The organism is Bacillus sp. ISL-35 (assembly GCF_018613355.1).
GTDB lineage: Bacteria > Bacillota > Bacilli > Bacillales > Cytobacillaceae > Mesobacillus.
Window position 1 is genome coordinate 1 of record NZ_JAGGQK010000008.1, and the last position, 56,248, is coordinate 56,248.

The following is a 56,248-nucleotide window of genomic DNA, read 5'->3' on the forward strand; positions in this document are numbered from 1 at the left end:
AGGGCACCATTTCAGCGGAAAGATACCCTTATGCAAGCAGATCGCCCTCTATAAGGGTACCATTTCAGCGGAAAGATCCCTTATGCAAGCAGATCGCCCTCTATAAGGGCACCATTCAAGCGGAAAGGTACCCTTATGCAAGCAGATCGCCCTCTATAAGGGCACCATTCAAGCGGAAAGATACCCTTATGCAAGCAGATCGCCCTCTATAAGAGCACCATTTCAGCGGAAAGATACCCTTATGCAAGCAACTCCACCTTTATAAGGGCACCATTCAAGCGGAAAGATACCCTTATGTAAGCAGATCGCCCTCTATAAGGACACCATTTCAGCGGAAAGATACCCTTATGCAAGCAACTAGTTCTACACAATGGAGCGTCTTGGCTAAAATGTAAGGATCTGAGAAAAGGGAACCAATGGACCGTGTTACAGCCCATATTAACTACCCCTATCTGTAAACACTGTAATCATGAACAAACTATGACCAATCCATTAAATAATCTGTAACAATATCCTAAACAGTTGATTCTGTCGCGGTTGCGCTATAATTTAGAGATAACAGATTTCGTAATAGAGGGGATTGCCGTGAAAATATTAGTGATTGAGGATAATGAAAGTGTCTGCGCGATGATTGAGATGTTCTTTTCAAAAGAGGACATTGAAGGCAGGTTTGTGAATGATGGCCTCGAGGGTTATGAGGCTTATAAAAGAGAAGACTGGGATTTAATGATTGTCGACTGGATGCTGCCGGGGATGGATGGTGTCACCTTGTGCCGGAAGGTCAGGCAGGAGGGAAGTGATATTCCCATTATCATGCTGACGGCAAAGGATAGTGAGTCGGATCAGGTTCTCGGCCTTGAAATGGGGGCGGATGATTATGTGACGAAGCCGTTCAGCCCACTGGCTTTGATGGCGAGGATCAAGGCTGTGGCACGCCGTTACCAAAAACAGAAGCCTGATGAGAACAGCGATGTCGGGACGAGCCGGCTGAAAATCAACAAAGAGACACGTGAGGTGAGCCTGGACGGTAAGCCAGTGACAAATTTGACGCCAAAGGAGTTTGACCTGCTCCTGCTTTTCGCCCAGCATCCGCGCCAGGTGTTCACACGGGAACAGCTTCTCGAGCGTGTCTGGGGTTATCAATTTTACGGAGATGAGCGTACAGTTGATGTCCATATCAAGCGACTAAGGAAGAAGCTTGGCACTGCTGAACAGCCATTCTTCCACACGGTTTGGGGAGTCGGCTATAAATTTGATGAATGTGTTGATGGGCATGAAGGTTAAGTATATCTACCAGCAATTCCTCAGCCATATCAGTATTATCATTGTCGCTTTCCTCATCCTCAGCCTTGTTTTTACCCAATATGTTGAAACACTGGTCTATAAAAACAAGACGGAGGAGCTGGTTTCCTACGGCGAGAATATCCTGCGGGATCTCGACCGGGGTTCGGAACGGCCGGACCAGGTGATCAACCAGTATGCGCGAGTCCTGTTTGGCCGCGACATCCAATTCAGTGTGTTTGATGAAAATATCCAGCTTCTGAATCCGATCAGGTGGAGAGGACCGGCGATTGAATTATCGGAAAAAGAGTGGAGCCAGCTTACAAACGGAAAAGCGATTGTGAAAAATTATGACCTCGAACGGTATGACCGTGCTGTGACTCTGGTTGTTTTGCCATATCTGGACCGCGGGAATTTCGTTGGCGGCATTCTTCTGACCTCGCCAATCAGCGGGACACGGGAAATGATTACCGAAATCAATAAGTATTTGTTTTATACGATGCTGATTGGCCTTGTCGTTTCGTTCCTGCTGAGCTGGGTGCTGTCGCGGATCCACGTCAACAGGATCAAAAAGCTCCAGGAAGCAACATCGGCCGTGTCAGCCGGGGACTACACGGTAAAAGTTCCAAGTTCAGATTTTGATGAGATTGGCGAATTGGCAAATGATTTTAACGGGATGGTCGACAGGCTGAATGAATCAAAATCCGAAATCGAAAGCCTGGAAAACCGACGGCGCCAGTTCATGTCCGATGTGTCACATGAATTGAGGACGCCGCTCACGACCATTAGCGGGATCATCGAGGGACTCAGGAATAACATGATTCCCGAGGCGGAAAAAGAGCGTGGAATCAACCTGGTCAGCCAGGAAACGAAGCGGCTGATCAGACTCGTCAATGAGAATCTTGATTATGATAAAATCCGCTCAAACCAGGTTCAACTTCTAAAAGAAGATATCGAACTGATCGAAGTGCTCGAAATCATCCAGGACCAGCTTGGATTGCAGGCAGAGGAACGCAATAACAGAATCGAGATCGAGGCAGAGGAAGCGGCGATGGTCCATGCTGATTATGACCGTCTCGTCCAGATTTTAATCAATATTACGAAAAACAGCATCCAGTTCACGGAAAACGGAACAGTCTGGCTCCGCGGCCGAATGGAAGGCGGCACAACAGTGATTGAGATCGAGGACACCGGCATTGGCATCGAACCGGCTGAAATTGAAAAGATCTGGCATCGCTTTTACAAAGCCGATATCTCGAGGACGAGCAATCCGTTTGGGGAATTCGGTCTCGGATTGTCCATCGTCAAACAGCTGGTGCAAATGCATGATGGAAAGATAACAGTGGAGAGCGAGCATGGAAAAGGGACTAAGTTTGTGATTGAACTCCCTTTTCGATAAGATAAGTAAGAAGCTGTGGGCCTTGCCCCGGCTTTTGCTATTTGAAAGGGTGAACGACATGGTACGTTTCGGAGTGGTAGGAACAAATTGGATTACAGAAGCATTTATAAAAGGAGCAAGTCATCATAAGGATTTCAAGCTGGCTGCAGTATATTCCCGTACTGAGGATGGTGCTGCGGACTTTGCAGGGAAGTACGGAGTGGATACCATTTTTACGGACTTGGAAGAGATGGCGAAAAGTGATGCAATTGATGCTGTTTATCTCGCCAGCCCCAATTCACTGCATGCGAGCCAGGCGATCACGCTTATGGAAAATGGCAAGCATGTCCTTTGTGAAAAAGCGATCGCGTCCAACAGCCGTGAATTAAACGATATGATTAAGGCGGCCAAAGAAAACCAGGTTGTGTTGATGGAGGCACTGAAATCTACTTTGATGCCGAACTTCAAGGCAGTCCAGGAAAACCTCGGTAAAATCGGCACGATCAGAAGGTACTTCGCAAGCTATTGCCAGTATTCTTCTCGCTATGACAAATATAAAGAAGGTACCGTCCTGAACGCCTTTAACCCGGAATTCTCAGCAGGTTCGCTGATGGATATCGGTATTTATTGCATCTATCCGCTTGTTGTTTTGTTTGGAGAGCCAAAGTCTATCCAGGCAAACGGCTACTTACTTGAGTCCGGAGTTGATGGGGAAGGAAGCTTAATTTTGAAGTATGATGAAATGGATGCTGTCATCATGTTTTCAAAGATTACTGATTCGTCCCTTCCTTCTGAAATACAAGGTGAGGAAGGCAACATCATTATTGATAAAATCAGCACGCCGGGAAACGTAGAAATCTGCTACCGTGATGGCAGCAGGGAAGATCTTTCAAAAGAACAGCTTGAGGATAATATGTTTTATGAAGCAGAGGAATTCATTACATTGATTCAGCAAGGAAAGCTGGAGTCGGGGAACAATTCGCTTGAAAACTCAGGGATTACGATGAAAATCCTCGATGAAGCCAGATTGCAAATGGGTGTCAGGTTTCCAAGTGACAAATAGAAAACAGGGCAGGTGCTGATCAGTGCACCTGCCCTTTTTTTTTTTAGTAATGTAAAAATTTCACGCAGACAGGGTCTGGAACTTTCACATCAGAATGAAGCAAAGTCAATCTGCCTGTTTCTGTGTCACGGGAATAAAGCGCGACATTGCTGGAATTTTGGTTTGCGGCGATCAGGAATTTCTCGCTTGGGTCAAGCATGAAATCCCTTGGCCAATTGCCTTCAGTCGAAGTGTGTTCAACAAAGGTGAGCTTGTAGCTTTCTGGATCCACCTTGAAAACGGCGATACTGTCATGGCCGCGGTTGGCAGCGTAGATGTAGTTTCCGTCAGAAGAAATATGGATGGCGCTACCCTGGTTGTTTTCGGTGAAGTCTGCAGGCAGGGTTGTGATGGCCTGAAGCTGTAGGAAGCTTCCATCTTCGCTATTGTACTTTAAAACAAGCACCTCAGAGCTGAACTCTGTCATCAAATAGGCGATTGTGTTGTTTGGATGGAAAACAAGATGTCTTGGACCGCTGCCTGGTGCAATATTTAATACACTCTTTTCAATAAGTTGGCCGTTGTCCAGGGTGTAGGTGATCAACTGATCGATGCCAAGGTCGATCACTGCTGCATATTTCCCGTCAGGAGTGAAGCCGGCATAATGGGTGTGTGCTTTTTCCTGGCGCTCGTCCGGTCCTGACCCTTCATGTACTGCACTGGATAATACATTTTCAATACTGCCGGATTCAGCGTTCAGCAGATAAGAATCTGCAGACCCTTTATGGTAATTGGCGGATAAAAGCAGGGTGTTTTCCGGATTCACGCTCACATGGCAGGGAGATGCTCCTGGAACAAGCTGTGAATTGATGAAAGATAATTTTCCGGAATCGAGAATGTTGAAGCCTGCAACTCCCCCGGAACCACCTTCTTTTGCCACAGCATATAGGAAGCGGTTATCGTCACTGATTGTCAGGTAAGTAGGGTTTTCCAGCGCAGCAGCTGGTTCCACGTCGAGGATCTTTCCATTCACAGCGTCTAGTGTGAAAGAATAGATTCCCTCGCTGTCACCTTTTGTATAGGTTCCGAAATAGCCTTTGAACTTTTCATGGGTTGCCATTATGAATGCCTCCAATTTAATTCGCGTTAATACTATGATTTATAGTCTAGCAAAAAAATCCTGGCAGACAAAATGTTACGTCCACAATGGTAATGGGTAAAATAAACATGAGCATTTTTGGTATTAGGATGTTAGGTTTTCTGACGAAAATCTGGACTTTGGACTTTAGAAGGGATATGCTCTTTTTTGAATAGTTTTTCGTGAATTAGGAGGGTTATCATGAGCTTGCAAAAGCAGATTATTGAAGATTTGAATGTGCAGCCGCAAATTGATCCCCAGCAGGAAATCAGGAAGAGAATCGATTTTTTGAAGGAATATTTGCTTGCATCAAAGGCGAAAGGATTCGTTCTTGGCATCAGCGGGGGCCAGGATTCCACTCTGGCTGGGAAGCTTGCACAAATGGCTGCGGAGGAACTGCGGTCAGAAGGCCAGGAGGCCAATTTCGTGGCTGTCAGACTTCCCTATGCGGTGCAAAAAGACGAGGATGATGCACAGAAAGCGCTGGACTTCATCCAGCCTGACCAAACGATCACTTTCAATATCCAGCCTGCTGTCGACACTTTCAATACCCAGTTCGAGGAAGCGATTGGCGAGAAGATGACGGACTTTAACAAAGGAAACGCAAAGGCAAGGATCAGGATGATCACTCAATATGCGATCGGCGGGCAAGACGGCTTGCTGGTGATCGGGACAGACCATGCTGCAGAAGCAGTAACCGGATTTTTCACAAAATACGGAGACGGTGGAGCAGACCTGCTTCCACTTTCCGGCTTGAACAAGCGGCAGGGCAGGGAATTGCTCAAGGCATTGAACGCAGAGGCAAGGCTGTATCTGAAAGAGCCTACCGCCGACCTTCTTGACAATAAGCCGTTGCAGTCGGATGAAACCGAGCTTGGCGTCAGCTATGAAGCAATCGATGATTATCTTGAAGGAAAGCAGATCGACGAAGCAGCAGCTGCCAAAATTGAGGGCAGATATCTTGCTTCAGAGCATAAACGGCATGTTCCAGCTTCCATGTTTGATTCATGGTGGAAGAAATAAGCATAAAAAAAGCCTGGCTGATCAGCCAGGCTTTCCTTTTATTCAGTTTGCGCGATTGCAAAATGCGGCGCATCCTCTTTTTCTGTCACTTTGTCGATTTTATCGGTGAACATCTGGAAGACTCGCTTTTTTTCTTCCAACTCCTTGATATACTCTTTCAAATCGTTGAATTTCTCCTCAAATGGCTGATGATACAATTCACGTATCTTCCTGTTCAGGTCTGGATTAACTGTCGACTGGACAACCTGCTTTGTGATGTTGAATTTATATGTATACACTTTCAGCTCATTTTTAACTTCGTCATACTCCGCATCAATTTCTTTAAGAATCTCTTCAATTTCTGCTTTCCAATCATCTAGCGACTGCTTAACATGCTGTTCCATAAGGATCCTCCTGCCATTCGCCTGTAATAAAGCTTCTTCTTTTTATTCTAACAACCGAACTTTACATAGAGATTGCTGGGATATTACATTGTGAAAACAAAGATTCCAGTAAAAGTAGTGGCAGACTTCAGACAAAACACTGTCCTCACCGTCGATTTTTTATCGTTTTATAAATGTATTTTTCCTGCAATCATAAAGTTATAGGAAAATAGACTCATCTTTGTAAGTAATTGGCGAATTTTGTTGAAAGAATGGTTCTAAAGTTTTATATTTTAAATAGAACTGAAAAAGGCAAACTTATCGAAAGGTGAGGACGCAAAGCCACGAGTCTAAGGCCACGCTGCTAGGATCGTCGGGTTGCCAATAAAAGATCGGATGAGAATTGAAGATATCGGTGAATGGTTTTGGGTGACTGTTTGCCAAAGGAAATCCGCCGTCTTTTTGGGGGATTTTTTATTTTTTCCTGTTCCATACTGCACAATAAAGCAAAAACAGCTAAATTTCACGTTTGCCGATTGTGAGAGAGGATAAATAATACTTAAGTATCTTGACAGGACGAATGAAAATAATCCATTTGGCAGGTTTTGTTTTTAGGACAAAGGATTTTTTTAAAAAAATTGATGGAAGGTGGAGGAAACGTTGACTGTATTGTTTGGGACGGTAGAGTACTTTGAACGGGAGATTGAGTTTCATTTATCTGATGTTGAAAAAAGGGAAAGGTTCCGGGAAGAAATTCAGCAGATTCAAACGAAGCTGGAGGAAGAACTTCGGAATGATTTCATCTGTGACGAGAAGTTAAGAAGGGAATGCCTTGAAAATCTATCGAATGCCTGCAGTAAATTAACGGAAGATTATGTAGTTTGAAAACTACTAAAATATGAAAGCCTGTGGTGCGGTGACCACAGGCTTTTCCTATGGCTTCATCAGGAGGGTGCATTGTAACAAAAGAGATGGATCGATAGCAGTGCATTCAATGATGATCATAGGGATTTTACGAAAGGTGTTTGAAGCTGCAGATTTAAGGTTATGTTTATCAGTAAGACAGCAAAAGGGGAATCGTCATGGAAAAAAAAGTATACAACAAACTCGTAAGGGACTATTTTCCGGATTTGATGAAGGATAAAGGCAAGAAAGTTGAATATGAAGTTTTGCAAGGCAGTGCCTATAGTGAAAAGCTAATGGAAAAATTCAATGAGGAAGTTGAAAAATTCCGGAATGCGGGCACGGACAGGCTGCTGAGTGAAATAGTAGACTTGCTTGAGGTGGTCTATGCGATTGCGGACCATCGGGGGATCACCGAATCGGAAGTGGAGTTCATGCGCCAGCTGAAGAAGAATCGAAGCGGCGGCTTCCGCAAAAAAATCCTGCTCAAATCTGTTGAGGAACGTTCAAAATAAAAATAAGCCCTCTGCCATAGTTGGCGGAGGGCTTTATCTATAACGCGTTAAGCAGTTTTATGTGCTGGTTCCGGTGTCTGTTTGAAAACAGTCTTGCGGATGAAAGGAACCACCCAGCGGTCCAGACCGTATTTGCCAGCGTTGTAGCCAGCGAATAGAAGGACGAATCCGAAGAAGATGTCAGTTGGGTTATGAGATACAGTACCTGCAAGGAAGAAGCTGAAGTTCATGACAAGTCCGAAGAACATGGCAGCAGTTGTTAAGCATCCAAGGAGCAATCCCAGACCAACAAGGAATTCACCAAGCGGAACGATAAAGTTGAAAAGATCGACGTTTGGAATCGCGAAGCTTTCAAGGAAGTTTACATACCATCCATACACCATGTGTCCGTCTGGACCTTTCACAGGATTGGCTACAGCTCCTTTTAAAAATCCGGTTGCGTCAAATCCTTCACCAGTCAATTTTCCCCAACCAGCAGTCATCCAGTTGTAACCAAGCCATACACGAATTACAGTCAACAGGCCAGCAGCAATATTGTTTTCCCTTAACCATTTAGCGAACATCTAAATCGCTTCCCTTCAAAAATATATAATGATTACACTTATAAAATATCAAAGCAATAAATGGAAATCTGTGAATAAAGTGTGAAGACACATATCAGCCATAATGTTTTGAACAAATTTTGACAGCGGGTTTCCTTTTATGGATAAAATACCCTTATAGGTATTATTAATAATGCCTTTTCCTTGTCACATATATTGGAAATACATAGAATAAACATAAGATGAATACAAGCAGGAAAGGGGAATGGAATTATGAGCGAGTTATTGTTTAAACAGTTTGAATTAACAAGAGGAAATTTTTTAAAGCATATTGAGGGTTTGGATCCGGAGCAGGCGAGTTTTCAGCCAGAGGGCTTCAATAATAATATCCACTGGCATATCGGGCATGTATTGACGGTGGCAGAACAATTCATGATGGGATACCCAAAAAAATCAAATCATCTCCCTGAGAATTACATAGCGCTATTTGGAAATGGTACGCGTCCATCTGACTGGTCTGGCGATGTTCCTTCTATCGAGCTATTGACTGATCAATTAAAAGCACAGCTTGGAAGAATCAAAGAGATCCCGGCTTCCATGCTGGACGAGAAGCTGAAAAAGCCTTTTCTCGGACTGGAGACGTTTGGTGAATTGGCTAATATGGCCTTGTTCCACGAATCCTACCATCTGGGCCAAATCCATGCGATGAAAAAATTAGCGAAATAATGACAGATATGGCAGTGTCCGATTCGGCCGCTGCTTTTTATAATTGCAGGCTTAGGCTTAAATGAGTCCATGCGAGGAATGGAGGCTGCCCATGTACCAGGAGAATTGTCCATATTGTAATTTACATGCAGATGAAGAGCAGCAAATCATTTTCGAGAATGAAACTTGTTATTTTATCCAGAAGGAATCAGAGCAGCAAATCCTGCAGGGGAGCGGGCTGATCATTCCGAAAAAACATAAGAAGGATGTATTTGAACTGTCAGATCAGGAATGGAAGGATTCAAGGGAGTTGCTGATTGCTGCAAAGGAACTGCTTGACAGGAAGTACTCGCCAGATGGCTACAGTGTCGGCTGGAACACAGGCAGAGCGGGCGGACAATCGATCTTCCATGCTCATTTGCATGTCATTCCACGCTTTAAAGATGAGCCTTTCGCCGGGCGGGGAATCAGGTATTTGATCAAGCAAGAGGGAAATAGGAGGAACTAGTTATATTGGCATGAAGAAAATGGCTCTGCTTATTGCAGGGCCATTTTTAAGTCGTGCTCTCATTCCAGTCTGAATATAATCCGCTTCCATTGCAGCCAGGACATTCGTACGGTGCCGCATAATAGACAAATTCATTAGCGGAAAAAGCATAGTAACCCCTGCCATGGCAGTCTGGGCATTTATTTTGATCCTTCATATTGGCCAAGTGGTTTTCGTATCTGGTATTTCTCCATTGATTAAGCGCATTGAATAACCCCATAATCATACACCTCCAGTTCTATGCATAGTTTGGAGAAATTCACTTATTTTTATGTATAGTTTATGGTGAAATTTGGTTTTTGCCCCTGGTACGAGCACATACTGTCATTTAAAAGTTGACATTAATGTGAACAATCCTTTATTTGCAGACATTGCTGGATAATCTTGGACTATAATGAAGCCGAATATAGTATTAAGGGGGAAATCAAGATGAAAAGTGAATTAACACAAATGGTCAACCAGCAAATTGCAAACTGGACAGTCCTTTACATCAAGCTTCATAACTACCACTGGTATGTAACGGGACCAGAATTCTTCACTCTGCATTCAAAATTCGAAGAACTCTACAACGAAGCTGCCTTACATATTGATGAACTTGCCGAAAGATTACTGGCGATGGGGGACAAGCCGGTGGCCACGATGACTGGTGCGCTCGAGCTTGCTTCGGTAAAAGAAGCTGCAGGAAGTGAGTCCGCTTCAGATATGGTTGCAAGCATTGTTGATGACTATACAACCATCATCGAAGAATTAAAGCGGGGAATGGAACTGGCTGGAGAAGTACAAGATGAAACAACAAGCGATTTACTTCTGTCCATTCATTCAGGTTTGGAAAAACACGTTTGGATGCTGAATTCATTCTTAGGCAGATAAGCGAGGAAATGAAAGAGACGTATGCCAGTGCATACGTCTTTTTTTATCCTATTCTTTTAGACTGTCTTTTAGTTTTCAACTTTCAGCCAGCTCTGGGACCAATCTTCAATTTTCCGCATGAGAGGTTCAAGTGCCTTGCCTTTATCGGTCAGAGAGTATTCAATTCGCACAGGAGTTTCTGGGTAGACTTCTCTTTTAACAATCGCTTCATTCTCCAAATCCTTTAAACGTTCGGAAAGAACCCTGCCGCTGATTCCGATTGCAGACTCGATGCTGCAAAATCGTTGTGGACCACTTATGAGCTGATAAATGATCAGTCCGGTCCATCTTTGGCTTAGGATGGTCATGGCTTTTTCAAATCTGGGACAAATAGTCTTATCCATTTCAATCACTCCTTACTTTATATTATAAACATTAATTTACTTTTAGCAAAAAGATTACTTGACGTACATTTATAACTAAAATATAATAACTTACATAAAGTAACTAACTAACGAGATTGTAACCGCAGTGCTATCTTCGTTAAAGGAAATGAAAAAGGAGAATGAAGCAAATGATAAAGATGAATGAAGTTGGAGCAACAATTTTAAGAATCGTTTTAGGAGCAACTTTCCTGATCCATGGTGCAGCCAAGTTCCAGGGTGGCATTGAAAATACGGTTGGTTTTTTTGAAAGTTTGGGTCTGCCAGGTTTTTCGGCATATATTGTAGCCCTAATAGAGTTGGTTGGCGGTATCGCGATGCTGCTGGGCGTTGGAACAAGGATTGTTTCGATTTTGTTTGCGGTTGTTTTGGCTGTAGCGGTTATCAAAGTGAAGCTCGCTGGAGGATTCCTTGGAAACGGCCAGATGGCAGGATATGAGCTTGACCTTGCGTTAATGGCCATCTCCATTTATCTGGCCATCACAAATAAATCACTTTTCGCTATTGATAATGTTATTTTTCAATCAAAAAACGCTTAAAGGAGGAAATCAAATGTATTTTCATCAGCCTCCGGTCACTTTTGTGGGCCGGGTGGATTTAAAGGTGCAAGATCTTGAGCGTTCGGTTGCTTTTTATCAAAACGTGATCGGTTTTAAGGTATTCGAAAAAACGGAGAGATCAGCGAAGTTTACTGCGGATGGCAGGAATGTGCTGCTGTCAGTCGAACAGCCAGAGGATGTAGTGCCAAAACAGAGAAGGACAACAGGACTCTATCATTTTGCCATTTTATTGCCTCGTCGCGCTGATCTGGCAAACATTCTGAAGCATTTTGTGCAGGCAAGGTTTCCGCTTCAGGGAGCATCAGACCACCTTGTGAGTGAGGCGCTTTATCTTGCTGATCCAGATGGAAATGGAATTGAAATCTATATAGACCGGCCAGCTTCAGGCTGGACATGGAATGAGTCTCAAGTTGTCATGACCACGGATCCATTGGATGCAGAAAGTCTCCTTGAGGAGGACAAGGGAGGATCATGGAATGGTCTGCCTGCAGGCACGGTAATGGGCCATATCCATCTGCATGTGTCTGAATTAGCCAAAACGGAAGACTTTTACACAAAGGGACTTGGCTTTGATGTAGTTTCCCGATATGGACCTCAGGCTCTGTTCATTTCAACAGGGAAATATCATCACCATATTGGACTGAATACCTGGAATGGAGTTGGCGCTCCAAAACCAGCGGAAAATAGTGTAGGACTCGGATCATTCAGTTTGGTACTTCCAGATGAAGAGTCGGTAAAAGAAACAATTGCCCGACTGAGCAGCATTGGTGCTTCCGTTACAGAAGAAAATGGTGTAATAGTTACAGTTGACCCTTCGGGGAACAGGATCAAGTTAGAAACAGCATCATAGAAAAAGAATACAGGCGGTGGACAAAATGGGTCTATTAAACAAACTATTTGGGAACAAAACGAAGGAGGAAAAAATCATGACTGCAGAAAAAATGAATATCGGGATTATTTTAGGAAGCACAAGACAGGGCCGTGTGAGTCCGCAAGTTGGCGAATGGGTTAAGGAACTGGCTGAAAAGCGCGGAGACGCAAATTATGAAATCGTCGATATAGCGGACTTCGATTTGCCATTTTTGGGAACAACAGATGGAACAGAGCCAGGGATTGCTGCATGGAATGAAAAGCTTTCAACCCTCGATGGTTTCGTGTTCATCGTTCAGGAATACAATCACAGTATTACCGGAGCATTGAAAAATGCGCTTGATTTTGCACGCGAAGCTTGGAACAACAAAGCAGCCGGAATCGTCAGCTATGGTTCAACAGGCGGAGCACGTGCAGCTGAGCATTTAAGAGGTATTTGCGGAGAACTAAAAATAGCCGATGTCCGGACACATCCAACTTTATCTCTATTTACTGACTTTGAAAACGGAACGGAATTCAAACCACAGGCCCTGCATGTTGATAATGTCAATGGAATGCTGGATGAAGTAGTGGCATGGAGCGGTGCATTAAAGACTTTAAGATAATGAACGAGCAGATTAATTGACCTGCTTTTTTAAACGAGGTAATATCTCGAAGAAAGCTATTTTTACTTCGAGATTTTTTATTGGAAATGGCTTAAGATTATAAAGGAATAGGTGGAATTACATCATGGCAAAAGTTTTATATATCACAGCACATCCACTGACTGAAGAACAGTCATTCAGTTTGTCAGCAGGCAAAGCCTTCATTGACACATACAAGGAGCAAAACCAAACAGATGAAGTCATTCGTCTGGATCTTTTCAAAGAGAACATCCCTCAGATCGATGCCGATGTTTTAGGCGGCTGGGGAAAACTGCAAAAAGGCACTGAATTTTCAGCACTAACTGCAGAAGAACAGGCGAAAATCGGCCGTCTTGCAGAGCTTGTTGACCAGTTCACAGCAGCAGACAAATTCGTTTTCGTGACACCGCTTTGGAACTTCTCATTCCCGCCAGTCATGAAAGCATACCTGGATGCCGTTGCAGTCGCAGGCAAAACATTCAAATATACACAAGAAGGCCCAGTTGGTTTAATGACCGATAAAAAAGCCCTTCACATCCAGGCTCGCGGCGGATACTACTCAGAAGGGCCTGCAGCAAGCATGGAAATGGGAAATCGCTACATCGAAATAATCATGAACTTCTTCGGTGTACCTTCATTTGAATCCCTTGTTCTTGAAGGTCACAACGCAAACCCTGAAAAAGCACAGGAAATCAAAGAAAACGGAATTGCCCGTGCGAAGGATTTGGCACATACATTCTAATAGATGATTTAACAAGAACAGCAGGTCATAAATGGCCTGCTGTTCTATTTGTTAGAGGGGAACTTGAAGACAATTGACATGATTATTGATGGAGGTCATCTAAAATAATTATTGGAGGGTGTGTGATTTTGTGGTGATTTGGTAAGTGGATTGTATGGTATTTTTATGGTGTTTGGATATTTATGTTAAAAATGAAATAAGACTATCGAAGACTTTGTGAAACAATGTACTTAAAGTAACGATGCAGTTTAGTGTAACAAGATATAAAAAAAGCTTTGGATATATGATTGATGCCCAAAGCTTTTTCTTAAAATTATAATGTTCTAACTTGCTCAATTTTTAATCCGAAAATTTGAGGAGGTTCAATTTTGTTTATTTGCAAATAAGTAGAGATTTGTCCACGATGATGGATTTCATGTTCTGGGATTGCCATAAGTATCCTCCAAACACTAACTTCATGACCATGAAGGGTTAAAACCTTTTGTGTCAATGCATCGTTGCCAGCTTTTAATAGACTCTCTGTAAGTTTAATCTGACATGCCTCTAAATAATTTGAAATATCCTCAATAGAAGCTCCCTTACTAGTATCATGCCCTGTGTATGTCCACGAACCATGTTCAAATATACCTAGAAACATCAACCGAGATGAAGCGATATGTCGCAATAAATCACCTGTAGAAAATTTATCTTCAGAAGGCTTCCAATCTAGGAGTTCATTAGGTATTGCTTTTACATATTGCATCGTTCGTTTATGAATCCCATCTAAATATTTTACATATTCCTTAATATCATGAATCATGTTTTCACTCTCCAATTTTTCAGTCTTTTATCACTTTATATTCTTAATTCAGTGGAAATAATCCTTTAACGAAACCATTAACTACTGATTTTGGTATTTAACAAAATGGAAGTTTAGTTGTACAAGGAATTTAAACTATGACTGAAGAAATCTTTTTTCTCTTAGAATTTTTTGAATATTTTTAATTCGTGATGTTATAATAAAGGGAAATTGTGAACCATTGTACTTAATTTCTGTTCAGTAATAGAGACAAATAGTTAAGAATTAATTTTGCATTAATTACCGTGAACCGTACCATAAGTAATGACGAGTTTTTTTAATTCATTTCATAAAGGAGGAATCTTGGTGACGGACACGGCTTTCAGTAGCTCCGTTGATGCTATCTGGAGGAGCGAGTCGGCTAGGATTATTGCAAGTCTAACACGGATCATGCGAGATGTGGGACTTGCCGAAGATCTTGCACAAGATACGCTTCTTATCGCCCTTGAGCGCTGGCCGCTTTCAGGTATACCTGATAACCCGGGCGCATGGCTGATGACAACTGCAAAACGGCGAGCCATCGACCTGATCCGCAGAAATAAATTGAGGGATCGCAAATATGAAGAGTTGGGGTATGAGTTGAACACTCTGGACAAACCGGATTTTGACGATGCACTTGATGATCACATTGGCGATGATCTCCTGCGTCTGATATTCATAACCTGCCATCCTATTCTGTCGGCAGACGCACGCGTGACACTCACGCTGCGACTACTCGGAGGACTAACGACCGAAGAAATTGCAAAAGCATATCTCATCTCAGAGTCAACGGTCGCGCAACGGATCACACGAGCCAAGAGAACGCTATCAGAGGCGCGAGTTCCATTTGAAGTTCCGCCGAAGGCCGAGCTCACGTCTCGACTTTCCTCGGTTCTCGAGGTAATCTATCTCATGTTTAACGAGGGATACTCCGCGTCTAAAGGTGATGTATGGTTACGGCCCCAGCTTTGTGAAGAAGCCCTGAGGATTGGTCGTACATTGGCGGGAATTGTACCCGACGAGCCTGAGGTCCATGGCCTTGTTGCGCTTATGGAAATTCAAGCTTCGAGGTTTAAAGCGCGAGTCGACTCAACCGGGGAGCCCATACTGCTTATGGATCAAAACCGAGCGCTCTGGGATGAACTCCTTATAAGTCGCGGACTGGCTGCGCTTAATCGTGCTGAACGGCTTGGTGTCGACCTGGGTCCTTATTCGCTTCAGGCGGCTATCACGGCGTGTCACGCCCAGGCACGCACGGCTTCGGAGACAGATTGGGTGCGGATATCAGCGCTTTATGAAGCACTTTCTCAAATTATGCCAACACCTATAGTAGAGTTAAATCGTGCAGTTGCCTTATCGATGGCATATGGACCGGAGATTGGACTCGAGATTGTCGATACATTGCTATCGGAACCATCCCTAAAAAACTATCATTTATTGCCGAGTGTCCGCGGCGATTTTCTCATGAAATTGGGCAGATTTGACGAAGCCTATTTGGAATTCCAACGAGCTGCGGCACTTGCGGGCAATGTCCGTGAACAAGAGCTTCTATTGAAACGTGCCGAAGAGTGCGCTAAAAGGTAGTAAATTTAGAGCTTAATTTACATCAAGTTCAATGGTCGAATATTTTTTTGAATTTTTTTTAAAAAGGTATGTCGATTTTGATACATGTTGTTCGTCGAATAAATAGAGGCAAAAATAAATGCTTCAATTTATTGTAAAAGGAGAAAAAAATATGAAATTTCTATGTTTGGGTTACCTGGATTCAGCCAAAATGGATGTTCGCCCCAAGGGGGAGATTGATGCTGTTATGCAGGAATGTCAGCCTCACCTAGAGGAATTCTATAAAAGCGGTCAAGTGATGATTGATGCTGGTCTATCCTTCGAAACGAAATGCTTGCGACGGGCGAACGGTAAGGTGAAGGTTATGGACGGTCCTTTTATCGAAACGAAGGAGATGATAGGCAGCGCTTTTCTTATAGAAGCGCAGAATATGGAGGAAGCGATCAGGATTGCTTCCTTACATCCGACCGTACAGGTTGTTGCGGGGGAGCAATTTGGATGGGGGATTGAGATTCGTCCGATCCACTACTTTGAATCGAGAGACTAACCTAAGGATAGTTCAATACTTCAATGGAAGGGCCATCCCGCAAGGATGGCCCTAAAAAAGTGAGTGAAGATACTAAAAAGGATCGGATTATTATTACATAGTTTGTGAAGAAATGTACTTAAACAAACGGGTGTTTAGTTGAATAAGACAATAATTAGTAATAAAAGGACCAACTTTTTGATAAGTCGGTCTTTTTGTGTTATTTACCTTGTGAATTACCAAGTGTTTTGTCCGTGGTTAGCTATGAGAGTTCATATGATAATTGACTGTTTGCACCTCACAAGTAAACCCGTTACCAATATAGGACATCCGTTTTTTCATACCTATTAAACTTCCTGTGGCACCTGCAGTCCCAGTCCTTGGGCGATACGGGTTCCGTACTCGGGATCTGCCTTATAGAAGTGGCCGATCTGGCGGAGTTTGATATCATCGCGTTCAACTGGCTTCATGGCAGCGACGATATTAGCAACCAGGCGCTCTCGTTCTTCTTCGCTCATAAGGCGGTACAGGTCACCGGCTTGTGTGTAATGGTCATGGTGATCATAGCCCGCGTTTTCGGCCACGCCGCTGACAGGGAATGCTGCCTGTTTGTGCTCATTTACTTCAGTTGGTCCTCCGAAACTATTAGGCTCATAGTTTACTGATTTGCCGCCATTTCCATCAAAGCGCATCTGGCCGTCACGCTGGTAGGAATTGACTTCTGTTCTAGCCCTGTTGATTGGCAAATGATTGTGATTTGCGCCTACACGGTATCGGTGCGCATCAGCATAAGCGAACAGGCGGCCCTGCAGCATTTTATCTGGAGATACGTCGACACCAGGGACAAGGCTGCCCGGTGAGAATGTAGCCTGCTCAACCTCGGCAAAGTAGTTTTCAGGATTGCGGTCCAATACCATGCGGCCCACTTCAATCAACGGATAGTCTTTTTGAGACCAAACTTTTGTGACATCGAATGGATCGAAACGATAGGTGTCCGCGTCCTCCAGCGGCATGATTTGTACATAAAGCTTCCATGCAGGAAAGTCACCGGCTTCAATTGCATTGAATAGGTCTTCTGTATGGAAATCAGGGTTTTCCCCGGCAATTTGTGCTGCCACATCGGCTGTCAGATTCTTCACACCTTGCTCTGTCTTGAAATGGTACTTAATCCAGACTCCTTCGCCTTCAGCGTTCGTCCATTTGAATGTATGGCTGCCAAAACCGTGCATATGGCGGAAAGTAGCCGGAATTCCGCGATCAGACATCAGGATCGTTACCTGGTGCAACGCTTCAGGTGAAAGTGACCAGAAATCCCACACTGCATTCGGATCCTTCAGGTGAGTCTGAGGGTTCCTTTTTTGTGTATGGATGAAATCAGGGAACTTGATCGCATCACGAATGAAGAATACCGGCGTATTGTTGCCGACGATATCATAGTTTCCTTCCTCTGTATAAAACTTTACGGCGAAGCCGCGTGGATCACGCACTGTATCAGCTGATCCAAGTTCTCCTGCAACCGTTGAGAAACGGACGAATAAAGGTGTTTTCTTGCCTACCTCGGAAAGGAATGCAGCCTTCGTATAGTTGGTTACATCATTTGTCACTTCAAAATATCCATGTGCTCCGGCGCCTTTTGCATGCACAACACGCTCAGGTACGCGTTCGCGGTTAAAGTGCGCCAATTTTTCCAAAAGGTGAACGTCCTGCAGTAAAGTAGGACCTCTTTGTCCAGCTGTCATGGAATTCTGGTTGTCCCCGACCGGCGCTCCCCAGCTTGTAGTCAAATGCTTCTTTTGATCATTACTCATTGTTCATCCCGCCTTTTATTAAATTTGTTGATAATCAAATGATAACACCTTTCAAATAAAAATCAATACTAAATAATAATAATTTTAAATAAGAAATTAGTATAATTATATTCAGTTCTCTAAATATAGGTAAATTGGTCCTGTCCCAGTAGATGGACGATAAAATAAATAACTCTTGATAAAACGACATTTTTTTGAATCTCTCGAATACGCCTCTAGCTAAGTTACAAACCTGTAACACTATGTAAAAAATGAACCGGATCCTTACAGTGCTGGTTATTGAAGGAAGAAAAAAGAGACTGGAATAAACTGCTAGGTTTAAAAAGAATCAAGCGTTTTCAATAGATTGTGATGAATTTTCTTGATTGGCACTTATTGGGCGATGAATCAATATGTTACAACTGCTAGCCTTGTTAGTAGAGAAAGAGAGCAACTCTACTGGGAGGTATGGAGAATGAAAAAGATGAAAAAGACTTTGGCAGCGCTAACGGCTGTAGTATCCCTATCTGTATTTTCAATGGGTGCGGCTGCAGAAGCGGCAACGTACCAGGTGAAAACAGGAGATACTTTATGGGGAATTGCGAGTAAATATGCTGTGCCTGTGAATCAATTGAAAAAGGCCAATAACCGGACTAGCAATCTACTATATCCAGGACAAAAGTTGACGATTCCGGCCGCAACGGTATCCGCGGCAGATCAGGACTTGCTTGCAAGACTGGTCCACGCTGAGGCGAAAGGCGAGCCATATGCAGGGAAAGTAGCAGTAGCGACTGTTGTCTTGAATAGAGTAGCAAGCTCTGAATTCCCAAATACAATCAAGGGTGTCATCTATCAAAAATCAAACGGCTATTATGCCTTCACACCGGTGAAAAATGGTGCGATCAACAAGGCAGCGGACGCAGAGTCAAAGAAGGCAGTTAAAGAAGCCCTAGCATTCAGGGGGCAGGGAAATGGCTCATTGTTCTTCTTTAATCCGAAAACAGCAGTAAGCAAATGGGTTTTCTCAAGAGAAGTAACCGTAACAATCGGAAATCATAGATTTGCGAAGTAACCAGAAAAAAGCTGTGCAGATTCTCATTCTGCACAGCTTTTTCTCAATTAGGTTACTTTTCAAAGCTTGTGATAAAAAGCCTTGTTAAATATTTAAATAAAACATACTATTTAATTGCAATACATAATGAATGGAGGAATGTTTTTTGATAGTTAAATCGCGTGTTGAATCGTTGGAACTACAGATTCTGAGAAAGCTGAATGCGAGAATGAATTTGTCTCCGAAAGAACATAGTAACTATCTATACCTGGAAAAAGGATATGAAGGCGAAGTAATTTTTGATCGTTGGATGGAGGGGGTAGAAAAAGGCTTTCTGGTTTTGAATGATTTGCTCCTGGAACATGGAAATACCAAATTCCAAATCGATTCCCTATTCCTGTCCAAGATGATTCACATGTTCGAAGTGAAGAACTTGGAGGGAGATTATTATATCGAAGGCGATAGGTGGTACACCAACAATGGAGTAGAAATCAAAAATCCTCTATTACAAATGGAAAGAGCAGAATCTCTCCTGCGAAGGATGGTACGAGACCTGGGATACAACTTAAATATTGAATCAACACTAGTCTTTGTGAACACCAACTTTTACCTCTATCAAGCCCCGCGTAATTTACCAATTATCTTTCCGAATCAGATTCCAAGACTTCTTAAAAACCTGCAAAAACAATTTGCTCCAATAAAAAATACTCACACAAACCTAGCGGAACGGCTGCAATCCCTGCATACCCAAGATTCACCATACTCACGACTGCCTGAATATAGTTTCGACAAATTGAAGAAGGGAATAACCTGTTCTCATTGTCATAGCATGAATACCATCGTTACTAGAAAAACACTGATATGCACTAATTGCGGAAAACGGGAAACTATACATGAAGCAGTATTGCGAAGTGTTAGAGATATTCAATTGCTTTTTCCGGAAGAAGCTTTAACAGTCAATACGGTTCATCAATGGTGCAAGACTGTTAAAACAAAGAAAGCCATTAGGAACATTCTATCCGAAAACTATACATTGGAGGGCTATGGTCCATCTTCTCGCTATATAACTGTTGATAAATGATTCATGGAGGAGAAAGATACCCTTATGCAGGTGAAACTGTCCACATAAGGGCACCATTCAGAGCGAAAGATGCCCTTAAGCAAGTGAAACTGTCCACATAAGGGTACCATCCAGGACAAAAGATACCCTTATGCAAGTGTAATCATCCACATAAGGGCACCATTCGGGGCAAAAGATACCCTTATGCAGGGGAAACCATCCACATAAGGGTACCTTTCCTGTTGAAAGATACCCTTATGCAAGTGGAATCATCCACATAAGGGTACCATTTGGGGCAAAAGGTACCCTTAAGCAAGTGAAACTGTCCACATAAGGGTACCATTCGAGGCAAAGATACCCTTATGCAGGCAAAACTATCCACATAAGGGTATCATTCCTGTTGAAAGATACCCTTATGCAAGTGTAATCATCCACATAAGGGCACCATTCGGGGCAAAAGATACCCTTATGAAGGCAAAACTATCCACATAAGGGCACCATTCCGGTCGAAAGATACCCTTATGCAGTCGAAACTATCCACATAAGGGCACCATTCAGGGCAAAAGGTACCCTTATGCAGTCAAAATCATCCACATAAGGGCATCATTCCGGTTGAAAAATACCCTTATGCAGACGAAGCTGTCCACATAAAGGCACCATTCCGGACGAAAGATACCCCAAACTATCCAAATAAGGGGACCATTCAAGCTTTATTCATTGTCCTGAAAGTATTCTAACGATTTGATCCTCAACTTTCCTGCCGTCCCTGTCATCCAGCAGATTATTCAGCATAATCGTAAAAATAAGAGTCTCTCCGCCAGGCTTTTCCACATAACCTGCGAGGGTGCTTACTCCTGTTAGCGAGCCGGTTTTGGCCTGAACAGTAACTAACTTTGCCTCTTCTTTCAGTCTGTTTCGCATCGTCCCGCCAACCATCCTGTCCTTTGCTCCGGCAGCTGGAAGGGAATCCTTGAAAACAGGAAACCATTTCTCCCCCTGCACTTCATAAAGTAGTTTTGTGATTTCATTTGCCGGAATTAAGTTCACGTGGGATATACCTGAACCGTCACGGATTAAGATTTGGTGTGTATCGATACCGAAACTTTTCAGTTCCTCAGCCATAACCTCAAGGCCTTTTTCCCAGCTTCCGTCACCGTGGACGGCTTTGCCCAATTCCTTCACGAGCGCTTCGGCATGGCCATTATTGCTGAGCTTCATGAAGGGTACCATCAGGTCAGCAAGGGGCATGGATTTGTGAAAAATTAATACCGGCATGTCATCTGTTGCCTCGCCGTCTTTTATTTTCCCAACAATCTGTATTCCCTGGTCCTCCAGGGCTTTCTTAAAAAGGGTTCCGGCATATCGCGTTGGATCCCAGACGGCTACCCATTCCCTTAGCGCTTGCGAATCAGCAGGAATCGTCCCTTTTACGACAATGGTATTTGTGCCATGCTCTCGTTCGATGTGGATATTCTGTTTTCCTTTGTTTTCGACTGTTTTAGTTTCATTAACGATTGTGACAAAATCTGTATCAGGCTCGAGCGAAATCTTGGCGGCCGTGTCTTTTTTACCCGGGGAAATGGAGACTATCACTGTTCCGGCGTCATAGTCCTGATTCGGTGAGGCTGTCAGTGCCGAAATTTGCGCTCCATAATACTGATGCTCGTCATTCCAGGTTAGATCCTCAGAATAACGAATATCATCATACCAGCTGTCATCGGTGACAACATCCCCATCTATCTTCAGGATTCCTTTCTTCTTCAGTTTTTTGGCCATTTCAGCAAAATCAGCTGGAAGTAGTGTCGGATCGCCTCCACCTTTTAAATAAAGATCTCCTGATAGAGTGCTGCCAGCTATTTTACCAGCTGTCAAAACTTCGGTAGTAAAGCGATAATCCTCCCCTAAAACTGACAGTGATGCAGCGGCAGTGAACAGCTTCAGGACAGAAGCCGGCTGCATTCGAATCTCTCCGTTATGCTCATACAGCAGCTTTCCGTCCTCGGCTGACCTTATGCTGATACCCGCCAATGCCCCCTCAAGAATCCGTTCATTTACAATAAAATCATTAATTACCTCTGGCAAATCAACCGGTGATGAAACAGCCTGAGCAGGAGGTTCATCCGTATAGAAAAACGGAATGAAGGCTAAAATGCTAACAAACATGAACAGGACGATGAATGTGGTTTTTTGTTTCAATTTTTCGTTCATTCCCTTCATAACTCTTCTGTTTTCGACAGGAATTTTCCCAATAAACAACTAGTAGAGTCTATGATAATGTTTAAATTAATAGAAGGTTGAGGAGGAAAAATATGTACCGATACGTTTGGAATTCCTTATTCATTGTAGCCATCGGAGCAGGATTTTACTTCTATGTCCAACTGATTTTTTCCAAGGTGACAGACCCTTTGTACGGCACATTGGCACTTCTTTTAGGCTGCCTGTTCGCGGCCGGGATTTCACGGGAGATGTTGTTGGTTTTGCAAAATAGAAATGAAAATAGTCAGGTTTAACTTAAAAAATACTCCTTATTGATCTTCTTTAGATTCGGAAGCTCAATAGGAGTATTTTGTTATTTCCTGTTGGAATCAAGTTTAATCTATGATTCCATGTCCAACAATTTCTACATCGACTTTTGGAGTGATGACCACGTTTGGATATTCCTTTTTCCAATCTACATGCTTCCAATAGTCGGGGTATAGTGCAATTAGTCTTCTGCCAATCCCCAAGCTATCACTATTTGCTTCCTGAAGAGTTTTAATTGCGGCTACTGCATCATTGGTCAGCATCTCAGATAGTTTATTGTTCAATTTTGTAATTTCGTGCTTATTGTATAATTGGTTCTTAGCGTAGTCGGTGATATCAATTTTTAACTTTAAATTTATATTCGCAATAGCCCGATTGTTTTTCACTTTTACCTCTAATGTTTCCTTTGCTTTTTTTACGGTAAAAGAAACAAAATGTGGCGGATTGAAACTTTCACCTTCTGCTATTCTTTTTGTGAATTTTGGCGACTTTCCCGAATTGCCGTCAAGCAATAGGAAAATAACCGCCTCCTCCCCGGTAAGTACCCGACCAGTGAATTTTCTGTCGTTAAATAAGGCAATACCCTCAACACTGGCCGTTTTCCTGTCTTCTGATGGACGAAGGAAAGGCAATACGAAATCTTCTCCTGGATCAAACATCTCCGCGCAGATCGATTGAATGTTTTCCGCGGGAATGAGGGAAGCGATTTCCTGGCTCTCTAATAAATCATAGAGATAAGAACTGACCTTCTCCTCTTCAAAATTTATTCGCAGCAAATCCTTACCCATCCCCTCGGCTACGACTACTTTGGCGCTTAGGGCACTCTTGGGATCACGATAGAATAAATCAAGTACAGAATAGATATCCTTCTTTGCGAGCTCATTCCCTATGATTAACACCCTTAGTTTGGATGCATCAAAGACCTTTTCAGCTTTTCTGTCTACGTCCCCCCGTGCCTCTCTTGGTGTATTCCCGATGCCAGTGCTGATGGTATATCCACTGACCCCTCCTCCCTCTTGATTCTTTTTTATGGTTGGGGATGTAAGCTCATCGAGTATTTTTCCGTCAGGCGTCAAATCGAAGCTGGCCGCCATGAATAATTTTACATCCTTCAATAAATGCTGATCCCAGCAGGCACTAAGCAACAGAAGGGTGACAATAGCAAGAATGCCTGTTTTAAGAATTCGGATCATTGGCCTTACCTCCATGCTCGGATTTTTTGAACAGGAATGAAACGGTGAGTAAAAAGGCAGGGAAAAGGATGAAAATAAAACTGGCCTTCGGGATATTACTGCTCATGATATCTAAATATTTGATATCTATTTCAGGCAAAAAAGAAAAGCCATAAATGATAAACGCCAAACAATACACAAGTTTCCGTCGATCCATTTTATAAAAAATTTTACCGGCAGAGTCAGCGGCCAGAAACAGGTAAGTGCAGAAAGAAGTGAATACAAGGAATATCCAAATTGACAGAAATAGTAAATCCGTTCGTTCAATGAGTTTGAACGTATAAGATTTTAAGATATACAAAAGCGGTTCTGGCAATATTTTTATTTCAGCCGGGCTGAAGTAAATGAAACTGATGATAACTACATAGGCATAGAGTATGGTACTGAACAGGTTAGCAAAGGATACTGCCTTGAATTTTTGACGTGTCGTTCCTGATACCATTGGAAAAGTGAGGAGGATGATTTCAAACCCCAGCATGGAAAGGATCGCGTCTTTACTGCCAATGACAATATCTTTGATGCCAGCTTGTCCGATCGGTAACAAATAATAAATGTTCGAATCCTTCAACGTGTAGGAAACAAGCAGCAAGAGCAAAAGGATAAGCGGTGTGACCAATGTGTAAAACCGGGCCAGGATTTTCAATCCACCTACACTTAAATAGATTCCGGCCAGCACAAGCAAACCGCCGATTACCCAATTTGGAGTATAGGGAAGGATCCAGCGATCGATAACTCTGGTATAGAGCACAAGAATCAGACTTCCGACACTGATGAAATATAGCATATAGAAAAGAGAAATTAGTTTACCAATCTTCCTGCCTAACAGAAACGCTGAAATATCAAGGATGTTTTTAGACATGAATTTTTTTAAAAGCATGAAATACATTAATAAGACTCCTTGAAGCAAAAGGCCGGCCAGAAGTACCGAAATCCATCCATCTGACTGCGCAGATTTATGCATTTGATAGGGCAATGAAAGGGCACCTACACCCAACTGTGTCTGGATGATCAAAAAGAAAAATTGCTGATGGGTAATCGTATCTTTATCTCGGTTCATTTGTCTTCCATCCTCTAGAGTCCCGCTGTCTCTTGGTGTTTACAGCATGTGAATTGCGCGGACGCTCATCCATTTTCCAAAGTGGCATTCTCAAAAATGTGTCCTTAAGATCCTTGACCTGCAATGGAGCCAATGGCGAAAAATATGGGACTCCGAAAGATTCAAGCTTGCACAGTTTAATGAAGACGAATATCAGGCCAAAAGTTAGTCCCACGAAACCTAATATTGCAGCCGCAACCATTAGGGGAAACCGGATCAGCCGGACGGCCGTACTCATTTCATTGGAAGGAACGACAAACGCAGATATCGCAGTGACAGCGACGATGACAATCATGATATTAGAAATCAATCCTGCGCTTACAACAGCATCACCTATGACCAGACCTCCAACAATTCCGATGGTTTGTCCGATCGGTCTCGGAAGCCTGATCCCAGCTTCCCTGATCAATTCAATCGTTATCTCCATGAAGAAAGCCTCCAAAAGAGGAGGATAGGGTATTCCTTCTATTGATCCCTTTAATGGAAGAATTAACTCATGAGGGATGACTTCAAGGTGAAAAGCAATAATTGCGATGTAAAAGGCAGGCAATGTGATGGCGATAAGGAAGCTGACATACCTCAACAAACGGATGAATGTAGAAGGAATCCACCGACTGTTATAATCATCCGATGACTGATAGAATGCAAAAAAAGTGATTGGCAATATCAAGGCTGTCGGACTGCCATCACCAATGATGATGATCCTGCCTTCCATTAAATTAGCCATTGCCCGATCCGGCCTTTCCGTGTTGATGAGCTGTGGAAATAAAGAAAACGGATCGTCCTCAATGAACTCCTCAATATAACCAGGACTTAGTACCATGTCGGTCGAAATATAGGAAAGCCTTCTTTCAACTTCATCAACGATATTCTGGTCAGCTATCCCCTTCATAAAAATGACAGCTACTTTGGTTTTGGTCTTATCGCCTAACTCATGGTAGTTAACCGTGAACTCTGGATTTTTAATTCTAAGCCTTAGCTGACTGATATTTGTTTCAAGTTTTTCAACGAAGCCATCATGCGCGCCGCGAACCACTGATTCATTTATCGGTTCCTGTATGGCACGTTGGATATCTTTAGGGAATGTGAATAGCCATCCTTCATCACGTTCGCATAAGAATAAAACATATCCGCCACTTAGAATGCCGCTGATCATGTTTTTCTGAGTATCCGCCCGTATACCATTCAACAACTTAAGTTCGTCTGGTGTGACCTGAGAATCTTCAGCCAATAAAGGAATCAATAAAAGCTCCTTGAACTTTTCCTGTGACACCATGGTTTCAAGGAAACAAAACCGCAAAGTATAGTTTCCCCTTTTAAATTCAAACTCTTTAAAGTCAGCGGTATGCTGAAAGACAGCCTTTAGTTTTTCATATCCACTGCAATGAATTTCTTTTTTCTCGCTATTAGATGCAGGAAGCCGGAATTTTTTCATCATCACACCACTTTTTTGCTTAATAGCAAACTTTAATAATATATTCGTTAAAAATAGTTATTCCTTTTAAAACGTTTTATATGTAAGAGTTGATGTGAATTTGCGATTATTTACTGTGTGGGGGTATGATAAGATATAAGCAAAAGATGTAAAAGGGGGTTTTTAGATGGACATTTTAGAGCCCGAAGTACACCCGGCTGACTGTGCGGACAGCTGCTGCTCATCAGAGCGAAAAAGCCATCACTCTGAAAAAACGAAAAAAAATCTTGTCACGAGATTGAATCGGATAGAAGGACAAATACGCGGCATAAAAGGCCTTATTGAAAGAGATACGTATTGTGACGACGTGATCACCCAAATTTCTGCGACTCAGGCGGCATTGAACAGCGTGGCTAAGCTGCTGCTTGAAGGCCATATGAAATCGTGCATCGTTGAACGGATTCAGGAAGGTGACAACGAAGTGATCGATGAACTGTTGACGACAATTGAGAAACTGATGAAAAAATAACAGGCCATTTTGTTTTCTATTTATGAACATGTTCTGTATAATGTCACTAACTTAATATATTCCTTCGGGGTCGGGTGAAATTCCCAACCGGCGGTGATGAAGCCAAGCCTGTGCTTCTTAGTCCGTGACCCGGTTAACATTTGTTAAACGGTGGATCTGGTGAAACTCCAGGGCCGACAGTTAAAGTCTGGATGGGAGAAGGAAAAAACGAGGATTAGAAACAAGGGAGCAGTATACCTTTTTTTACCCTCTAGTTTGATATTGTCTTTTTTAGGACCCCGAAGCGCTTATGTTTCGGGGTCTTTTTATTTTTTTAAAAAGAGGAAGGGATGAAGGTGAAGAATCAAGACTATATGGCCCTTGCCATCAATCTCGCAAGGGCAGCGGAAGGACAAACCTCCCCGAATCCCCAGGTTGGCGCTGTGCTTGTAAAAGAGGGGCAGATCATTGGCATGGGCGCCCATTTGAAGGCAGGCGAGCCGCATGCTGAGGTCCATGCGATCCGGATGGCAGGTGAGAAAGCGAATGGAGCGACTCTCTATGTGACACTGGAGCCGTGCAGCCATTTCGGGAAGACGCCGCCATGTTCGAATCTTGTCATAGAGTCGGGTATCAAAAAGGTGTTTGTGGCTTCGGTTGACCCTAATCCGCTCGTCGGCGGAGCAGGAATCAAAAAGATGCGTGAGGCCGGAATAGAGGTTGAGGTTGGATTATTAGCGGACGAAGCTATTGCTCTTAATAAGGTGTTTTTTCATTACATAAGCACGGGACTTCCATATGTAACCTTGAAGTCAGCCACCAGCCTTGATGGAAAAATCGCAACAGTGGCAGGTGAGAGTAAATGGATCACCGGTGAGGAAGCACGCAAGGACGTCCATCACTTCCGCCATACACAGGATGCCATTCTCGTTGGAGTCAACACGGTCATTAAAGATAACCCAAGCCTGACGACACGGCTTGAGACCGGAGGGAAAAATCCGATTCGCGTAATACTGGATTCCACCCTGAGAACGCCATGGGAATCGGGGCTGATCCTTGACCAGGCAGCACAGACCATCATCGTGACAGGATCTGGTGCCGAGCCTGAAAGGGTAAAACAATTTGAAGAACAAGGCATCAAAATCATCAAGTTAGAATCTGCGAAAGTCGGGATCAAAGAAATGCTGGGAAAACTGGGGGAGCGCGGCATCACTTCTCTGTATGTTGAAGGCGGTGCCGAGGTCCATGGCAGTTTTTTAAGGGAGAAGGCTTTTCAGCGGGTGATTACCTATATCGCGCCAAAGCTGATCGGCGGCAGAAATGCTCCGTCAGCATATGGAGGCGAAGGCATTGCCTGTCTGGAGGAAACAGTTCCCTTGAAAATCACCGATGTAAAACAAATCGGCCAGGATATCCGGATCATTGCTGAGCCGGTCTAGAGGGAGGTTAATATGTTTACAGGGATTATTGAGGAAATCGGGACTGTTGCAAATATCCAGCACAGCGGGGAATCTTTTGTGCTGACAATTGACGCGAAAAAAGTCCTGACAGATGTCCATCTTGGTGACAGTATTGCCGTCAACGGAGTATGCCTGACTGTCACGTCCTTTTCCGAAAACCGGTTTTCAGTAGATGTGATGCCGGAGACGGTAAAAGCTTCGAGCCTGAAAACCGTCAGGAGAGGCTCAAAGGTGAACCTGGAAAGAGCGATGGCAGCCGGAGGCCGGTTCGGCGGTCATTTTGTCGCCGGCCATGTGGATGGAGTCGGGGTCATCAAAGGGAAAACCCAAGTTGAAAACGCAGTGTATTATGAAATCCAGCTTGATCCCGAATTGCTGAAATACGTCATCATGAAAGGCTCTGTCGCAGTTGATGGTACAAGCCTGACTGTTTTCGGGATATCGGAAGACAGCCTGACATTGTCGCTGATTCCGCTGACACTTTCTGACACAGTGCTTGGCTTCAAGGATAAAGGCGATATCGTCAATATAGAATGTGACATGATCGGCAAATATGTAGGGCACTTCTTGAGTAACCAGGTTCCAGCAGCTCCAAAAAAAGGAAGCAATATTACAGCCCAATTCCTAGAGGATAACGGGTTTATGTGAGGGTGATGAAAATGTTTGATCCGATTGAAGAGGCTATATATGAACTCATGCAAGGAAAGGTAGTCATCGTTTGTGATGACGAGGACCGGGAGAATGAAGGGGATTTTATCGCGCTGGCTGAGAAGGCAACACCCGATGTTATTAACTTCATGGCGACGCATGGCCGGGGGTTGATCTGTGTTCCAATTGAAACAGAATTGGCACAAAGGCTCGACCTGATGCCGATGGTTTCTCGCAACACTGATCCACATGGTACTGCATTTACCGTTAGTATCGACCATAAGTTCTCCACGACAGGGATTTCTGCGTTTGAGCGCTCGGCCACGGTGCTCAGCATGCTTGATCCAGAGTCAAAGGCTGCCGATTTCAAACGTCCTGGCCACGTCTTCCCGCTTGTCGCCAAGAAAGGCGGCGTCTTAAGGCGGGCCGGCCATACGGAGGCAGCGGTCGATCTGGCGAAAATGTGCGGCGCCAAGCCGGCTGGCGTTATTTGCGAAATCATGAATGAAGACGGCACAATGGCAAGGGTGCCGCAGCTTCGCAAAATTGCAGACCAGTTCGAATTAAAGATGATCACGATCAAAGACCTTATCCAGTACCGGAACCGTAAGGACAAGCTGATTCAAAGAGAGGTTGAAATCAATCTCCCGACCGAATTCGGAATGTTCAAGGCTGTCGGATATTCGAATGTCGTGGATGATAAAGAACATGTTGCCCTTGTGAAAGGGGACATCGACCCGGATGAGCCGGTTCTGGTACGGGTCCATTCTGAGTGCCTGACCGGGGATGTATTCGGTTCGTATCGCTGTGACTGCGGGCCGCAGCTGCATGCCGCACTAACCCAAATCAACGAAGAAGGGCGCGGCGTCCTTTTGTACTTGCGCCAGGAAGGCAGGGGCATTGGCCTGATGAATAAGCTGCGGGCCTATAAGCTGCAGGAAGAGGGCTACGATACTGTGGAGGCCAATGAAAAACTCGGCTTCGGTGCTGACCTTCGCGAATACGGGATTGGAGCACAGATTTTAAAAGACCTTGGCATCAAGCAAATTAAACTGCTCACCAACAATCCTAGGAAAATAAGAGGACTTAAGGGTTATGGCCTTGAAGTCGTCGACCGGGTGCCCATCCAGATGCCAGCAAGGGAAGAAAACGAAAACTACTTAAAAACAAAACACAGCAAACTAGGTCATTTACTTAAATTTTAATTGGAGGAATCAGACATGAACAGAACATTTGAAGGTAATTTAGTAGGAACAGGTCTTAAAATCGGGATTGTAGTTGGACGTTTCAATGAATTCATCACCAGCAAGCTTTTGGGCGGCGCGCAGGATGCCTTGAAAAGACATGGCGTCGATGAAAATGATGTCGATGTTGCCTGGGTTCCTGGTGCATTCGAAATTCCATTGGTGGCGCAAAAAATGGCAAAGAGCAATAAATATGATGCAGTCATCACATTAGGAACCGTTATCCGCGGCTCCACTCCGCATTTTGACTATGTTTGCAATGAAGCTGCCAAAGGGGTATCAGCGGCGGCGATGAACTCAGGAGTTCCGGTTATCTTCGGTGTCCTGACAACTGATACGATCGAGCAGGCGATTGAACGTGCCGGCACGAAAGCGGGCAATAAAGGCTGGGACGCAGCGGCTTCTGCGATCGAAATGGCCAACTTAATGAAGAATATCGAAATGTAAACAATTTATGAAAGCTGCAGGCAACTATGCCTGCAGCTTTTTTATTTTCTAAGACGGGCAAAATCTTCCCGAACTTTTAAAATCCTTGCCTCAGTTTGTTAATAATTTGTTCATAATTTCTGGTTAAGATGAAAACAAGTTAAGAAACGAGGAGGAAATACCATGAATGAATTCGAGCAGGAATCCAGGAATCATGAATCGGAACCGGTCAACGAGCAGCAATCCCGTTATCATCAATCAGAACCGGCCAACGAGCAGCAATTTCGGTATCATGAATCGGAATCGGCCAACGAGCAGCAATCCCGTTACCCTGTATCAGAACCGGTCAAAAAGTCCAATAAATTCAAAAGCATTCTATCAACTGTCATGGCTGGGGTAGTCGGTTCGGCTATTACGCTTGCGGCTGTTAATTTTACAGAAACAGATGCTGGACAAAAGGTGCAGCCTCAGACGGAAACAGCAGCAGAAAGCAGTTCCAATATTGTGACGACACCTACTTCGGCGAAGAGTTCAGGATCAATTGCCGACATCATTGAGAATTCCTCTAAATCGATTGTAGGAATCACTAATATCCAGCAGGAAAGCAATCCTTTTTCCCGCAGCCAGGGTAATGTCGAAACCGGGTCTGGTTCTGGGGTTATTTTTAAAAAAGAGGGCAAGGAAGCCTTCATTGTTACAAACAACCATGTAATTGAAGGTGCAACTAAGGTTGAGGTCTCCCTTTACAATGGCGAGAAGGTTGAAGCGCAGGTTGTCGGAGCAGACGCGTTAACTGATTTGGCAGTTATTAAAATAGAGGCAGCCAAGGCGGTGGATGTCATCGAATTCGGCGACTCTTCAGCCTTAAGACCTGGCGACCAGGTGCTGGCCATCGGAAACCCTCTCGGACTGGACTTATCACGGACTGTCACTCAAGGAATCGTCAGCGCGGTTGACCGGTCCATCTCAGTACCGACTTCTGCCGGGGAATGGGAAATGAATGTCATCCAGACCGACGCAGCAATCAACCCGGGAAACAGCGGCGGCGCATTGATCAATACAGATGGAAAAGTGATTGGAATCAATAGTTTGAAAATCTCGCAAAATGGGGTGGAAGGCCTTGGCTTTGCGATTCCAAGTCAGGAGGCTCTGCCAATCGTCAACCAGCTGATTGAAAAGGGAAAAGTTGAACGTCCTTATTTAGGTGTAAGTCTTGCTGATTTGGAGCAAATCCCTGAAATGTACCTTAAGAATCTGCCGGAAAATGTAGACTCCGGTACGATGGTGACCAGCGTCGACCCAAATTCTGCGGCAGCCAAAGCAGGCCTGCAGGAGCAGGATCTCATCGTCGGCATCAATGATGCACAGGTGAAAAGTGCGAGTGACCTTAGGAGATATATGTATACCAAGCTTAAAAAGGGTGACAGTGCACAATTGAAAATTTACCGTGACGGCAAGCAGCAAACTTTAAAGGTTGTTTTGTCTGCTTCAAGCGTTTATTAATGGAGGAAAATAATGATTGCTTTTATGGAAAAAAATAAATTGATGCTGACTTTTGCCGTAATTACCTTAGGACTTATCTTGATTTTTGCGACAGCTTTTTCAAAAACAGAGACGGCAGCGAGCGTCAATGGTGAAAAAATCACCAAGGATGAACTGAACACAAAATTAACGGAAATGTATGGCGCAGATACATTGGATTCGCTGATCACCGATAAAGTGATTGAAATGGAAGCTGACAAGCAAAAGGTAAAAGTAACGGGAAATGAAATCGATGAAGAGCTGACAAAACTCCAGGAATCCTATGGCGGTGAAGATGCATTTGCAGCTGCACTTGAACAGAACAAAGTGTCAATCGACAGGATCAGGGAGGATATCGAAACGTATCTGCTCGCCGAAAAAATGATCAAACCTTCCATCAAAGTGACGGAAGAAGAAATGAAAACGTACTTTGAGGAAAATAAAGGCACTTTTGATCAAAATGAACAAGTAAAAGCCAGCCATATCTTAGTCAAAGATGAAGCAACAGCAAAGGAAGTCAAGAAAGAGCTGGACAGTGGCAAAGACTTTGCTGAATTAGCCAAAGAATATTCCACAGATGCAAGCAACGCAGATAAAGGTGGAGACCTCGGCTATTTCGGAAAAGGAGAAATGGCGAAAGAATTCGAGGAAGCAGCCTTCGGAATGAAAGTGGGCGAAGTCAGTGCTCCGGTAAAAACAGACTTTGGTTACCATATCATTAAAGTTGCCGATAAAAAAGTGGCAAAGACGGCAGTATTTGAGGACCATAAGAAAGAAATCAAAGAATCTTTATTTGACCAAAAAATCCAGACAGAATATCCAAATTGGCTGGAAAAGAAGAAGGCAGATTACAAAATTAAAAGAAATCTATAGTTTAGAAGGAACCTCTGCAGCTTTGCAGGGGTTTTTGTATTTTTATTCTTGCAGGATGAGTTTCTTATACGATAAAATGTTGACTTAAGGAAACTTTTTAGGGCAGACGCATATAATGTTAGGGCAAAGAGGTTCTTGCACCCTGAAAGTTTACCAAAAGAAACATTTTAGGGTAAGCCCATTATTCGAACCGTTTAATGGATTCAAACAGGTAACAGACATAGACGATGAATTACCATTGGGGCAAGACAAATATCGATTTTAAAGGAGAAATATCAATGACAGAGGAGATTTTATTTGCTTTCGGTTTGACATTATTTGCCGGCCTTGCCACAGGAATTGGCAGTGTCCTTGCTTTTTTTACATCACGGACGAATACAAAGTTCCTTTCTCTGGCTCTTGGATTTTCAGCCGGGGTCATGATCTATGTGTCGATGATCGAAATCTTTGTCAAAGCCAAGGATGCTCTCGTTTCGGCGATGGGCGTGCAATTGGGAAACTGGGCGACCGTTGGCGGTTTTTTCGCCGGGATTGTATTGATTGCTTTAATTGATAAGTTCATACCAAAGCAGGGAAATCCTCATGAACTGAAGAAAGTCGAGGATATGAATCTCTCTTCGAAGCCTGCCAACGATGCAGCTTTACTGAAAATGGGCACATTCACTGCGCTGGCAATTGGAATTCACAATTTTCCGGAGGGAATTGCCACCTTCACCTCTGCAATCCAGGATCCTGCATTAGGTGTTGCCATTGCGATTGCCATTGCCATTCATAACATTCCAGAGGGAATTGCCGTTTCCGTGCCAGTCTATTTCGCGACCGGCGATAAAAAGAAAGCTTTCAAGCTATCATTTTTATCCGGGTTGTCTGAGCCAATCGGCGCACTGGCAGCCTACCTGTTCCTGATGCCATTCCTGAACGATATCATGTTCGGTGTCATTTTTGCCGCGGTTGCCGGAATCATGGTCTTCATTTCTCTTGATGAACTGCTGCCCGCCGCGAAAAAATACGATGAATCACACCTCGCCATCTATGGGGTGGTGGCCGGTATGGCGGTTATGGCTGTGAGCTTGCTGTTGTTTATATAAGCTGCAAGTGCAAAATTAACTATTAATTTCCAGCATTAGGAGTGACCTGTAACAAAAAGGTCACTCTTTTTAGTTCTTTCGATATTGGGAAAATTTCAAAATAATTCTTATAGCATGTGACTTTTTCTTAAACGTACATATTTACCTGATTCTAAAGACTTAAAAATGAATAGTTTAGCTTATTGATATTATCAGAAAATTTTAAATATAATAGATTTTGTAAAACCAGCAACACCATATCAATGCAGAGGAGTGGTTGAATGAAAAGAAGGAAAGCATTTGGAGCCGCACTATTAAGCATGACAATGGGTCTATCTATGTTCGCGGCTGGGGCGTTTGGCCAGGCACCAGAGGCACAGGATTCTTACCGAGTACTGGTCCAGGGTCCTGCAGCTGAAAAAGCTAAGGCGAAAGATCAATTCGGCACGAGATGGGATTTTGGAGCGAAAGGTTTTACAACTACGGTAAATGCCAAGCAGTATCAAGCACTATTAAAAAATAAGAATCTAAAAGTAGAAACCGTTTCCCAGGTCCAGCTGGAAGCGAAGCCCGGGTCCGGTGCTCAGGCTGCACCATCTGACCGCACACCATGGGGAATGGAAGCGATCTATAATGATAGCAATCTTCAGGCCACATCCGGCGGGAACGGAGTAAAGGTAGCCGTGCTCGATACGGGCGTGAACGTCAACCATACCGATTTGGCTGGCAGCGATGAGCAATGTAAGGATTTTACCAACCGCAGATCCCCATTAGTAGATGGGTCTTGTACGGATAAAAATGGTCATGGTACTCATGTAGCCGGAACTGTACTGGCACATGGCGGATCAGGCAATGGAATTTATGGGGTAGCACCGGAAGCTGACCTTTGGGCTTACAAAGTACTTAATGACCAGGGATCCGGTTATTCAGATGATATCGCTGGCGCAATCCAGCATGTTGCAGACGAAGCTGTCCGCACAAAGTCGCATGTCGTCATTTCGATGTCCCTTGGCTCAAGCAGCAAGAGCTCGATGATTGCTGACGCTGTGAACTATGCATATGGAAAAGGAGTTCTGGTTGTTGCAGCAGCTGGAAACAGCGGCCCTAATGCAGATACAATCGGCTACCCAGGCGCATTGACTAACGCAGTCGCAGTCGCAGCACTTGAAGATGTCCAGGAAAACGGTACATACCGTGTCGCTGACTTCTCTTCCCGCGGAAACCCTGCTACAGATGGGGATTATGTCATCCAGGAGCGAGATGTGGAAGTTTCTGCACCAGGAAGAGCGATTGAATCAACTTGGTATGACGGTTCATATAACACAATCAGCGGAACATCCATGGCAACTCCGCACGTATCCGGATTGGCAGCGAAGATCTGGGCAGAAAATCCAAACATGAGCCACACTCAGCTTCGAGCTGAACTTCAAAACCGTGCAAAATCGAACGATATCCTTGGCGGATCCGGTGCAGCATCAGGCGATGACTATGCATCAGGCTTCGGATTCCCACGAGTGAAGTAAGTATTGCGAAAAAAACCGCTGAATCGGGAGTGAGAGCCGATTCAGCGGTTTTTAAATTGGAAAAAAACGCTGGGAATTTCCAGTTCGCCAATAAAAGTAGAATTTCGCCAATAAGTAAGTAGTTTTCGCCAATAAAAAGATATTTTCGCCAATAAAATTTGAAAATCGCCAGAAAAGTTGTGAAAATCGCCAATATAAGTGATTCAAGTTGAAAAAAGGGATGGATCTTGTATTGAAATCTGGACTTCCTCATGCCTGTTCACGATATTATAGCGAAAATTTGATTTTTATAGCGAAAATAAATTTTTTATAGCGACTTTTTCATTTTTATAGCGAAAAGTTCGTTTTTATAGCGAATTGGAAATTATACGCGATTTTTTCCAGCTGATTTTACTATAAACGAAATTTAAAACTTCCTCTTACTATAAAAGTTCTCTGTAAAATAAGGCTCATGCTTCGGGCCAAATGCGACTCCGACACCCAGCAGCTTGAAGTCTGGTTTCAGGATATTCTCCCGGTGCCCGAGTGAGTTCATCAAGCCTTCATGGGCGAAGATGCTGCTGAATTGTCCGTATGCGAGATTTTCCCCGGCGACGGAAAAGGCAATATCGTCTTCAGCCATCCTGTCAAAAGGTGACTGGCCTTCGGGATTCGTGTGGCTGAAATACGAGTTCTCCGCCATATCGGCACTGTGCCTGCGGGCTGTCACCCTGACTGGATCGTCCCATGTCAGGATGCCTAAACCATGAACGACCCTTGATGCATTCGTCAAATCGAATAGCTGGTATTCAAAACCTTCCTTCAATGCGTCACTCGCTTCCGTATAAAATCCTGCCTTACTTTGCTCCAGTTTTTCGCTGATAATCTGGATGGCTGTTACGGTGTTATTCCTGTGTTTATCGTAAAAAACAGTTACATAGCTGTCATCGATATTGTAGACGTCATAGTCCTGGTCCTTCTGGAACTGGTAATAGACAAGCCCTTTCCTGATTTCACCCAGTGGTTCCCCAAGTGTCTGGCGGACGGTCTCTTTCGAAGCCCCATATTTGATTCCGTTTTTGGCAGCAATCAGCTCCTGGTTGGTAAACAGAGCATTCACTGTTCCATCTTTGCTGTAGGAGACCATGATGAAGTTCTGGAAATTTTCATGATAGGCATGCCACTCTGTTCCGTATTCATTGACGGAAACCCGTTTCGGAGCGCCAAGCTGTTTTTCCACATCTCCCTTTCCATCACCGATTCCAATATTGTGGATGGTGAAGGTTTTCTCAGAAGGTGTTTCCAGCTCGGGCTTAGATACTTTAGGCAAAATCTTCTCATCTTGTGTCAATTCTTCTTTTTTTTCATTGACCTGCCAGATCAGCTGGTTGATTCCACTATTGAGCTTTTCCAGTGCAGAAGCAAGCTCCGGATTTTCTTTTAGGTTTTCTATTTCGTTTTTTATAACTTCTTTATTTTCTGTTAGATATGGCCATGAAAAATAAGCCAAAGCCCCGATAATCAGAAGCGAAAATAATCGTCTCAAAGCTGATGGTCACCATCCTTTATTCCTCATCTTCAATATACCCATTCCTACATAATTAAAAAGCATAGCGGCGCAGAGAAATGTGAAACCTAATTAGCAAACCGGTTAAATCGATTAATTGTGAATTATTTCACAAAACGTTCATAACTCTGATGAAAAAATCTCTAAATCACCCTGTATTATTACTATATCGATAGTGTTTACTTAGCCACAGGAGGTTTTACTTATGAAAAAACTATTACAAATCATCATCGGGTTAGGATTCATTCTAACACCCTTCTATACAAATGCTCACGTAAAATGGTTCACCGAGGTAGCACCAAAGAAGGAAACCATTGAAAATATCTTATCTCCATTATTCATGGGCCTGGCCTTACTGGCAGCAGTCGTCCTCGCATTATTAACACTGTTTATCCCAAAAATGGCACAATGGCCGCTGATCAAGAAGTGGGATGATTTCCTGTCAGGTTTCAGGAAATATTCAAGATATATTTTAAAATATGGGACAGCAGCTGCATTGATCATCCAGGTCACAAATGGCACCTTGTTCGCACCTGAATTTCATATTGACAACACATTAATGACGATTTTAGCATGGGTGGCAATTGGCCTGCTACTAGTGCCGCATCATATCGCAACAAAGTTTGGTGCATCACTTTTACTCATTTTATTCATTATGGTCACTGTTAATCATGGCATTTTCTATATGCTTGACTACGGCTTTTATGTAGCGATCATTGGCGTCCTGCTTGTTGGCAAAACAAAGCTGGAAAAAGTAGGTTTCCCGTTTCTGTATTTAGGCACAGGGCTCTCCCTTTGCTGGGTCGCTGTTGAAAAATGGGTGTATCCGACAATGTCGCTGGATATCGTCGCGAACCACCATGTGCCAACTTTCGGATTTGAACCTGCGGCTTTCATTGTCATGGCCGCATTTGTCGAATTCGTCGTCGGCTATTTGCTCGTAGTCGGAATCCTGAACCGGGTGCTCGGTTTTGTCGTCACCACCATCTTTATCCTGACAACCATGCTATTCGGATTCACAGAAGTCATCGGCCATTTCATGATCCATATCGTCCTGATTATTTTCATCATCGAAGGCGTATCCTTCTACAATCCGCCAATCAAGCTGCACAAGACAAAAGTGGATCAATTCGTGTTTATCTTCTTGAACTTCATTTTTGTATTATCCGCATTTGTATTGATTTATTATCGATTTGCATAAGGACTGCGTAACAGCCTCAGAAATTGGGGCTGTTTTAGTTTTTAAGAATTATCAGACCATTTGTTGACGCTTGCTTCTGTTCTTTGTTACGATTTCTCTAGTTGCAAATGGGATGGGAGAGATGATGATGAGGTCTTATTCTTTTGAACCTGGTGCGGAATTTGCTGCACAGCTTGACAGCGGTGATTTACTCGCTCGTTTTCGGGATGAGTTTTACCTGAAGCCGGGGTCGATTTACCTTGATGGAAATTCGCTTGGTCTTCTTTCGAAGCGGGCTGAACAAACACTGCTTGAATCATTGGCTGATTGGCGCGAGCTTGGGATCGATGGCTGGATGGATGGCAAGCATCCGTGGTTCTATTTATCTGAAAAACTTGGAGAATTGACGGCTCCGCTGGTCGGTGCTTCAGCAGATGAGGTAATTGTAAGCGGATCCACAACGATCAACCTGCATCAGCTGGTTGCTACTTTTTATAAACCAGAGGGCAAAAGAACGAAGATCCTTGCTGACGAATTGAATTTTCCCTCTGATATCTATGCGCTGCAAAGCCAGCTCAGGATTCACGGATTAGACCCGGATACACATTTAATCAGGGTGAGAAGCAGGGATGGAAGGTTCCTCGATGAGGACGATATCATTGAGGCGATGACGGAGGAAATTGCGCTTGTCGTCCTGCCGACGGTTTTATACCGCAGCGGTCAAATCCTTGATATGGAGCGGTTGACGAGAGCTGCCCATGAACGTGGGATCCTGATCGGATTCGATGGCTGCCATTCCATCGGCGCCATTCCGCATTCATTCTCTGATTGGGGAGTCGATTTTGCTTACTGGTGCAATTATAAACACCTGAATGGAGGTCCCGGGGCCGTTGCCGGTCTCTATGTGAATTCAAAGTATTTTGGCACAAAGCCTGGACTTGCCGGCTGGTTCGGTTCGAGGAAAGACAAACAGTTTGATATGGAACATGTCCTGACTCCTGCTGAAAATGCCGGCGCCTACCAGATTGGAACACCACATGTATTGAGCCTGGCACCTTTGCTAGGTTCTCTTGAAATGTTCGCTGAAGCCGGAATCGAGAATATCCGCGAAAAATCATTGAGGATCAATCAATATTTAATGGATCTGATTCAGCATGAGCTTGGCGATGCTGGCTTCAAGATTGGCAGTCCGGCAGAGGATTTCAAAAGAGGTGGCCATGTCAGTCTGGAGCATAAAGAAGCAGCGAGAATCTGCAAGGCTTTGAAGGAAAAAGGGATCATACCTGATTTCCGCGCTCCGAACATTGTCCGCCTGGCACCTGTGGCACTATACACTTCTTACACTGACGTCTGGAATGGCGTCCAAATCTTAAAAGAAATTATGGAACATAAATTGTACGAGAAGTTCAGCAATGAGCGCGGAGTCGTAGCCTAAGGGGGAAGCCGGAAAATGAAGGAAGAACAGAGAACTTCACATGAAATCCATACCGATTTTTCAAAAGAGCTGTCCTATGGCAGCTATCTGCAATTGGATAAAATCCTGTCCAGCCAGCAGCGTCTGTCGGATCACCACGATGAAATGCTCTTCATTGTTATTCATCAGGCAAGTGAGCTGTGGATGAAGCTGATTTTACATGAAGTAAACGCGGCGATTGACTGCATCCGGAAAAATGACCTGGAGCCGTCTTTTAAAATGCTGTCGAGGGTTTCGCGGATCCAGGAGCAGCTGATCCAGTCATGGAGTGTGCTGTCGACACTGACTCCTGCAGAATATATGGAATTCCGTGACAAGCTTGGACATTCATCCGGATTCCAATCGTATCAAAACCGCCTGATTGAATTCGCTCTAGGGCAGAAGCAGGCAAATGTGTTATCCGTCTACAAACATGATGTGGAACTGCACAAAATGATGGAGGATGCACTGCACGAACGCTCGATTTATGATGCAGCCATTCAAGCACTGTCAATACGAGGACTTCAGATCGATGATGCCGCGCTGAACCGTGACTGGTCGCAGCCGTACGAACCAAATGCCAGCGTCGAGGAAGCGTGGCTAACGGTTTACCGCCATGTCGAACAGTACTGGGATCTTTATGAGCTTGCGGAAAAGCTGGTCGATATCGGCAGCAAGCAGCAGCTGTGGCGCTTCAATCATATGAGCACGGTGGAACGGATCATCGGGCACAAAGCTGGAACAGGCGGATCCGCCGGTGTATCTTATTTGAAAAAGGTCGTCGACCACCGTTTTTTCCCTGAGCTGTGGAGCTTGAGGACGAAGTTATAATAAGAAAGAAGGAAAATGAATGGGAGAATGGATTGATATTTCGCAGGTTTTACACAATAAAATTCCTGTCTGGCCTGGCGACACGCCATTTGAATATAAAGTGAGCTGGGGAATGGAAGAAAGCGGTTCGGTCAATGTCGGGCAGGTGACGATGAGCACACACACCGGCACACATATTGATGCCCCTTTTCATTTCGAAAGCGATGGTAAAAAGGTCATTGATTTGGACTTCAATCTCTATATTGGCCCCGCGCTTGTAATCCATGTGGATAAACCAGCCAGCATTGGTATTAAGGAGCTTGAAGGCATTAATCTAAGCAGAGTAAAGCGGCTGCTGATCCGCACAGATGCATGGCAGGATAAAACAGCATTCCCGGAATCGATCCCGCATATCGAGCCGGAATTGGCTGCACATCTCGCTGAGCAGGGAGTGCAATTACTCGGACTCGATTTGCCATCAGTCGACCCGCTGGACAGCAAGGAACTCAAAGCACATCATGAATTGAACAACAATGGAATCCATATCCTTGAAGGACTCGTGCTGGACCAGATTGAACCTGGGGACTATGAACTCATCGCTTTGCCGCTCCCGCTGGAACAGGCAGACGGGAGCCCGGTTAGAGCTGTAATCCGGAAAAAATAAACAACAAGGAGACTGCCAATCGGCGGTCTCTTTGTTTTTGTCGAAAAGTTTGGTGTGAATGATATTGACCAGGTTGGTCAATAAGGAATACAATAGTATTGACCAAGGTGGTCAATAAACAATGAGGAGGGCACAATGACTTCTAAGTTTTTAAGTTTGAATCCGGAGAAGCAGGAAAGAATCCTGAACGCTGCTCTCAAAGAGTTTGCCCAAAAGGGATACGAAAATGCTTCTACGAATGAGATCGTCAAATCAGCAGGAATTTCAAAAGGACTTTTGTTTCACTATTTTAATAATAAAAAAGAGCTCTATTTGTTTCTATACAACCACTTTACAGAAGTTATATCGGAGGAATTCTTTCAGGAACTGGATTTTTCTGAACGAGATATCTTTGAAAGGCTGAAGAACCTGATGATCCTAAAAAGCAGGCTGATGGCCAGGCATCCAGAGATATTTGACTTTATGATGTCTGCCTCGATGGAATCCTCTGAAGATGTGAAAGAGAGCTTGAATAACACCACTACAGAATTGATGCAAGACAGCTATAGCAAACTATTTGATAATATCGACCTTGAAAAATTTCGTGATGGGACGGACATCCAAAGAACCATCAACATCATCATGTGGACGCTCCAGGGATTCAGCAACCAGGAACTCGAAAAAGCGAAAAGACTGAACAAAGGACTTGATGACTTTGAGGAAGCATTCCAAGAAGCCGAAGTGTATATCGATATGATGAAGAAGGCGTTTTACAGAAGCGAATAGCGAAATAGCGATACCGAATGTCATTTAATCCGGATTAACCGTAACCGGAAATAAAAGCAGTTCAACCGTAAATAAAAACAGTTCAACCGGAAATAAAAACAGTTCAACCGGAAATAAAAACAGTTCAACCGGAAATAAAAGAAGCTTAACCGTGAATAAAGTTGATAAACGGTAGAAAAACGCTGAAACCGACCATGATAAAATCATTTCGAGTGCAATGGTGGAAGAGAGAAATTGGAGGGAGGGTCTGGCATGAACGTGATTGAGATTAACAATCTGACGAAAATGTACGGCAAGGCAAGGGGAATTGAGGATGTCAGCTTTAATGTGAAGGAAGGCGAGATTTTCGGTTTCATCGGCCCGAATGGCGCGGGGAAATCGACGACGATTCGTACGCTTCTGTCATTGATCTATCCAACAAGAGGCAGCGCGACGATTTTCGGAAAAGATATCATCACGGCGGCTCCGGAAATCAAGAAGGAAATTGGCTACCTGCCTTCCGAAGTTTTTTATTATGACAATATGAAGGTCATGGATTTGCTCAAGTACTCGGCAAGCTTTTACAAAAAGGATTGTACAAAGCGGATCAAGGAGCTTGCTGAGATCATGGAGCTGGACCTGACCAAGAAAATCGATGATCTTTCGCTTGGGAACAAAAAGAAGGTCGGCATCGTCCAGGGGCTGCTTCATGAACCGAAGCTGATCATCCTCGATGAGCCGACAAGCGGACTCGATCCGCTCATGCAGCAGAAGTTTTTCGAGCTTCTTGAAAAAGAAAACAAGAAAGGCGCGACAATCCTGTTTTCCTCCCATATTCTCAGTGAGGTGCAAAGGCTGTGTGACAGGGTTGCGATCATCAAGGACGGCCGGATTGTCACGGTCGAGAAAATCAGCACGCTAAAAGAAAACACCTATAAGAAATTCAAAATAGAAACAAGCACCGCTATCAATAAAGAACTTTTCTATATAGAAGGTGTGAACCAGCTGCAGCAGGACGGCCATATCATTAGCTTTTTATTCAGGGGAAATCTCAATTCCATCATGAAAAAAATCGCGGAAATCGAGATTGCGAACCTCTGGGTGGAGGAGCCTGACCTTGAAGAGATTTTCATGCATTACTATGAAAAGGAGGAATAGAACATGAATATGTTCCTTCACGAACTGAAGGCCTACCGGAAGTCGACTGTCATCTGGACCTTGTCCCTGGTGGCGCTGGTGGTTTTGTTTTTATCGATGTTCCCTTCCTTTTCAAAGGATGCAGAAGAGTTCAAGAGTCTGCTTAAAGGCTTCCCGGTTGAGTTGAGGAAGGCGATTGGATTGTCAGTGGACAGCATCGCAACATTGATTGGATTTTTCTCGTATGCGTTCCTGTACCTGAAGCTTGCGGGCGCCATCCAGGCTATGAATCTGGGAACCTCTATTTTATCAAAGGAAACGCGTGAAAAGACGGCGGACTTCCTGCTGACAAAGCCGGTGACCCGGGCGCAGGTCGTCACTTCAAAACTGCTGGCTGCATTGGTTTCCCTCTTCATCACCAATATCGTGTTTATCGCCGCGGCATTAGTGATGGCATCCATCGTCTCGGTGGACGATTTTAACAAGGAGGCTTTATTCCTGATTGCCGTTTCCCTATTCTTTCTTCAGCTGATGTTCTTGGCGTTGGGAATCGTTATCTCCGCAATTTTTCCGAGAATTAAATCGGTGATTTCGGTTTCGCTAGGAACGGTTTTTGGCTTTTTTATGCTCGGGATGATTAGTTCGACAACAGAGGATGAAGCGTTGCGTTATTTGACGCCGTTCAATTATTTTGATTCGGCTTATATCACGCAGCATGCAAGCTATGAAACTTCTTTTCTTCTAACAGCTGCCATTCTTATCATTGCCGCAATCGTTGCCAGCTATTATTTATACTCGAAAAAGGATGTCCATTCCGTCTAGGGAGGAGGGAAGATCGTGAATCTTTTTAAAAGAGAATTGAAAGGAAACCGGAAAGCGTTAATCATCTGGTGTATTGGCGTTATCTTCATGGTCGCTTCGGGCATGGCAAAGTACTCAAGCCTCGAGGGAAACGGGCAATCGATGAATGCGCTGATGGCCGATATGCCAAAATCGCTTCAGGCAATCATGGGCACTGGTTCGCTTGATTTGTCGACACCGATCGGTTATTTTGGAGTCCTGTTTCTTTACCTGGCCGTGATGGCAGCCATCCATGCAGCGATGCTTGGTTCGAATATCATCGCCAAGGAAGAGCGAGACAAAACGGTAGAGTTCCTGCTCGTCAAGCCGATTTCAAGGACGTGGATGATATCAGCAAAGCTTTCCGCCGCGCTGGTTAATATTTTGATTTTCAATCTTGTCACCCTTGCTGCCTCTGTCGGCATGGTCGGGAAATATACAGAAGGCGAGGACATCACCGGGGAGATTGCGTTGCTGATGATTGGGATGTTCATTCTTCAATTGATTTTCCTTGTCATTGGAACGGCCATCGCAGCTGTTCTTAAAAATGCGAAAAAAGCCACCTCCCTGGCAACAGGAATCTTGCTTTTCCTCTTCATCCTGTCGATTGCAATTGACTTGAATGAGAAGCTGGACGGACTGAAGTTCCTGACTCCATTCAAATATTATGATGCGAAGCTTGTGCTGGAGGAAGGCGGGTTCGAGCCGGTGTACCTGGGATTGTCAGGACTGCTGCTGTTCGTGCTCACGGTTGTGACTTACGTGTTTTATCGAAAAAGAGATATGAATGTGTAATCCCGGGGAACCGGGATTTTTTTTTGTGATAATGTGATGTGGTCGATATATTCGGAAATGTGGTGGAAATATCTTAAAATGTGGTCGATAAAATTGAAAATCCGCTGATATATTTCAAAATGTGGTCGAAATAATGAAAAATTCGCCAAAAAACTTAATTCAGGTCAGTCAACAGCGCTTGACTGCTCAAGATTCCAGCTGAATTCCGCCTTTCTTATGCATGACTGATCCAACTTTGACGGAAATCTGATAATCCTCCACTATTCACGGACTCTAAGTTCACATTTTAGTAAAAAAACTTCCATCAACCTGTCTATTTCTGGTGCTATACTTTTCTTGTGTTAAAAACTTCACATACTTTCAGGGAACAACTATAAGATAATCAAACAAAAAAGAATAGGTGAGCGATATGGACCCAAAGAAGGTTATCATCATAGGCGGCGGGATCACTGGGCTGGCGGCTGCGTATTATCTCCAAAAGGAAGCAAGGGAAAATCAGCTGCCAATACAAGTGAAATTGATTGAGGCGAGCGGCCGTCTTGGCGGTGTCATCAGTACTGAGAAGCGTGATGGTTTTATCATTGAAAGAGGGCCGGATTCCATCATAGCGCGAAAAAAGAGTGCGATGAGACTGATCGAGGAAGTAGGTCTCCAGGACAAAATCATCTCGAACACGGCGGGGAGGTCCTATATCTACGCAAGGGGCAGGCTACACACAATGCCTGAGGGATCTTTCATGGGGATTCCCACAAAGGCCACTCCGTTTGCGTTGTCAGGGTTATTTTCTCCACTGGGCAAATTGCGTGCAGCGGGAGATTTTATTTTGCCCAAAGATGAACCAAAAGCCGATCAGTCATTAGGTGCTTTTTTCCGTCGCCGGCTCGGTGATGAGGTTGTAGAAAACCTGATTGATCCTTTGTTATCCGGGATTTACGCAGGCGATATAGATGAGCTGAGCCTGATGGCTTTGTTCCCTAATTTTTATGAAATCGAACAAAAGCATCGAAGCCTGGTGATCGGCTTGAATAAATCGATGCCTAAGTCTCCGAAAACAGCTAAGAAGCCTGGTTCCAAAAAAGGGATGTTCATTTCATTGTCAACGGGTCTGGAGGAATTGGTCCACCAGGTTGAAACGCGTCTCGACGAAGGATCGGTTTTGAAGGGAAGAGCAGTTGAAAAGGTAGAGAAGACAGGGTCGGCCTATAAAGTCCATCTCGAAAATGGAGAGGTGGGTACCGCTGACAGTGTAGTGATAGCGACCGACCATTTCCACGCCCAGCGCATGCTGTCGGAATATCCATTCATGGAACCGTTCAAACACATGCCGGCCAATTCCGTCGCAAATGTAGCGATGGCATTTCCAAAATCGGCGATCGAGAAAGATATCGACGGAACAGGATTCCTCGTCTCGAGAAACAGTGATTTCCGAATTACCGCGTGTACATGGACCCATAAAAAATGGCCGGGAACATCGCCAGACGATATGACCCTCCTCCGCTGCTATGTCGGAAAGCCGGATGACCAGGAAGCTGTGAATCTATCAGATGACGAAATCATCGAATTGGTTTTAAGAGATTTGAATAAAACGATGAACATTACCGCAAAGCCAGAATTCACTGTTGTGACCAGATGGAGAAATGCAATGCCGCAATATACCGTTGGCCATCTCGAGAGAATCGCAAAAGTAAAATCGGAGCTTGAACAAGAGCTTCCAGGTATCTGCCTTGCGGGGAGTTCTTTTGAGGGTGTCGGGATTCCTGGATGCATCGACCAGGCAGAAGCTGCTGTGGCAAAAGTGTTAGAATATCTTAAATGAATGAGATTCAAGCCGCTGCCTTATAAGGGATAGCGGCTTCTTGATTTTTAAAAGAAGAATAAATACTTCTTTTGAAAAATCATAACTTTCTGTAAAATGAAGCTATAAGGTTAATAGGTTTGGAGAGATCTCTATGCGTAACGATTTTCCGATATTTGGTCCGGATGATACAACCATCTATAATCCGGATGAATTGCTCAGTTTATTCCTGGATTGTACCGCCGACGGTTTTGCCATTATAGATATGGAGAACCGTTTTTTGAGGATCAATCATATGTACACGGAGATTTTCGGTTATACAGAAGAAGATTTAATAGGCAGGACCTTTCATGAGTTTTCAAATCCAGATTTTGTGCCAGGGATCATTTCCGAAGTCAAAAATGGCAAAGCATTTACCAATATGATCACGAAGCGATTCCATAAGGATGGATCATTGCTCGACATTGCTGTCTCTTATTCCCCATTCCGTAATAAGCAGGGCGAGATCATTGCCATCATTGCAATTTACCGTGATATCACCAAAGTGGTAAGTATGGAGAATGAGTTACACCGAACACGGGAGCTGTACGAGCTGATTACCGAGAATACGACGGACATGATCAAGGTGATTAATAAAGGTAAACTGATTTTGTATGCTTCCCCTTCCCATGAAAAAGTGATCGGCTTGAAGCCGGAGCAAATTGTTGGCAAGAATCTTGGTGAATTTTTGACATCAGAGGAAGATGCCATTCTCGATCTTAAGCTCAAGGAGATTGTCGAAACTGGAGAACCGCAGATTTTACGGAAAAAGTTCACCACTTTCGATCTGGAATCCGTTTATACAGAATATAGCTTTTCGCCAATCTATAATGAAAAAAAGGAGATAGACTCGTTTGTCAGTGTTGGCCGGAATATTACGGACCGGGTCAAGCATGATGCCTCCATCCGTAATTTGGACAGGCTGTCTGTCACCGGGCAGCTGGCTGCGGGGGTGGCCCATGAAATCCGCAATCCGCTGACAGCATTGAAGGGTTTCTCAAAATTGCTGCAGACATGCCTTGATAAGGAGAAGCAGGAAGATTACCTGGCAATCATCATGAACGAGCTGGACAGGATCGATATGATTGTCAATGAGTTCATGTCACTAGCCAAGCCACAGGCAATCCAATATGTAAAAGATGATTTGAAAGCGATTTTGGACAGTACGATCAATATCATCCATCCACAGGCGATGATGCACAATGTCCAGATCATCCCAACTTATCCAGATGAAAAAGTCATGCTTTCTTGCAATCCGCATCAGCTGAAGCAAGTGTTTTTAAACTTTATGAAAAATGCGATTGAATCCATGCAGAGTGGCGGGAATGTCGTGATCGACCTGCAAAAGAAGGAGAAGGGAAAAGTGCTTGTCAGCATTTCGGATGAGGGAACGGGAATTGAGCCTGACCGCCTTCGTTATCTTGGAACTCCGTTTTATACAACGAAGGAAAAAGGCATCGGGCTTGGGCTTACGGTGAGCAATAAAATCATTCAGGAGCATAATGGAACGATGAAAATTGTCAGTGAAATGGGCCAGGGGACGAACGTAATTGTTGAACTAGAATGTTTAGAAGACGGCAGCATTTCTGCTGTATAAAAGAAGCGGCTTCCCCATGGGAGCCGCATTTCTTATTCTTCATCTTTATTAAACCAGAGTGGGTCGTTATTATCGACCTCGCCATTATAGTTGATGACAATCTCTTCGCCAGCTTTGATGTCACGATAGGCATAGAATTCAAAAGTATGATTGTCAAAATTGATTTCATATATTGCATTGGGCTCATAGGAATGGTTGAAAAGCATGCCGTAACCCAACAGGATTGCCGAATGGTTGCTCCCGTATTCAAAGGCGTAATCGGCTAATGCTGTTTTCTCGATGTGTACATGTTGATCGTTCGGATAGGAGAGAACTGGGGCTTCGTGAATCAACTCACCCTTTGCGATATTTTGGGTAGCGAATACACCTCGATTAAATTCTCCATCGCTTATTTCAGAATTCTTAATTTCAATCATTTATTTCACCTGTGTTTTATGACTTTTAAATCTGTTCCTTACAGCATGACGGTTATTTGCTCTAATTGCAAACTTATTTTTTTCCTGTCGGGGTAAAATCCAATCCATCCATTTTAAAAAGTAAAGTTATTTTTTAACGATTTTAGAAGGATTATTGATTTTGTATGCTACTGAAACATCGAGAAGCATGGACTCGTCTTCCACGTCCTTGCCTTTGGGAAGGCTTTTCTTGACGATTTTACCGTTGAATTCAAGCTCCTGTCCGGGCTCCAGTTCGAGCTTTTTCAGTGTTTTACTGTGTGAGCCCCATGCAAGGCCAACCTCGATTTGTTCTTCCTCGTCAATCCGGACATCTTCGAACACAATGACCTCATCATTGTCCTCATTGAAGTGATTCCAGCTCAAGGCGAACTGCTTCACTTTCGCGGTAAAATGGACTTTATCTTCCGGCAGCACCAATTTAGGGGCTTTTTCTTTTTTTGCTTTAGCAGGCTTGTCTACTGAAGTTTTCGCTGCCTTTTCAGGTTTAGCCGCCACTGGTGGAGCTGTTGTTTCTGCAACTGCTGCCGGTTTAGGATTTTCCATCCTCTCCGATTTCGCTTTAGGCTCGTCCCCGGTCTGTTCAATGATTTCCTTGCCGAAATTGGAGGATTGCATTTCCTTCAAATAGGCAGGGTGGATGCATGTCATGCTGCCATCAGGAAATTCGACGACAAGCGTATTGTATTCAGTTGTTTCACCGAAAACTTCATAACCTTTTATCGTAACAAGACAATGCTGGAATCTGTCTTTGTACCAAAACTCTTTCTTTGTGCTCAGTCCCCATTCCTTGACCTTCCCAAGATAATGAGCTTCATTTTCAAATGTTTCATACATGCCTTTAGGCGGGATATACTGCGTTAAATGAGATTGTTTAGAGCCTGCCACTGAATTTGCCATTTGCCCACTTCCTTTCAAGTCTATTTTACCTTCCCGGCAAGAAGAAAAAAAGTTTCCTCCCTTGTGGTTCTGTCTATTTGTCTTTTGAAAACATGAATAAGGGGAATAGTAAAGGATGAAAAACATGGAAGGAAACAGGAGGAACAAGGATATGAAGTTTAATTTGCAGTTGTCCTTAGCGTTTTTGGGTTCATTATTCCTATTTATTTTGCTCTCCTTCCTTGTGAGAGCTGATTATCTAATGGCCATTGATCGCCAGGTCATTTCGTTCATCCAGAGCCTGGAATCCTCCTGGCTTACTAGTATCATGAAGCTTTTTACTTATATCGGAACCATCCGGTTTATTGCTGTTCTGGCAATCCTCCTTTTTCTATTAATGTTCTTTGTATTAAAGTTCAGGGTGGAAGTACTCGTTTTCCTGGCAGTGGTTTTTTGCACACCAATCCTGAATAGATTGCTGAAATTATTTTTCCATCGCGCACGCCCGGATTTTCACAGGTTGATTGAAATTGGCGGGTACAGTTTTCCAAGCGGGCATGCGATGAATGCATTCTCTTTTTACAGTATCCTGGCCTTCCTGCTGTGGCGCCAGATTCCAGGCCGGTTTGGCAGACTGGCGGTGATTCTTGCAAGCAGCTTCATGATTCTCTCCATTGGAGTGAGCAGGGTGTATCTTGGCGTCCACTACCCTAGTGACATTGTCGGTGGTTTCTTTGCAAGCAGCCTCTGGGTTGCGGCAGTCATTTGGCTTTTTCAGCGATATAAAGATCGGCAATATAATGTTCAGCGCAGAAAAGGACCCTCAGCATGAGTCCGCTGCTAAAAAAACAGCCATTGAAAAGTCCCAGTCCAAACCGATAATTATTTTCCTAATGATATATAGCCGGTGCATTCGTTTTAACTATCGGGCGAAGGGGAATAAGGAATAATGGAGACTACATATTGAAAAGGTGAATGGGATTTATTTTTCTAAGTTATGTGATTCAATGAACAAACTTTACGAGCGGGGTGACAATGACCATATGTATAAGAAGCAAGAACGAGTGCTTATGTGGGTTGCTTTTATAGTTGCGGCGATTATGGGATTGTCTTTTATCGGCCGAATATTTGCCGGATAGAATAGGGGGATTGAAGGATGGGAAATGAAGAATCTGTTTTTTTCAGCCGAGTGTTGACGGAGCTTACTTTATCTTTCCACATTATTTATGCCACCATTGGCGTCGGGATTCCGTTGATGATCATGATTGCTCAGTGGCTGGGAATCAAGAAGCAGGATGAACATTATATTTTGCTGGCCAGGAGGTGGACGCGCGGCTTTGTGATTACAGTGGCGGTCGGCGTTGTGACCGGGACCGCGATTGGATTGCAGCTTTCCTTGCTGTGGCCGAACTTTATGGAACTTGCGGGCAATGTCATTGCCCTGCCGCTATTTATGGAAACCTTTGCGTTTTTCTTTGAAGCGATATTTCTTGGCATTTATCTTTATACCTGGGACAGGTTTGAGAATCAGAAGAAACATTTGCTGCTGCTCATTCCAGTTGCGATTGGAGCGTCTTTTTCGGCCGTGTTCATCACCATCGTGAATGCTTTCATGAATGCACCGCAGGGCTTCGATCTTGTTGATGGCCAGCTGGTCAATATCAATCCAATCCTGGCGATGTTCAATCCGGCCATGCCGACAAAGGTGGCCCATGTGCTTGCCACAGCGTATATGACATCGGCATTTCTCCTTGCTTCGATTGGAGCTTACAGGCTGCTGAAAGGTTCGGATCACATCTATCATAAAAAAGCCGTCTTTTTGACAATGAAAATCGGTTTGATTTTTTCAATTGCCGCCGCGGTAATTGGTGACTTTTCCGGGAAATATTTAGCCGAGTACCAGCCGGAGAAGCTCGCAGCCGCGGAATGGCATTTTGAGACACATGAAGGTGCACCGTTAATGCTCTATGGCGTTCTCGATGATGGTGAGGTCAAATATGCTCTTAAGATTCCATATGCGCTCAGCATTTTGGCGCACAGTAATCCGAATGCGGAAGTGATTGGTTTAAATGAGTTTCCAGAGGACGAAACTCCGCCGCTTTACATCCACTATCTATTCGATGGGATGGTTACGATCGGTATATGGATGACGGTGCTCTCGCTTATGTATGTTGTCGGTGTCTGGATGAAATGGAGTTTTATCCGGACAAGGTGGTATCGATGGCTCATTGTCCTTGGAGGACCGTTATCGGTGCTCGCGATCGAGCTTGGCTGGTGGTTCGCCGAAGTTGGAAGGCAGCCGTGGATCCTGCGGGGAATCATGAAGGTTGAAGAAGCGGCGACGACAAGCGGACAGGTCGATACAATGCTGCTGATGTTCGCCGGTTTATACTTGGTGCTTGGAGTAGGAAGTATCGTGGTTTTAACCAGGATGTTCCGAAAGAATCCTGTTGAACAAGAACTGGCAGACAGGGAAGCCGAAAAGGAAGGTGAGCTGCGATGACACTTGAGATAATTGGGATTACCGTTCTATGGCTGTTTCTTTTTGGCTATGTCATTGTCGCTTCCATCGATTTCGGGGCAGGATTCTTTAATGCATACAGCCTTTTCCGGGGAAAGCAGCATATCCTGACCCGGATCATCCAGCGGTATTTGTCGCCGGTATGGGAAGTGACGAATGTATTCCTGGTGTTTTTCTTTGTCGGAATGGTCGGATTCTTTCCTAAAACGGCGTATTATTACGGGACCATCCTGCTTGTTCCGGCTAGTATCGCCATCGCCTTGCTGGCGATTCGGGGATCCTACTACGCTTTCACGACATATGGCGGATTGAAGCACAAAAGGTATACGTATTTATACGGATTATCTGGTTTGTTCATCCCGGCATCTTTATCGATTGTATTGACGATATCAGAGGGTGGTTTTGTCACTGAGACAGCGTCTGGGATTGACCTGGATTACGTGGCGCTATTTACCAGCCCGCTGACATGGAGTGTAGTTGTTCTTAGTCTTTCTGCAGTCCTCTATATATCAGCTGTATTTTTAACGTGGTATGCGCATAAGGCTCAGGATGAACCGGCAACAGAACTGCTTCGGAAATATGCGTTGATTTGGTCTGTGCCCGCTATTGTAACGGCAACTGGAATCATCGTTGAACTAAAGGACCACAATCCAGAACATTACAGCCGGCTCGTTGATTTATGGTGGCTGTTTGCCATCTCCTTCATCTTGTTTGCGGGTACAGTTTATTTACTGGGGAAGCGTAAATCTTACGGAATCGCTTTCGGGTTGTTAACAGGGCAGTTCCTGATCGCGTTTTTTGCCTATGGCATTTCGCATTATCCATATCTGCTCTATCCTTTTCTCAAGCTTTATGACAGCTTCACAAATGAAGCAATGGCAATCGCTCTCATTATTGCCTTTATTGCGGGACTTGGGCTGCTGCTCCCGTCACTGTATTTATTGCTAAGGCTGTTCCTGTTCAATAAAGATTATGTTCAAGGAAAACGGGATGACCATGCATAGGAGGGTCGAAAATGGCTGAATTCTCAATGTTCTACGCTCCCTTCATCGTCATAATTGCCTCAATTGCCGCCGCATTCTGGCTGGCAGGGAAGGATGAAAAAGTGGAGTGAATGAAAAGAGCTGCCATCCATTAAAGGAGGCAGCTCAGTTTTTTTATTATGATAATTTCCTCCACAGTGTTGCGCTTGCCACGACTGAGTCATTTTCAATGATGGCATAAGCAGCATTTGTAATCGCTTCAGGCAGGTTTTCACCTGTCCCTCTAAATTGATTGAAAGCAGCCTCGGAAACACCATTGGATGAAAAGGTGTAGCCCAGCTTCTCCAGTCTTTCAACAATCAGCATCGCATGCAGAAGATTATGCTCTGGCTGGAATTCAGTGTCATTGATGAATACACCCTTCTCATAATCAAACCAGCGGTCCCATCTGTTCAGCTTCCAACCCAGAATCCTCCGTGCAATGGCATCCGTTTTTGTCATGTTTCTGCCTCTCTTTCGAAATATTGTTATATAACAGAATATTTTAATTAGATTATATTACATAACAGATGGGTGTGCAATCACAAAGATTTAAAATAGGAAGTTTTATTTGCTGATTTTGAGCATCTTAAAAAGTGGGGGTGACAAAACATGAGTGGAAAAGAAATCAGCCAGAACAATGTAAGATTGGGTGGAAAAATTGCCAAAGAGAAAGGCCGTACGAATGGGGAGTTAGGCAATGACAATGACATCAATTCAGGCAAGAACCGCAAAAAGTAACATGGAGGAGTATCATGACGAATCGTAACGATAACCGCGAACGTAAAAATAAATACCCAAATAATAAAGAAAGAAATATCTCCAAAGACGTTAATGTACGAAGCGAGATGACCAAAAAGGATCTGAAGGAACAATAAGAAAGGAAGGGGTGTCCCCTTCCTGTAATACTTTAGAGCAGTGCTTCCGCAAGCAAGGTGTATGACTTCACCTTATCCTGCAAGCTATGTACATTATTGATAATCATAAACTCCTCAGTCCTATACTCATCACAAAGCTCAAAGAGTTCATTCTTCACTTTCTGCGGCGTTCCGATGATCATTCTTTTTCGGTTTTCAATAATTCTGTCCCGCTCCTCCGCTGTTAGCATGGTATTCTTCGCTTCTTCCAATGATGGAATCCTTGTATCCAATCCCTTTTCTACCCGCAAAAGCCATAAATCCTGGCTCAAAGCCAGTTCTTCAGCCTTTTCCTGGGTTTCGGCACATACAACAAAAATGCACACATTTGCTTTGGGCTTTTTCAGGAATGGAGAAGGCTGAAATTCGCGGTAATATTGTTCCAATGCCCGTTTTCCGTTGGCAGGCGTTATAAAATGGCCGTATGTAAAAGCTGTTCCCTGTTCTGCTGCAAGTCTGGCTCCGCGATGCGTGATTCCCAATAACCATAATTCAGGGAAAGCTGTTTTGTCAGGATATGCTTTAACGCCATGATAGGGATGGTCACCTGGCAATTCATTCAGCAAAAACCCTTTTAAATCACTAATTTGTCTGGGGAACTCATTCAAACTTTTCCGAAGTCCATCTGTCAGTGCAAGCCTCGTAGTGGCTGACCCGCCAGGAGAACGTCCAAAACCAGCATCAATCCTGTTTGGGAATAGAGCCTCCAAAACCTTGAAGTTTTCCGCGACTTTATAAGGGCTGTATTGTGGGAGCAGGACTCCGCCTGAACCTATTCTGATTCTTTTGGTCATCGAAGCTATGTGGGATATCAATATTTCAGGAGAGGAACCGGCAATGCCGTTAGTGTTATGATGCTCCGCAACCCAGAACCTTGTGTACCCTAGTTCTTCTGTGATTTGAGCTAGCTCAACGGTTTTACGAAAAGCCTGGGCAGCCGAATCTCCCACGCTGATGACGGATTGGTCAAGGACGCTTAATTTCACTGTTTAACCCTCCAGTTGCATGTTGCTTCATCTTACCCAGTATTCCCTCAAGCAGGCTGCACAAACTAGCATCCACATGCAGATGTCCTTTAATCTGGGAAAACATTTTAGTCATCCAAAACTTCAAGGCAGGGGGCCTGGGAAATGTTTATGATTTTCCTGTGGGGCTATAAGTAAAATAACCTGTTACAGAAAGGAGTGGCAACATGATGAAGCGAAACTTGATGCTTTCGTTTACCTTAGGGGCAGGCATCTTGCTGGCGGGCTGCGGAGCCACAGAAGAGCCGCCGCCAGAAGACGATCCAGTGATGGAACAGGATGAACAAGCACCACCAGCGCCTGATGGAATGACAGAGGATCCAGGTGAACCAACCGAAGGTACAACCGAGGATGATGAGAATTTAACGGACGATGAAAAGGAAAAGGTTGAAGAGTCTGTTGAAGAATAATGAGAATGAACAACCTTAGGACACCAAAGGTCCTAAGGTTTTTTATTGAGTCATTTGTATGGCCAGGCAAAAAAAAATGCTGTCTCTATTGAAGAAACAGCATTTTTTCTTTATTGCTTCTCATCACCATCAGACTCTTCCTGATCCAATTTAAAATCCTCATCCTCAACATCGTTTTCAGTATCCTCAACTGGCGGTTCATTTTCCTGGTCCGTCTCAGCTGAACATCCACCCATTATGATCGCCAGGGCTATTGGAATTCCATAAAAAAGTTTCTGTTTCACAATGAGGCTCCTTTCTTTCAAACATGCTTGTTTGAATAGGCTTATTATTATCTAAAACATACCCGGTCATTACCCACATAAACGCAGTTAAGCTCTCCCGGACTCTATTTCTCTTTCGCTTACCTATATGAAAATAGCTGTTGGCATAGGAAAAAAGAAAAATTCGAAAAAGTTTTGGGACATAGACTGGATACATATATTTTAGTGATGCAGAGTGAAGTGAGGAGGGGAAACATGGCCAATCCAATCGTACTTAGATCCCTGGACGAAATT

At 43.9% G+C, this 56,248-nt stretch carries 62 protein-coding genes and 2 riboswitches (1 of these 64 cut by a window edge); of the genes, 45 read left to right on the forward strand and 17 right to left on the reverse strand.

Going from position 1 to position 56,248, the window contains the following annotated elements; all coding sequences use genetic code 11:
• Window positions 1-585: 585 nt before the first annotated feature.
• From J7E38_RS12925 to J7E38_RS12935, 3 genes are read left to right on the forward strand one after another with little or no spacing between them, the layout of a single operon-like run.
• On the forward strand, window positions 586-1,284 hold the full coding sequence (locus tag J7E38_RS12925) for a winged helix-turn-helix domain-containing protein (protein WP_214705487.1): 699 nt from the start codon (window positions 586-588) through the stop codon (window positions 1,282-1,284).
• Window positions 1,274-2,680, forward strand: coding sequence for a sensor histidine kinase (locus J7E38_RS12930; RefSeq protein ID WP_214705490.1), 1,407 nt, complete (start codon window positions 1,274-1,276; stop codon window positions 2,678-2,680). The genes J7E38_RS12925 and J7E38_RS12930 overlap by 11 nt, the downstream gene beginning before the upstream one ends.
• A 58-nt stretch (window positions 2,681-2,738) precedes the next feature.
• Complete coding sequence (locus J7E38_RS12935; RefSeq protein WP_214705486.1) at window positions 2,739-3,722, forward strand: Gfo/Idh/MocA family protein; 984 nt, start codon at window positions 2,739-2,741, stop codon at window positions 3,720-3,722.
• Between the two features lie 43 nt (window positions 3,723-3,765).
• Here the strand turns inward: J7E38_RS12935 and J7E38_RS12940 are convergent, their stop codons facing one another.
• Complete coding sequence (locus J7E38_RS12940) at window positions 3,766-4,821, reverse strand: lactonase family protein (protein WP_214705485.1); 1,056 nt, start codon at window positions 4,819-4,821, stop codon at window positions 3,766-3,768.
• Between the two features lie 219 nt (window positions 4,822-5,040).
• On the opposite strand from J7E38_RS12940, the gene nadE reads away from it, so the two are divergent.
• The gene (gene nadE / locus J7E38_RS12945; protein WP_214705484.1) at window positions 5,041-5,862 is read left to right on the forward strand and encodes an ammonia-dependent NAD(+) synthetase; all 822 of its coding nucleotides are present in this window, start codon (window positions 5,041-5,043) and stop codon (window positions 5,860-5,862) included.
• A 38-nt stretch (window positions 5,863-5,900) separates the two neighbouring features.
• Here nadE and J7E38_RS12950 read toward each other — a convergent pair whose 3' ends face one another.
• Window positions 5,901-6,245, reverse strand: a complete 345-nt coding sequence (locus tag J7E38_RS12950; RefSeq protein ID WP_214705483.1) for a hypothetical protein — start codon at window positions 6,243-6,245, stop codon at window positions 5,901-5,903.
• Between the two features lie 280 nt (window positions 6,246-6,525).
• Window positions 6,526-6,610, forward strand: a riboswitch (cyclic di-GMP riboswitch).
• A gap of 274 nt (window positions 6,611-6,884) precedes the next feature.
• Between J7E38_RS12950 and J7E38_RS12955 the strand changes: the two genes are divergently transcribed.
• Together J7E38_RS12955 and J7E38_RS12960 are read left to right on the forward strand one after the other, a co-directional pair.
• Window positions 6,885-7,109: a hypothetical protein gene (locus J7E38_RS12955; protein WP_214705482.1), complete on the forward strand. Its 225-nt coding sequence runs from the start codon at window positions 6,885-6,887 to the stop codon at window positions 7,107-7,109.
• A 197-nt stretch (window positions 7,110-7,306) separates the two neighbouring features.
• Window positions 7,307-7,642 (forward strand): nucleoside triphosphate pyrophosphohydrolase, encoded by a 336-nt coding sequence (locus J7E38_RS12960; RefSeq protein WP_214705481.1) that lies wholly within the window; start codon window positions 7,307-7,309, stop codon window positions 7,640-7,642.
• A gap of 47 nt (window positions 7,643-7,689) precedes the next feature.
• On the opposite strand, the gene J7E38_RS12965 is transcribed toward J7E38_RS12960, so the two are convergent.
• Window positions 7,690-8,205 carry a DoxX family membrane protein gene (locus tag J7E38_RS12965; RefSeq protein WP_214705480.1) on the reverse strand — a complete coding sequence of 172 codons (516 nt, stop codon included), beginning with the start codon at window positions 8,203-8,205 and terminating at the stop codon, window positions 7,690-7,692.
• Between the two features lie 252 nt (window positions 8,206-8,457).
• Between J7E38_RS12965 and J7E38_RS12970 the strand changes: the two genes are divergently transcribed.
• Together J7E38_RS12970 and J7E38_RS12975 are read left to right on the forward strand one after the other, a co-directional pair.
• Window positions 8,458-8,910 (forward strand): DinB family protein, encoded by a 453-nt coding sequence (locus J7E38_RS12970; protein WP_214705479.1) that lies wholly within the window; start codon window positions 8,458-8,460, stop codon window positions 8,908-8,910.
• A 91-nt stretch (window positions 8,911-9,001) separates the two neighbouring features.
• On the forward strand, window positions 9,002-9,397 hold the full coding sequence (locus J7E38_RS12975; protein WP_214705478.1) for an HIT family protein: 396 nt from the start codon (window positions 9,002-9,004) through the stop codon (window positions 9,395-9,397).
• Window positions 9,398-9,443: 46 nt separating this feature from the next.
• Here J7E38_RS12975 and J7E38_RS12980 read toward each other — a convergent pair whose 3' ends face one another.
• Complete coding sequence (locus J7E38_RS12980) at window positions 9,444-9,656, reverse strand: hypothetical protein (protein WP_214705477.1); 213 nt, start codon at window positions 9,654-9,656, stop codon at window positions 9,444-9,446.
• A 209-nt stretch (window positions 9,657-9,865) separates the two neighbouring features.
• Here J7E38_RS12980 and J7E38_RS12985 point away from each other — a divergent pair, with 209 nt between their 5' ends.
• Complete coding sequence (locus J7E38_RS12985) at window positions 9,866-10,306, forward strand: Dps family protein (RefSeq protein ID WP_214705476.1); 441 nt, start codon at window positions 9,866-9,868, stop codon at window positions 10,304-10,306.
• A 68-nt stretch (window positions 10,307-10,374) separates the two neighbouring features.
• On the opposite strand, the gene J7E38_RS12990 is transcribed toward J7E38_RS12985, so the two are convergent.
• Window positions 10,375-10,689: a winged helix-turn-helix transcriptional regulator gene (locus J7E38_RS12990; RefSeq protein WP_214705475.1), complete on the reverse strand. Its 315-nt coding sequence runs from the start codon at window positions 10,687-10,689 to the stop codon at window positions 10,375-10,377.
• A 170-nt stretch (window positions 10,690-10,859) separates the two neighbouring features.
• Here J7E38_RS12990 and J7E38_RS12995 point away from each other — a divergent pair, with 170 nt between their 5' ends.
• The 4 genes from J7E38_RS12995 to J7E38_RS13010 all read left to right on the forward strand — a co-directional run bounded on the left by J7E38_RS12995 (window position 10,860) and on the right by J7E38_RS13010 (window position 13,523).
• Entirely contained in the window at window positions 10,860-11,267 is a 408-nt protein-coding gene (locus J7E38_RS12995; protein ID WP_214705474.1) for a DoxX family protein, read from the forward strand.
• 13 nt (window positions 11,268-11,280) lie between these two features.
• The gene (locus tag J7E38_RS13000) at window positions 11,281-12,138 is read left to right on the forward strand and encodes a VOC family protein (protein ID WP_214705473.1); all 858 of its coding nucleotides are present in this window, start codon (window positions 11,281-11,283) and stop codon (window positions 12,136-12,138) included.
• Window positions 12,139-12,163: 25 nt separating this feature from the next.
• Complete coding sequence (locus tag J7E38_RS13005) at window positions 12,164-12,763, forward strand: NADPH-dependent FMN reductase (RefSeq protein ID WP_215038560.1); 600 nt, start codon at window positions 12,164-12,166, stop codon at window positions 12,761-12,763.
• Window positions 12,764-12,887: 124 nt separating this feature from the next.
• Window positions 12,888-13,523 (forward strand): FMN-dependent NADH-azoreductase, encoded by a 636-nt coding sequence (locus J7E38_RS13010; protein ID WP_214705471.1) that lies wholly within the window; start codon window positions 12,888-12,890, stop codon window positions 13,521-13,523.
• Window positions 13,524-13,836: 313 nt separating this feature from the next.
• On the opposite strand, the gene J7E38_RS13015 is transcribed toward J7E38_RS13010, so the two are convergent.
• On the reverse strand, window positions 13,837-14,322 hold the full coding sequence (locus J7E38_RS13015) for a DinB family protein (RefSeq protein WP_214705470.1): 486 nt from the start codon (window positions 14,320-14,322) through the stop codon (window positions 13,837-13,839).
• A gap of 345 nt (window positions 14,323-14,667) precedes the next feature.
• On the opposite strand from J7E38_RS13015, the gene J7E38_RS13020 reads away from it, so the two are divergent.
• Both J7E38_RS13020 and J7E38_RS13025 read left to right on the forward strand, forming a co-directional pair.
• Window positions 14,668-15,924 (forward strand): RNA polymerase sigma factor, encoded by a 1,257-nt coding sequence (locus J7E38_RS13020; RefSeq protein WP_353049952.1) that lies wholly within the window; start codon window positions 14,668-14,670, stop codon window positions 15,922-15,924.
• A 151-nt stretch (window positions 15,925-16,075) separates the two neighbouring features.
• Complete coding sequence (locus J7E38_RS13025; protein WP_214705468.1) at window positions 16,076-16,450, forward strand: YciI family protein; 375 nt, start codon at window positions 16,076-16,078, stop codon at window positions 16,448-16,450.
• Window positions 16,451-16,776: 326 nt separating this feature from the next.
• On the opposite strand, the gene katA is transcribed toward J7E38_RS13025, so the two are convergent.
• Window positions 16,777-18,237: a catalase gene (gene katA / locus J7E38_RS13030; protein ID WP_214705467.1), complete on the reverse strand. Its 1,461-nt coding sequence runs from the start codon at window positions 18,235-18,237 to the stop codon at window positions 16,777-16,779.
• A gap of 463 nt (window positions 18,238-18,700) precedes the next feature.
• Between katA and J7E38_RS13035 the strand changes: the two genes are divergently transcribed.
• Complete coding sequence (locus J7E38_RS13035; protein ID WP_215038586.1) at window positions 18,701-19,288, forward strand: cell wall hydrolase; 588 nt, start codon at window positions 18,701-18,703, stop codon at window positions 19,286-19,288.
• A gap of 145 nt (window positions 19,289-19,433) precedes the next feature.
• Entirely contained in the window at window positions 19,434-20,348 is a 915-nt protein-coding gene (locus J7E38_RS13040) for a nuclease-related domain-containing protein (RefSeq protein ID WP_214705465.1), read from the forward strand.
• A gap of 693 nt (window positions 20,349-21,041) precedes the next feature.
• Here J7E38_RS13040 and dacB read toward each other — a convergent pair.
• Window positions 21,042-22,523 carry a D-alanyl-D-alanine carboxypeptidase/D-alanyl-D-alanine endopeptidase gene (gene dacB / locus J7E38_RS13045; protein WP_483297174.1) on the reverse strand — a complete coding sequence of 494 codons (1,482 nt, stop codon included), beginning with the start codon at window positions 22,521-22,523 and terminating at the stop codon, window positions 21,042-21,044.
• A 113-nt stretch (window positions 22,524-22,636) separates the two neighbouring features.
• On the opposite strand from dacB, the gene J7E38_RS13050 reads away from it, so the two are divergent.
• Window positions 22,637-22,837 (forward strand): hypothetical protein, encoded by a 201-nt coding sequence (locus J7E38_RS13050; RefSeq protein WP_214705463.1) that lies wholly within the window; start codon window positions 22,637-22,639, stop codon window positions 22,835-22,837.
• Between the two features lie 81 nt (window positions 22,838-22,918).
• On the opposite strand, the gene J7E38_RS13055 is transcribed toward J7E38_RS13050, so the two are convergent.
• Genes J7E38_RS13055 through J7E38_RS13065 form a run of 3 tightly spaced genes read right to left on the reverse strand, consistent with a single transcriptional unit; the run spans window position 22,919 to window position 26,613 of the window.
• The gene (locus J7E38_RS13055) at window positions 22,919-24,043 is read right to left on the reverse strand and encodes a Ger(x)C family spore germination protein (RefSeq protein WP_214705462.1); all 1,125 of its coding nucleotides are present in this window, start codon (window positions 24,041-24,043) and stop codon (window positions 22,919-22,921) included.
• Window positions 24,027-25,139: a GerAB/ArcD/ProY family transporter gene (locus tag J7E38_RS13060; RefSeq protein WP_214705461.1), complete on the reverse strand. Its 1,113-nt coding sequence runs from the start codon at window positions 25,137-25,139 to the stop codon at window positions 24,027-24,029. Before J7E38_RS13060 ends, J7E38_RS13055 begins: the two co-directional genes overlap by 17 nt.
• A complete protein-coding gene (locus J7E38_RS13065; RefSeq protein WP_214705460.1) occupies window positions 25,126-26,613 on the reverse strand; it encodes a spore germination protein in 1,488 nt (495 codons plus the stop codon). The genes J7E38_RS13060 and J7E38_RS13065 overlap by 14 nt, the downstream gene beginning before the upstream one ends.
• A gap of 166 nt (window positions 26,614-26,779) precedes the next feature.
• On the opposite strand from J7E38_RS13065, the gene J7E38_RS13070 reads away from it, so the two are divergent.
• The 9 genes from J7E38_RS13070 to J7E38_RS13110 all read left to right on the forward strand — a co-directional run bounded on the left by J7E38_RS13070 (window position 26,780) and on the right by J7E38_RS13110 (window position 35,862).
• Window positions 26,780-27,121 carry a metal-sensitive transcriptional regulator gene (locus J7E38_RS13070; protein WP_214705459.1) on the forward strand — a complete coding sequence of 114 codons (342 nt, stop codon included), beginning with the start codon at window positions 26,780-26,782 and terminating at the stop codon, window positions 27,119-27,121.
• A 56-nt stretch (window positions 27,122-27,177) separates the two neighbouring features.
• A riboswitch (FMN riboswitch) is annotated at window positions 27,178-27,328 on the forward strand.
• 128 nt (window positions 27,329-27,456) lie between these two features.
• Window positions 27,457-28,539: a bifunctional diaminohydroxyphosphoribosylaminopyrimidine deaminase/5-amino-6-(5-phosphoribosylamino)uracil reductase RibD gene (gene ribD / locus J7E38_RS13075; RefSeq protein ID WP_214705458.1), complete on the forward strand. Its 1,083-nt coding sequence runs from the start codon at window positions 27,457-27,459 to the stop codon at window positions 28,537-28,539.
• Window positions 28,540-28,551: 12 nt separating this feature from the next.
• A complete protein-coding gene (ribE, locus tag J7E38_RS13080; protein ID WP_214705457.1) occupies window positions 28,552-29,208 on the forward strand; it encodes a riboflavin synthase in 657 nt (218 codons plus the stop codon).
• Between the two features lie 11 nt (window positions 29,209-29,219).
• Window positions 29,220-30,413, forward strand: coding sequence for a bifunctional 3,4-dihydroxy-2-butanone-4-phosphate synthase/GTP cyclohydrolase II (locus J7E38_RS13085; RefSeq protein ID WP_214705456.1), 1,194 nt, complete (start codon window positions 29,220-29,222; stop codon window positions 30,411-30,413).
• A 15-nt stretch (window positions 30,414-30,428) separates the two neighbouring features.
• On the forward strand, window positions 30,429-30,899 hold the full coding sequence (gene ribH / locus J7E38_RS13090; RefSeq protein WP_214705455.1) for a 6,7-dimethyl-8-ribityllumazine synthase: 471 nt from the start codon (window positions 30,429-30,431) through the stop codon (window positions 30,897-30,899).
• A 162-nt stretch (window positions 30,900-31,061) separates the two neighbouring features.
• Window positions 31,062-32,381, forward strand: a complete 1,320-nt coding sequence (locus J7E38_RS13095; protein WP_214705454.1) for a S1C family serine protease — start codon at window positions 31,062-31,064, stop codon at window positions 32,379-32,381.
• Window positions 32,382-32,393: 12 nt separating this feature from the next.
• The gene (locus J7E38_RS13100; RefSeq protein WP_214705453.1) at window positions 32,394-33,272 is read left to right on the forward strand and encodes a peptidylprolyl isomerase; all 879 of its coding nucleotides are present in this window, start codon (window positions 32,394-32,396) and stop codon (window positions 33,270-33,272) included.
• A 278-nt stretch (window positions 33,273-33,550) separates the two neighbouring features.
• Window positions 33,551-34,360, forward strand: coding sequence for a zinc transporter ZupT (zupT, locus tag J7E38_RS13105; protein ID WP_214705452.1), 810 nt, complete (start codon window positions 33,551-33,553; stop codon window positions 34,358-34,360).
• Between the two features lie 260 nt (window positions 34,361-34,620).
• Complete coding sequence (locus J7E38_RS13110) at window positions 34,621-35,862, forward strand: S8 family peptidase (RefSeq protein ID WP_214705451.1); 1,242 nt, start codon at window positions 34,621-34,623, stop codon at window positions 35,860-35,862.
• Between the two features lie 406 nt (window positions 35,863-36,268).
• On the opposite strand, the gene J7E38_RS13115 is transcribed toward J7E38_RS13110, so the two are convergent.
• Window positions 36,269-37,387, reverse strand: coding sequence for a CAP domain-containing protein (locus J7E38_RS13115; protein WP_214705450.1), 1,119 nt, complete (start codon window positions 37,385-37,387; stop codon window positions 36,269-36,271).
• 226 nt (window positions 37,388-37,613) lie between these two features.
• Between J7E38_RS13115 and J7E38_RS13120 the strand changes: the two genes are divergently transcribed.
• The 10 genes from J7E38_RS13120 (at window position 37,614) to J7E38_RS13165 (ending at window position 48,462) form a co-directional block, all read left to right on the forward strand.
• Window positions 37,614-38,609, forward strand: coding sequence for a hypothetical protein (locus J7E38_RS13120; protein WP_214705449.1), 996 nt, complete (start codon window positions 37,614-37,616; stop codon window positions 38,607-38,609).
• Window positions 38,610-38,736: 127 nt separating this feature from the next.
• Window positions 38,737-40,023, forward strand: coding sequence for a kynureninase (gene kynU / locus J7E38_RS13125; protein WP_214705489.1), 1,287 nt, complete (start codon window positions 38,737-38,739; stop codon window positions 40,021-40,023).
• A gap of 15 nt (window positions 40,024-40,038) precedes the next feature.
• A complete protein-coding gene (gene kynA / locus J7E38_RS13130; RefSeq protein ID WP_214705448.1) occupies window positions 40,039-40,872 on the forward strand; it encodes a tryptophan 2,3-dioxygenase in 834 nt (277 codons plus the stop codon).
• Between the two features lie 19 nt (window positions 40,873-40,891).
• The gene (gene kynB / locus J7E38_RS13135; protein WP_214705447.1) at window positions 40,892-41,515 is read left to right on the forward strand and encodes an arylformamidase; all 624 of its coding nucleotides are present in this window, start codon (window positions 40,892-40,894) and stop codon (window positions 41,513-41,515) included.
• A 135-nt stretch (window positions 41,516-41,650) separates the two neighbouring features.
• A complete protein-coding gene (locus tag J7E38_RS13140; RefSeq protein WP_214705446.1) occupies window positions 41,651-42,280 on the forward strand; it encodes a TetR/AcrR family transcriptional regulator in 630 nt (209 codons plus the stop codon).
• Between the two features lie 252 nt (window positions 42,281-42,532).
• Window positions 42,533-43,417 (forward strand): ABC transporter ATP-binding protein, encoded by an 885-nt coding sequence (locus tag J7E38_RS13145; protein ID WP_214705445.1) that lies wholly within the window; start codon window positions 42,533-42,535, stop codon window positions 43,415-43,417.
• A 3-nt stretch (window positions 43,418-43,420) separates the two neighbouring features.
• Complete coding sequence (locus J7E38_RS13150) at window positions 43,421-44,218, forward strand: ABC transporter permease subunit (protein ID WP_214705444.1); 798 nt, start codon at window positions 43,421-43,423, stop codon at window positions 44,216-44,218.
• A gap of 15 nt (window positions 44,219-44,233) precedes the next feature.
• Entirely contained in the window at window positions 44,234-45,031 is a 798-nt protein-coding gene (locus J7E38_RS13155; RefSeq protein ID WP_214705443.1) for an ABC transporter permease subunit, read from the forward strand.
• 409 nt (window positions 45,032-45,440) lie between these two features.
• On the forward strand, window positions 45,441-46,847 hold the full coding sequence (gene hemY, locus J7E38_RS13160; protein WP_214705442.1) for a protoporphyrinogen oxidase: 1,407 nt from the start codon (window positions 45,441-45,443) through the stop codon (window positions 46,845-46,847).
• 133 nt (window positions 46,848-46,980) lie between these two features.
• Window positions 46,981-48,462: a PAS domain-containing sensor histidine kinase gene (locus J7E38_RS13165; RefSeq protein ID WP_214705441.1), complete on the forward strand. Its 1,482-nt coding sequence runs from the start codon at window positions 46,981-46,983 to the stop codon at window positions 48,460-48,462.
• A gap of 32 nt (window positions 48,463-48,494) precedes the next feature.
• On the opposite strand, the gene J7E38_RS13170 is transcribed toward J7E38_RS13165, so the two are convergent.
• Window positions 48,495-48,878, reverse strand: coding sequence for an SET domain-containing protein (locus J7E38_RS13170; RefSeq protein ID WP_215038566.1), 384 nt, complete (start codon window positions 48,876-48,878; stop codon window positions 48,495-48,497).
• Between the two features lie 126 nt (window positions 48,879-49,004).
• Window positions 49,005-49,817 (reverse strand): hypothetical protein, encoded by an 813-nt coding sequence (locus J7E38_RS13175; protein WP_214705440.1) that lies wholly within the window; start codon window positions 49,815-49,817, stop codon window positions 49,005-49,007.
• 151 nt (window positions 49,818-49,968) lie between these two features.
• Here J7E38_RS13175 and J7E38_RS13180 point away from each other — a divergent pair, with 151 nt between their 5' ends.
• The 4 genes from J7E38_RS13180 to cydS all read left to right on the forward strand — a co-directional run bounded on the left by J7E38_RS13180 (window position 49,969) and on the right by cydS (window position 53,431).
• Window positions 49,969-50,628 carry a phosphatase PAP2 family protein gene (locus J7E38_RS13180; RefSeq protein ID WP_214705439.1) on the forward strand — a complete coding sequence of 220 codons (660 nt, stop codon included), beginning with the start codon at window positions 49,969-49,971 and terminating at the stop codon, window positions 50,626-50,628.
• 324 nt (window positions 50,629-50,952) lie between these two features.
• Window positions 50,953-52,299, forward strand: a complete 1,347-nt coding sequence (locus tag J7E38_RS13185; protein ID WP_214705438.1) for a cytochrome ubiquinol oxidase subunit I — start codon at window positions 50,953-50,955, stop codon at window positions 52,297-52,299.
• Window positions 52,296-53,321 carry a cytochrome d ubiquinol oxidase subunit II gene (locus J7E38_RS13190; protein ID WP_214705437.1) on the forward strand — a complete coding sequence of 342 codons (1,026 nt, stop codon included), beginning with the start codon at window positions 52,296-52,298 and terminating at the stop codon, window positions 53,319-53,321. The genes J7E38_RS13185 and J7E38_RS13190 overlap by 4 nt, the downstream gene beginning before the upstream one ends.
• Before the next feature lie 11 nt (window positions 53,322-53,332).
• A complete protein-coding gene (gene cydS / locus J7E38_RS24485) occupies window positions 53,333-53,431 on the forward strand; it encodes a cytochrome bd oxidase small subunit CydS family protein (protein WP_483297173.1) in 99 nt (32 codons plus the stop codon).
• Between the two features lie 46 nt (window positions 53,432-53,477).
• Here cydS and J7E38_RS13195 read toward each other — a convergent pair whose 3' ends face one another.
• On the reverse strand, window positions 53,478-53,801 hold the full coding sequence (locus tag J7E38_RS13195) for a BC1872 family protein (protein WP_214705436.1): 324 nt from the start codon (window positions 53,799-53,801) through the stop codon (window positions 53,478-53,480).
• Window positions 53,802-53,951: 150 nt separating this feature from the next.
• Here J7E38_RS13195 and J7E38_RS24130 point away from each other — a divergent pair, with 150 nt between their 5' ends.
• Window positions 53,952-54,080, forward strand: a complete 129-nt coding sequence (locus J7E38_RS24130; RefSeq protein ID WP_285291735.1) for a hypothetical protein — start codon at window positions 53,952-53,954, stop codon at window positions 54,078-54,080.
• A 14-nt stretch (window positions 54,081-54,094) separates the two neighbouring features.
• The gene (locus J7E38_RS24135; protein ID WP_285291736.1) at window positions 54,095-54,217 is read left to right on the forward strand and encodes a hypothetical protein; all 123 of its coding nucleotides are present in this window, start codon (window positions 54,095-54,097) and stop codon (window positions 54,215-54,217) included.
• 32 nt (window positions 54,218-54,249) lie between these two features.
• On the opposite strand, the gene J7E38_RS13200 is transcribed toward J7E38_RS24135, so the two are convergent.
• Entirely contained in the window at window positions 54,250-55,242 is a 993-nt protein-coding gene (locus J7E38_RS13200; RefSeq protein ID WP_214705435.1) for an LLM class flavin-dependent oxidoreductase, read from the reverse strand.
• A gap of 206 nt (window positions 55,243-55,448) precedes the next feature.
• Here J7E38_RS13200 and J7E38_RS13205 point away from each other — a divergent pair, with 206 nt between their 5' ends.
• A complete protein-coding gene (locus J7E38_RS13205) occupies window positions 55,449-55,691 on the forward strand; it encodes a flagellar basal body L-ring protein FlgH (protein WP_214705434.1) in 243 nt (80 codons plus the stop codon).
• Between the two features lie 110 nt (window positions 55,692-55,801).
• Here the strand turns inward: J7E38_RS13205 and J7E38_RS13210 are convergent, their stop codons facing one another.
• Window positions 55,802-55,975 carry a hypothetical protein gene (locus J7E38_RS13210; RefSeq protein WP_214705433.1) on the reverse strand — a complete coding sequence of 58 codons (174 nt, stop codon included), beginning with the start codon at window positions 55,973-55,975 and terminating at the stop codon, window positions 55,802-55,804.
• Window positions 55,976-56,209: 234 nt separating this feature from the next.
• Here J7E38_RS13210 and J7E38_RS13215 point away from each other — a divergent pair, with 234 nt between their 5' ends.
• On the forward strand, window positions 56,210-56,248 hold the 5' end (the start) of the coding sequence (locus J7E38_RS13215; RefSeq protein ID WP_215038567.1) for a DUF2935 domain-containing protein. Its footprint extends 762 nt past the window's final position; 39 of the gene's 801 nt are visible here — the first part of the coding sequence; the start codon lies at window positions 56,210-56,212; its stop codon lies off the right edge, out of view.

Bases quoted from the DNA above. Each gene is read 5' to 3' on its own strand.
- J7E38_RS12930 (WP_214705490.1), top strand. From the start codon at position 1,274: ATGAAGGTTAAGTATATCTACCAGCAATTCCTCAGCCATATCAGTATT.
- J7E38_RS12935 (WP_214705486.1), top strand. From the start codon at position 2,739: ATGGTACGTTTCGGAGTGGTAGGAACAAATTGGATTACAGAAGCATTT.
- J7E38_RS12940 (WP_214705485.1), bottom strand. From the start codon at position 4,821: ATGGCAACCCATGAAAAGTTCAAAGGCTATTTCGGAACCTATACAAAA.
- nadE (WP_214705484.1), top strand. From the start codon at position 5,041: ATGAGCTTGCAAAAGCAGATTATTGAAGATTTGAATGTGCAGCCGCAA.
- J7E38_RS12950 (WP_214705483.1), bottom strand. From the start codon at position 6,245: ATGGAACAGCATGTTAAGCAGTCGCTAGATGATTGGAAAGCAGAAATT.
- J7E38_RS12960 (WP_214705481.1), top strand. From the start codon at position 7,307: ATGGAAAAAAAAGTATACAACAAACTCGTAAGGGACTATTTTCCGGAT.
- J7E38_RS12965 (WP_214705480.1), bottom strand. From the start codon at position 8,205: ATGTTCGCTAAATGGTTAAGGGAAAACAATATTGCTGCTGGCCTGTTG.
- J7E38_RS12970 (WP_214705479.1), top strand. From the start codon at position 8,458: ATGAGCGAGTTATTGTTTAAACAGTTTGAATTAACAAGAGGAAATTTT.
- J7E38_RS12975 (WP_214705478.1), top strand. From the start codon at position 9,002: ATGTACCAGGAGAATTGTCCATATTGTAATTTACATGCAGATGAAGAG.
- J7E38_RS12980 (WP_214705477.1), bottom strand. From the start codon at position 9,656: ATGGGGTTATTCAATGCGCTTAATCAATGGAGAAATACCAGATACGAA.
- J7E38_RS12985 (WP_214705476.1), top strand. From the start codon at position 9,866: ATGAAAAGTGAATTAACACAAATGGTCAACCAGCAAATTGCAAACTGG.
- J7E38_RS12990 (WP_214705475.1), bottom strand. From the start codon at position 10,689: ATGGATAAGACTATTTGTCCCAGATTTGAAAAAGCCATGACCATCCTA.
- J7E38_RS12995 (WP_214705474.1), top strand. From the start codon at position 10,860: ATGATAAAGATGAATGAAGTTGGAGCAACAATTTTAAGAATCGTTTTA.
- J7E38_RS13000 (WP_214705473.1), top strand. From the start codon at position 11,281: ATGTATTTTCATCAGCCTCCGGTCACTTTTGTGGGCCGGGTGGATTTA.
- J7E38_RS13005 (WP_215038560.1), top strand. From the start codon at position 12,164: ATGGGTCTATTAAACAAACTATTTGGGAACAAAACGAAGGAGGAAAAA.
- J7E38_RS13010 (WP_214705471.1), top strand. From the start codon at position 12,888: ATGGCAAAAGTTTTATATATCACAGCACATCCACTGACTGAAGAACAG.
- J7E38_RS13015 (WP_214705470.1), bottom strand. From the start codon at position 14,322: ATGATTCATGATATTAAGGAATATGTAAAATATTTAGATGGGATTCAT.
- J7E38_RS13025 (WP_214705468.1), top strand. From the start codon at position 16,076: ATGAAATTTCTATGTTTGGGTTACCTGGATTCAGCCAAAATGGATGTT.
- katA (WP_214705467.1), bottom strand. From the start codon at position 18,237: ATGAGTAATGATCAAAAGAAGCATTTGACTACAAGCTGGGGAGCGCCG.
- J7E38_RS13035 (WP_215038586.1), top strand. From the start codon at position 18,701: ATGAAAAAGACTTTGGCAGCGCTAACGGCTGTAGTATCCCTATCTGTA.
- J7E38_RS13050 (WP_214705463.1), top strand. From the start codon at position 22,637: ATGTACCGATACGTTTGGAATTCCTTATTCATTGTAGCCATCGGAGCA.
- J7E38_RS13055 (WP_214705462.1), bottom strand. From the start codon at position 24,043: ATGATCCGAATTCTTAAAACAGGCATTCTTGCTATTGTCACCCTTCTG.
- J7E38_RS13060 (WP_214705461.1), bottom strand. From the start codon at position 25,139: ATGAACCGAGATAAAGATACGATTACCCATCAGCAATTTTTCTTTTTG.
- J7E38_RS13065 (WP_214705460.1), bottom strand. From the start codon at position 26,613: ATGAAAAAATTCCGGCTTCCTGCATCTAATAGCGAGAAAAAAGAAATT.
- J7E38_RS13070 (WP_214705459.1), top strand. From the start codon at position 26,780: ATGGACATTTTAGAGCCCGAAGTACACCCGGCTGACTGTGCGGACAGC.
- ribE (WP_214705457.1), top strand. From the start codon at position 28,552: ATGTTTACAGGGATTATTGAGGAAATCGGGACTGTTGCAAATATCCAG.
- J7E38_RS13085 (WP_214705456.1), top strand. From the start codon at position 29,220: ATGTTTGATCCGATTGAAGAGGCTATATATGAACTCATGCAAGGAAAG.
- ribH (WP_214705455.1), top strand. From the start codon at position 30,429: ATGAACAGAACATTTGAAGGTAATTTAGTAGGAACAGGTCTTAAAATC.
- J7E38_RS13095 (WP_214705454.1), top strand. From the start codon at position 31,062: ATGAATGAATTCGAGCAGGAATCCAGGAATCATGAATCGGAACCGGTC.
- J7E38_RS13100 (WP_214705453.1), top strand. From the start codon at position 32,394: ATGATTGCTTTTATGGAAAAAAATAAATTGATGCTGACTTTTGCCGTA.
- zupT (WP_214705452.1), top strand. From the start codon at position 33,551: ATGACAGAGGAGATTTTATTTGCTTTCGGTTTGACATTATTTGCCGGC.
- J7E38_RS13110 (WP_214705451.1), top strand. From the start codon at position 34,621: ATGAAAAGAAGGAAAGCATTTGGAGCCGCACTATTAAGCATGACAATG.
- J7E38_RS13120 (WP_214705449.1), top strand. From the start codon at position 37,614: ATGAAAAAACTATTACAAATCATCATCGGGTTAGGATTCATTCTAACA.
- kynU (WP_214705489.1), top strand. From the start codon at position 38,737: ATGAGGTCTTATTCTTTTGAACCTGGTGCGGAATTTGCTGCACAGCTT.
- kynA (WP_214705448.1), top strand. From the start codon at position 40,039: ATGAAGGAAGAACAGAGAACTTCACATGAAATCCATACCGATTTTTCA.
- kynB (WP_214705447.1), top strand. From the start codon at position 40,892: ATGGGAGAATGGATTGATATTTCGCAGGTTTTACACAATAAAATTCCT.
- J7E38_RS13140 (WP_214705446.1), top strand. From the start codon at position 41,651: ATGACTTCTAAGTTTTTAAGTTTGAATCCGGAGAAGCAGGAAAGAATC.
- J7E38_RS13145 (WP_214705445.1), top strand. From the start codon at position 42,533: ATGAACGTGATTGAGATTAACAATCTGACGAAAATGTACGGCAAGGCA.
- J7E38_RS13150 (WP_214705444.1), top strand. From the start codon at position 43,421: ATGAATATGTTCCTTCACGAACTGAAGGCCTACCGGAAGTCGACTGTC.
- hemY (WP_214705442.1), top strand. From the start codon at position 45,441: ATGGACCCAAAGAAGGTTATCATCATAGGCGGCGGGATCACTGGGCTG.
- J7E38_RS13165 (WP_214705441.1), top strand. From the start codon at position 46,981: ATGCGTAACGATTTTCCGATATTTGGTCCGGATGATACAACCATCTAT.
- J7E38_RS13170 (WP_215038566.1), bottom strand. From the start codon at position 48,878: ATGATTGAAATTAAGAATTCTGAAATAAGCGATGGAGAATTTAATCGA.
- J7E38_RS13175 (WP_214705440.1), bottom strand. From the start codon at position 49,817: ATGGCAAATTCAGTGGCAGGCTCTAAACAATCTCATTTAACGCAGTAT.
- J7E38_RS13180 (WP_214705439.1), top strand. From the start codon at position 49,969: ATGAAGTTTAATTTGCAGTTGTCCTTAGCGTTTTTGGGTTCATTATTC.
- J7E38_RS13185 (WP_214705438.1), top strand. From the start codon at position 50,953: ATGGGAAATGAAGAATCTGTTTTTTTCAGCCGAGTGTTGACGGAGCTT.
- J7E38_RS13190 (WP_214705437.1), top strand. From the start codon at position 52,296: ATGACACTTGAGATAATTGGGATTACCGTTCTATGGCTGTTTCTTTTT.
- cydS (WP_483297173.1), top strand. From the start codon at position 53,333: ATGGCTGAATTCTCAATGTTCTACGCTCCCTTCATCGTCATAATTGCC.
- J7E38_RS13195 (WP_214705436.1), bottom strand. From the start codon at position 53,801: ATGACAAAAACGGATGCCATTGCACGGAGGATTCTGGGTTGGAAGCTG.
- J7E38_RS24130 (WP_285291735.1), top strand. From the start codon at position 53,952: ATGAGTGGAAAAGAAATCAGCCAGAACAATGTAAGATTGGGTGGAAAA.
- J7E38_RS24135 (WP_285291736.1), top strand. From the start codon at position 54,095: ATGACGAATCGTAACGATAACCGCGAACGTAAAAATAAATACCCAAAT.
- J7E38_RS13205 (WP_214705434.1), top strand. From the start codon at position 55,449: ATGATGAAGCGAAACTTGATGCTTTCGTTTACCTTAGGGGCAGGCATC.